The following is a 54933-nucleotide window of genomic DNA, read 5'->3' on the forward strand; positions in this document are numbered from 1 at the left end:
CCAACCTGGCGCGCACGCTGCGTCTGCTGCAAGAGATGAACGTCTGGGTGGTGGGCACCGCCGGCGAAGCCGATCATACGCTGTATCAAAGCAAAATGACCGGCCCGATGGCGCTGGTGATGGGCGCGGAAGGCGAAGGCATGCGTCGCCTGACCCGCGAACACTGCGACGAGCTGATCAGCATCCCGATGGCCGGCACCGTCTCTTCGCTGAACGTGTCGGTCGCCACCGGCATCTGCCTGTTCGAAGCGGTGCGTCAGCGCGGCTGATTCTCCTGACGGGGGCGCTCTGCCCCCGTTAATTCCCTCTCTTGTGATCCCGCCTGCGGCAGAAATCTCTGCGCCGACCATACTTATCCCTGACGCTTTTTTCAGGGAGCACTCTCATGGTCTGGACTACGCACACCGTTTTTAACCAACCCAAGCCGCTGGGCAACAGCAACCTGTTTCTCTCCGATACGCCGCTGCGCGAAGCGTTGCAGCGCGAGCAAGGCGGTTGGGACGCCGAGGTATTGGCTTCGCTGGGCCAGCAGCTCGGCACGCAAGAGTCGCTGGAGCTGGGGCGCTTGGCCAACGCCAACCCGCCGGAGCTGCTGCGCTATGACGCCACCGGCCAGCGGTTGGACGATGTTCGCTTTCACCCCGCCTGGCATATTCTGATGCAGGGGCTGATCGCCAATCGGGTGCACAATCTGCCCTGGCAGGAGGATGCGCGCATCGGTTCCTTCGTGGCGCGCGCCGCGCGCTTTATGCTGCATGCGCAGGTCGAGGCCGGCACGCTGTGCCCGGTGACCATGACCTTCGGCGCCACGCCGCTGTTGCTGCAGGCGTTACCGGCGGAATTCCGTTCCTGGCTGACCCCGTTGCTGTCGGATCGTTATGACGCTCACCTGCTGCCTGGCGGGCAAAAGCGCGGTCTGCTGATCGGCATGGGTATGACAGAGAAGCAGGGCGGCTCCGATGTCTTGAGCAATACCACCACCGCCGCGCCGCTCGGCGCGCGTGGGCCGGGCGAAGCCTACCGGCTGGTGGGGCACAAGTGGTTCTTCTCGGTGCCGCAGAGCGATGCGCACCTGGTGCTGGCGCAGGCCGAAGGCGGGCTGTCCTGCTTCTTCCTGCCGCGCATTTTGCCGGATGGCAGCCGCAACGCCATTCGCCTGGAGCGGCTGAAAGACAAACTGGGCAACCGCTCCAACGCCAGCAGCGAGGTGGAGTTTCAGGACGCCACGGCCTGGCTGCTGGGCGATGAGGGCGACGGCGTGCGGCATATCCTGAAGATGGGCGGCCTGACCCGTTTCGACTGTTCGCTGGGCAGCCACGGCCTGATGCGCCGCGGGCTGTCGGTGGCGCTGTATCATGCGCTGCAGCGGCAGGCATTCGGTAAGCTCTTGATCGAACAACCGCTGATGCGTCAGGTTCTGGCGCGCATGGCGCTGCGGCTGGAAGGGCATACCGCGCTGCTGTTCCGGCTGGCCCGCGCCTGGGAAAGCCGCAGCAATGAGGGCGAGCTGATCTACAGCCGCCTGCTGACGCCGGCGGCCAAATACAGCATCTGCCGCCAGGGCATGCCGTTCATCGCCGAGGCGATGGAGGTGCTGGGCGGCATCGGTTACTGTGAGGAGAGCGAACTGCCGCGCCTGTATCGTGAGATGCCGGTGAACAGCATCTGGGAAGGTTCCGGCAACATCATGTGCCTGGACGTGTTGCGCAGCCTGCACAAACTGCCGGGCGCGCTCGAGATACTGCAGTTCGAGCTGCAGCCGGTGCGCGGCCAGAATCGGTTGTTCGATCGCGCCTGGCGGCAGTGGCAGCAGCGCGCCCGGCAACCGAGTGAGGAGATGGGGCGGCTGCTCACTCAACAGCTGTTCGACCTGTGCTGCGCCGCACAGCTGCTGCAGCACGCCAGCCCGCAGATCGCCGATGCTTGGTGTCATCTGACGCTGGATCATCGCGGCGAGAGCCTGCTGTCGGCCGAGGTGTGCGAACTGCTGCTGAACCGCGCCATCGGCGGTTAGGGAAAAGGGTGGCGCGCGGCGGCGAAAACCTTTTTAATTCAGCCTCACTCTGACAGGAAAATGCACATGGATATTCTCAGCGCGTTGGCGGCGTTCGCCTCTTACTTCTTCAGCGGTTTCGCCATGATTTTGGTGTTTCTGTTCGTCTATACCCGCATCACCCCGCACGACGAATGGGCGTTGATCAAGGCCGATAATCAATCCGCCGCCTTTGCTTTTATCGGCGCCTGCCTGGGGTATGTGATCCCGCTGGCCAGCGCGGCGATCAACTCGATCAGCCTGCTGGATTACCTGCTGTGGGGCGTAGTGGCGCTGGTGGTGCAACTGCTGCTGTTCGCGGCCGTGAAGATCTACATGCCGCGCATCAGCGAAAAGATCGAAGCGAATCACCTGGCCGCCGGGATTTTCCTGGGGGGCGTCTCCGTTAGCGGCGGCGTGTTGAATGCGGCTTGCATGAGCTACTAAAGGTATAAGATGGCGGAGGCGCGCCAGCCAAGCGGGTGCGCCTGCTCTTCCATCCGCAGGATGCGGTAATAGCTGGCGCCGTGTTGGCCGGCGGTGCGGGCGATGGCCAGTTCCGCTTCCTGCGGCGAGCCGGGCAGATCGCTGAAGGTGATCTCGGCGATTTCACTGAGCGGCGTCACGCGATCGGCGGGCGCCAGCTCGGCGGACTGTGCGCCGGTGCTGAGCAATCCCATGGAAAGCAGGAGGGAGGTGAGTGCGGTGGAGCGTTTCATGGCGTTCCCCTTCGTCAGATCCTGAATCGACACCCGCAACATGCGGCATGCTGTCCCTCAGTGTGCAACACCCTTCTTCAGCCAGTGCAAAGCCAGTGTAAATCTGCTTAAACAATCCCCGCCTTAACGATACAGGAGCGCCTGGGAATACCATTGACCCGGCACGACGGTTTCGCTGTTCATGATGATCACGTAATAACGGGCGTCGGCGGCGGTGGCCTTGCGCTGGATCTCCGCTTCCACGTCCATCGGGCTGCCGCGTACCACGGCGGTGACGGTGCCGATTTTCACCAGTTTGGCGGTCTGCGCGCGGACGATCTCCTGCGCCTGTGCGGTGGGCGGCGGCGGCGGTTTCGGCGTGGTGGTCATGATGCCGCAGGCGGAAAGCTGTGCGGCCAGCGTCAGGGCGATGAGTGTGCGGACAAACGTCATGGGAACCTCGAAAGAGCCGGTGCGATGGCTTCAGTGTAACGCAATATAAGCTGGAACAGATTGAGCTAACGCTGGCTGGCGCAAGTTTGTCATGATGAATGCCAACAGGTGAGTTGAGGATGAGCGGATGATTGAAATTCATGACGAGCGGGTGGGCGATATTGCGGTGATCCATGCGGTGCCGGCGGGGCAGTATCATCGGCCGCTGCCGACGGTGTTCTTCTGCCATGGTTATACCTCGTCGAAAGAGGTGTACGCCTACTTCGCCTATGCGCTGGCGCGCGCCGGTTTTCGGGCGGTGCTGCCGGATGCCGATCGGCACGGCGAGCGGTTCGACGGCGATGAGACGCGGCGCCTGGCGTCGTTCTGGGAGATCCTGCGCAGCAATATCGACGAACTGCCGCAGATCAAGGCGCATTTTGAGCGGCTTGGCCTGATAGCCGACGGACGCATCGGCGTCGCCGGCGCCTCAATGGGCGGCATGACCGCGCTCGGCGCCTTCGCGCGCTTCCCGTGGATCCGGGCGGCCGCCAGCCTGATGGGCTCAGGTTATTACCGTTCGCTGGCGCAAACGCTGTATCCGCCGTTGGACGAAGAGGGCGAGGCGCTCTCGCCGGCGGCGTTTGCGGCGCGCACCGCCGTGTTGGCGGAGTATGAGCTGGAAGGGCGTTTGGAGACGATTGCCGGGCGGCCGCTGCTGCTGTGGCACGGCGAGACGGACGACGTGGTGCCGGCGGCTGACAGCCAGCGTTTGGCGGCTGAACTGCGGCGGCAAGGCGCGGACGGTCGTTTGACATCGCTCATCGAATCGGGGGTGAAGCACCGCATCACGCCGCTGGCGCTGTCCGCCACGGCCGACTTTTTCCGCCGCGAACTGTGATGCGCCGACGGGCACGATGCATGGAATTGCGCCGCTCTGTGCGGGCTGTTTCGGGCATTGTTTCATGCATGTCGGAGGAGAATGTCAGCGTGAGTTCTTTCAGGGGCAGCAAGGAGCGGAGAGCATGATAAAGGGTATCAGCAATACGGCCGAGACAGCGCGCGGGCTGGCGGGAACGATGAAAGCGCGCGCCGAGCTTAACTCAGCGGCCTTCAGCGAGATGCTGGGGGCAGCCGACGGCAAGGCGCGGCAAAACAAGGCGCATCCGCTGTCGCGCATCACCGCGCAGACGGTGCAAAACATGACGGCGCTGTTCGCCTCCGCGCCGAAAGCGGCGGCCACGCAAACCGCGAAGGCCGGCTCGCTCTCCTTCGAGCAGCGGGCGACGCTGGAGGAAAGCGCTGAACTGCTGCAGGTACGGACAAACTATCTGCGGACGGCGCTGCAATTGCACAATCCGGGCAAGGCGTTCAGCGCGCCGACGTTGCTCAAACTGTGATGGGTGAGGAAGTGGAGCGCCCGACAGGCGGCGCTCCGGTGCGAACTGAACGGGCTTTCTGATGAAGCCCTGGGGATTTCCCTGGCGTGGCGCGTCTTTTTAACGGTACAGCTCGGCGCTAACGTGCATCGTGCTGTTGTCGCCCGGTTCGTGCAGGGCGATGATGCGATAAGAGCTTGCGCCGCGTTGATCGGCGATTTTACTGACCTGGCTGCTGGCGTCATCCGGCGAGACCACGTTCTGGTTCAGGGTGACGAAGCCAACGCTCTGGCGTTGATCGGCCTGGTGCGAGGAGATCTCTGTCGCGGCCATCACGTTGGCGGAGAACAGGGCGGCAAGCGCCGTCGCGAGAATGATGCGTTTCATAGTGCCTCTCTTACTTTTTGCCGTTACGGCCTGACAGCGAGTGTCGCTGCGGCAAAAAGTCATTTATCTGCATTGAATAACCTGGGATCTTTTTCGTCGCGCTGTCTGCGGCGGATATGGTTAATTTTAGTCCGTTGCCGGCGATTAAAAAGCGGGGTGTTTTGAAGGCATCTTTCAAAAAAAATGAAATAGATTTGTGACTCAGCGCTGATTTCATTGAAAGATTTTTGAAACTGATGGATCGGCGTACATAGGTTCACTCACGAGCAAATCGTGCTATTTCCCATAGCGCCTCGCATTAACGCGAATAAAACCCACGCAGTCCTTGAGTTTCCCGCCCTGCGTCAGTATGATTACGCGTCATTTTTCAGCCGCACACTAAACACGTTCCTTGCTTCCATGGGCCGCGGTTGACCCTGACAGGAGGCTGAATAATCCGTAAGGAGCAATTCGATGCGTCATTACGAAATCGTTTTTATGGTCCATCCTGACCAAAGCGAACAGGTTCCGGGCATGATCGAGCGTTACAGTGCTACCATCACTAACGCGCAAGGTCAGATTCACCGTCTGGAAGACTGGGGCCGCCGTCAGCTGGCTTATCCGATCAACAAACTGCACAAAGCTCACTACGTTCTGCTGAACGTTGAAGCGCCGCAGGAAGCGATCGATGAGCTGGAAACTAACTTCCGCTTCAACGACGCCGTTATCCGCAGCATGGTTATGCGCGTTAAGCACGCGGTAACTGAAGCATCTCCGATGGTTAAAGCGAAAGACGAACGTCGTGGCGATCGCCGCGAAGACTTCGCTAACGAAACCGCAGATGATGCAGATGCTGGGGATTCTGAAGAGTAATTGCCGCCGTGACGGCTAATCGTCTGGTTTTGTCGGGCACTGTGTGCAAGGCGCCGGTTCGAAAAGTGAGTCCTTCCGGGATACCGCACTGCCAATTTGTGCTAGAGCACCGTTCGCAGCAGATGGAAGCCGGATTCAGCAGACAAGCATGGTGCCGAATGCCCGTGGTTGTCAGCGGACAACAGTCACAAGCACTAACTCAAAGATTAACGGTCGGCAGTCAGATTACCGTGCAAGGCTTTGTAAGCTGCCATCAAGGGCGCAACGGGCTGAGCAAATTGGTTCTGCATGCCGAGCAGATTGAATTGATAGATTCTGGAGACTAGCCAAATGGCACGTTATTTCCGTCGTCGCAAGTTCTGCCGCTTCACCGCGGAAGGCGTTCAAGAGATTGACTATAAAGACATCGCTACGCTGAAAAACTACATCACCGAAAGTGGTAAAATTGTACCGAGCCGTATCACCGGTACTCGTGCAAAATATCAGCGCCAGCTGGCCCGTGCTATCAAGCGCGCGCGCTACCTGTCTTTGTTGCCGTACACTGATCGTCATCAGTAATCGGCCACTGTCCATTAACGACTTTGAGAGGATAAGGTAATGCAAGTTATTCTGCTTGATAAAGTAGCAAACCTGGGCAGCCTGGGTGATCAAGTTAACGTTAAAGCGGGCTACGCTCGTAACTTCCTGGTACCACAGGGCAAAGCTGTTCCTGCTACCAAGAAAAACGTTGAGTTCTTCGAAGCACGCCGTGCTGAACTGGAAGCCAAACTGGCTGACGTTCTGGCTGCTGCTGAAGCTCGCGCAACCAAGATCAACGAACTGGGTTCAGTCACCATCGCTTCCAAATCTGGCGACGAAGGTAAACTGTTCGGCTCTATCGGCACCCGCGACATCGCTGACGCAGTGACTGCGGCAGGCGTTGAAGTTGCCAAGAGCGAAGTTCGTCTGCCGAACGGCGTTCTGCGTACCACTGGCGAGCACGAAGTGCACTTCCAGGTACACAGCGACGTGTTCGCACAGCTGAATGTAGTTGTGGTTGCAGAAGCGTAATTTACGCTGCTGTTAACCCGGTTAAAACGCCAGCCTCGCGCTGGCGTTTTGCTTTTCTGCGCCCGGCAAAACGCGCTACGCTTGAAGACGGAATGAAAAGGAGAGCGTGCGATGGCAACGATTACGCTACAGCGGGTTTACGATTTCAGCGCGCCGGCGCCGGAACATTGTTATCTGATAGACCGGCTATGGCCGCGCGGCATCAGCAAAGAGCGGTTGACGGGCGTGCAGTGGTTGAAACAGGTGGCGCCGGATGACGAGCTGCGCAAGTGGTTCCATCAGCATACCGACCAGTGGGAAGCCTTTGAGACGCGATACCGCCAACAGCTGGCGGCCAACGACGCCTGGCAGCCGCTGGTGGCGCTGTTACGGCAGGGGCACGCGCTGACGCTGCTGTATGGCAGTAAAGATACCGAGCACAACCAGGGCGTGGTGCTGCGCGAGTTTCTGCTGGCGCAGCTGTAGAGATTAGCGTTCCCGGCGGTAGCTGCCGTCGGCCTGGCGGCGGAACAGCGCCTGGCTATTGTCTGCCGTGGTGACCGACAGTGCGCTAATCACGCCGTTGGCGTCGCGTTCAATGCGCACTTCCTGGCCGGCTTTCATGTTGCTCAGCGGCTTGTCGCCGCCTTCCACCTGCGCCATGGCGAACACTTCATTCACCGGCAGATTGTTGTCGCGAAACAGTTGGGCCAGGGTCTGGCCGGGCTGGATCTGATAACGCTGCCAGTTGCCCGCCGGCGTCGGCTCGTTGGCGGGCGTGGCGGCGCTTCCGCCGTTTTGCAGCTCGGCCTGCAGCGGCACGCTGGTTTCCTGCTGAGAGACCGGGAACGGCTGTCTTTCGGGCGAGTAGGGCCACAGCAACGCCAGCAGCAGGATGATGCCGAAGATCAGCACCCAGCGGCGGTGAAAGTAGGGCAGCGGTTCCATCCAATGGAAACCGTCCGGCAGATGCCAGACTTTAATCAGCAGCGCTTTGACCCGCTGCATTTTGTCGTTGGCCGATGGCGGCTCCGATGGCGGTTCCGCGTCTTCCTGCGTGGGTGCGGCGCCGGGTTTCAGGCGCTGGCTGATGTTCAGCCAGGTGCGCAGCAGCGGCTGGTAGATGCGGGTGGTTTTCCTTCTCCTGGGCGCGATTCTGCCCATGGTGACCTCTCTTCGACGGCGTAATAATCAGTGCGGCGCGGCAAGCGCGTCGCCTGCCCGATATCCTGCCTTCAGTATAGTCCGCTAACTGATTGAAGTGAAAGGCGGCTGAGCGGCAGGGCCGGGGTTTGCGGCTGCGGGCGTTAACAGAAGGTTATTGTTTCTTTTTCTACGACAAAAGTCATCATTCTCCACACAAGATTTTACCCGGCATTGACGCGCTGTTATGCTGCGCTTTCGACTTTTTACAGACTTAAGGAAAACCCCATGACAACCCCTTCTTTTGACAGCGTTGAAGCGCAAGCAAGTTACGGGATTGGTTTACAGGTAGGCCAGCAGCTGCAAGAGTCCGGGCTGGAAGGTTTGCAACCGGAAGCTTTGCTGGCGGGTTTGCGTGACGCGCTGGAAGGGAATGCCCCGGCGGTTCCGGTAGACGTGGTGCACCGTGCGCTGCGTGAAATCCACGAGCGTGCTGACGCGGTGCGCCGCGAGCGCCAGCAGGCGATGGCGGTTGAAGGCCAGAAATTCCTGGACGACAACGCCAAGCGCGACGACGTGACGCTGACCGAGTCTGGCCTGCAGTTCTCCGTGCTGGAGCAGGGCAACGGCCCAATCCCGTCCCGTCAGGACCGCGTGCGTGTGCACTACACCGGTCGCTTGATCAACGGCGACGTGTTCGACAGCTCGGTTGAGCGCGGCCAGCCGGCGGAATTCCCGGTCAGCGGCGTGATCCCAGGCTGGATCGAAGCGCTGACCCTGATGCCGGTCGGTTCCAAATGGCAGCTGTATATCCCGCACAACCTGGCCTACGGCGAGCGTGGCGCAGGCGCGTCCATTCCGCCGTTCAGCGCGCTGGTGTTCGACGTCGAGCTGCTGGAAATCCTGTAATCCCACCGAGGATTGTTCTGGGCGCCTTCGTGGCGCCCTTATTTTATGCGCCGCGCAGGCGAGCGATGAATGGCCGGGCGCGCCGGCCAAAAACCGCGTCACTTACCGCTTAAATCGATGCGATAAACCGCGAAGCCGATGCTGTCGCTGCCTGCGGCGCTCATCGGATATTGGGCGTGCGCTTTGACAAACCTTGTCGCTTTGTCCGAAGGCGAGGTCTCGAAGCGGATATCCAGCGGTTGCTGGCTGCTGAAGTTCGCCAAACGCCAGTTGTTGTCCGCCTGCGGGCGCACCGCGCCATGCCGCTGAGTTTCGGCGCTGATGTAGGCCGCCAGCACCGAGCGGTTTTCATCCGGCGAAGCGAAGGCGATATGTTTGTCGCCGGTGCCGGCAAACTTGCCGCCGTAGGCGCGGTAGTTGTTGGTGGCGACCAGGAAGGTGGCGTTCAGATCGATCGGCTTGCCGTTGAAGGTCAGCTGCTTGATACGCTCCGCCTTGTCGTTGATCAGTTGGCATTCGCCGTCGTAGCGCGCCGGCTGACTGACGTCGATCTGGTAGTTGACGCCGTCGATCACGTCGAAGTTATAGGTGCGGAAGCCGTCCCAGTTGATCAAGCCCTGCGGCTTGGCGCTGTTGACGTCGATCTGGTTGAACTGGCCGGCGGAGCACTCCAGCCACTCTTTCACCTCTTTGCCGCTCGCCTTCACCACCACCAACGTATTGGGGTAGAGATAGAGATCGGCGGCGTTGCGGAAGGTGAGCTGGCCTTTTTCCACTTCGACGAAGCTGGCGGGATCGTTCTTGCGGCCGCCGACCTTGAACGGCGCCGCCGCCGACAGCACCGGCAGATCGGCCAGATCCGGATCGCCCTGGATGTAATGTTCGACGTAGGCTTTCTGCGCATTGTTGACGATTTGCACCGTCGGATCGTCCTGCACCAGCGCCAGGTAGCTGTACATGTTGCCGTCGGATTTACCGATCGGCTGGCTGACGAACTCGCGCGTGCCTTTGTGATCGTCCGCCAATACCTTCACCAGCGCGGCATCTTCCGCCGCCAGCGATTTCTTGTTCTCTTTGTCGTAGATCGGCCGCGCTTCCGCGTTGGCGGCGGTCACTTTCCAGCTGCCGCCATCGTTGTTGAGCTGCAGGTCGACCACGCCGAGATGATCGCCCCATTGTCCCGGCATCACCGCCGGCACGCCGTTCAGCAGACCTTTGTCGATATCCGCGCCTTTGATGTTGGCAAAGTCCTTGCTCGGGAACACCGCATGAGCGTGGCCGAACATGATGGCGTCGATGCCCGGCACCTGGCTGAGGTAATAGACCGAGTTTTCCGCCATCGCCTTGTAAGGCTCGCTGGACAGCCCGGAATGCGGGATCGCCACCACCAGATCGGCGCCCTCTTTACGCATCTGCGGCACGTAGCGCTTGGCGGTGGCGGTGATGTCGTCCACCGTCACTTTGCCCTGCAGGTTGGCCTTGTCCCACACCAGGATCTGCGGCGGCACGAAGCCGATGTAGCCGATGCGCAGCGTATGCGCCTTGCCGTCGCGGTCTTTCACCGGCGTATCGACGATGATGTACGGCGTGAACAGCGGTTTTTGCGTTTTGGCGTCGATGACGTTGGCGTTGATATACGGGAATTTGGCGCCGGCGATGGCGTTCTTCAGGTAGTCCAGCCCATAGTTGAACTCATGGTTGCCGATGTTGCCGACGACGTAGTCCAGCGTGTTCATCGCCTTATAGACCGGGTGCACGTCGCCCGGTTTCAGCCCCTTGGCCGCCATGTAATCGCCGAGCGGGCTGCCCTGAATGATGTCGCCGTTGTCCACCAACACCGCGTTGGCGGCCTGCTGGCGCGCCTGTTGGATCAGGCTGGCGGTGCGCACCAGGCCGAACTTGTCGGTCGGCGTGTCCTTGTAGTAATCGAAGTCCATCATATTGCTGTGCAGATCGGTGGTTTCCAGCACGCGCAGATCGACGGTGGCCGCTTGCGCGGAGGCGCACACCAGCAGCGCAAGCGCGGACAGCGTCAGTGGATGCTTCATCATTTGGGGGGCTCTCCATTCCATTATTCGAGTGTTATCGCAGAGGGAAATGTAATTAACATTGCTTGCCACAGCAAACTGTGAAGTGTGGCAGAAAACGGCGGCGGGTAACGCGGGGAAGTTCACAGTTGTGCTCAACAAGAACTGAGGAATTCCCGGGGCTTAGGCGGTTGAGATGGATATTCGGCGTAAAAAAAACTAGTCTGCTAGCAGAGACAGGGGGAAATTTCCCACGGAGATGCGGAGTTGAGGTGCATGATGTTAGAGCGAATTTGCCAACTGTCCCGCGAGGCGGGGGCGGCGATCATGGCGGTGTACGACGGTGAACAACCGCTTGATGTCGCGCAGAAAAAAGATGATTCACCGGTGACGGCGGCCGATCTGGCGGCGCATCACATCATCAAGCGCGGCCTGGCGGCGCTGACGCCCGAGGTGCCGCTGCTGTCGGAAGAGGATCCGCCGGCGTGGGAAGAGCGCCGCAGCTGGACGCGTTACTGGCTGGTCGATCCGCTGGATGGCACCAAAGAGTTTTTGCACCGCAACGGCGAGTTCACGGTCAATATCGCCCTGATTGAAGACGGGCAGGCGGTGATGGGGGTGGTGTACGCCCCGGCGATCGACGTGTTGTATCTGGCGGAGCGCGGCAAGGCCTGGAAAGAAGAGAAGGGCGTGCGGCAGGCGATCGGCGTCAGCAACGCGCATCCGCCGCTGGTGGTGGTGAGCCGCTCGCATATCGACGACGAACTGAAAGATTATTTGCAGCAGCTGGGCGAGCACCAGACCGTGTCAGTCGGTTCCTCGCTGAAGTTCTGTCTGGTGGCGGAAGGCAAGGCGCAGCTCTATCCGCGCTTCGGGCCGACCAACATTTGGGATACCGCCGCAGGGCATGCAGTGGCGGTGGCCGCCGGGGCGCAAATTCACGATTGGCAGGGTAAGCCATTGCTCTATACCCCGCGTGAATCTTTCCTCAACCCCGGCTTCCGGGTGTCGCTGTTCTGAGTTAGTTCGCCAACAACTGGTGCAGTTTGGACATCACCTGCTGCACCTCTTCCGGCGTCAGCGCGCCGTCTTTGGCGAACTGGATGCGCCCTTGCTTATCCAGCACCACGATGGCGGAGCCTTTCGGCTGCAGATCCCAGGCTTTGCGCACGTTGCCGTCGCTGTCGACGATAAACTGCGACCATGGAAACTCCTTCTTGCTGTCTTCAATGCTGCTGCGCACGAACATCGCCGTGCCCATCAGGGCATCGTCGGTGTTGACGATTGTCGTCGTTTGGTAACGATCGTGTGGTAGCTTCGCTTTCTTGATCGCTTCAATCAGTGGGTCGTTCATGTCTTTGGCGGAGCTGCGGCCGGCAATATGTTGTATCACTCGCACTTTTCCACTGAGCTGCGCGCTGTTCCAGTTTTGGTAGCTAAAATTACCGTCAGCGTAATTGAGCTCTCCTTTGTCGCTGACGCCGACCGGCGCCACGCGCTGCTGGAGCTGGAAGTTGTGCGCGGAAGCGAAAAGCGGGGCGAGCAGCAGGGATACCATCAGCATGCGACTTGTTTTCATGCTTTCTCCTTGTAATGGGGGGAATTTGTGCGACAGCACTTCGACAGCCTAAAGCATAGGATGTGATAAGAGGTCTGTCCTGTTAACCGGATCGCAGATTTTCCCTTGGTTCGCTAATCATCAGATTTTGAAGGGATATCCTGAAAACGTTATAAATTATCATATACAATTCTGTCAAAAAGTGTAAATCCAGCGTAGAAATCCGGGCAGAAGTGAACGTTCTGGTCTTTACTGGGTCTACTACATGCAATCAAGTTGCGTTCTGAATTTCGAGGCTGCCACCTTTGGCGGCTCGCTGAGCGCATGGATCAACGGGAGGAGCGTAAAAGAATGAGAATCTTCCAGCGTTATAACCCTTTGAAAGTGGCAAAGTACGTTAAGACCCTGTTTCGCGGAAGGCTGTATATCAAGGACGTGGGCGCATTTGAATTCGACGAGGGGAAAATCCTGCCGCCGAAGATTCGCGACAAGCGCCATTTCAGCGTGATGTCTGAAGTGAACCGTCAGGTGCTGCTGTTGCAGACCGAGATGGGGTGAACACCTCGCTGACAGCGGTAAAAAAATGCGGCCCCGATGGGGCCGCTGATGTTTTTGTCTTACCGCCGTCAGGCCGCAGGCGCGTCGTCCGGCGCTTTCGGCAGCACCGCCGCCGGTTTGTCGCTCAGTCGGGTGACCAGCAGCTGGTCTATCTTGTAGCTGTCGATATCCACCACTTCGAACTTGTAGCCGGCGTATTTGACGAAGTCGGTGCGTTTCGGGATCTTGCGCAGCATATACATCATAAAGCCGCCGATGGTCTCGTAGTTGCCCGCCTGAGGGAACTCATCGATGTCCAGCACGCGCATCACGTCGTCGATCGGCGTGCCGCCTTCAATCAGCCATGAGCTTTCGTCGCGCGCCACGATCTGCTCTTCCTGGCCCTGGCCGACCAGATCGCCCATCAGCGTGGTCATCACGTCGTTAAGCGTGATGATGCCCACCACCAACGCATATTCATTGAGGATTACCGCGAAGTCTTCGCCGGCGGTTTTGAAGCTTTCCAGCGCTTCGGACAGCGTCAGCGTATCCGGCACGATCAGCGCCGAGCGGATCTGCACGCCGCTGCTCAGCACCAGGCTCTGGTTGCCCAGCACGCGGTTCAGCAGGTCTTTGGAATCGACGTAACCCACCACCTGATCGATATGGCCGTCGCACACCAGGAACTTGGAATGCGGATGGGTCGAGACCTTCTCCTTGATGCTCTCTTCGCTTTCGCGCAGATCGAAGTACACCACGCTTTCGCGCGAGGTCATCGAAGACGGCACGGTGCGCGATTCCAGTTCGAACACGTTTTCAATCAGCTCATGCTCCTGCTTGCGCAGCACGCCCGCCAGGGCGCCGGCTTCCACCACCGCGTAGATGTCATCGGAGGTGATGTCGTCCTTACGCACCATCGGCAGCTTGAACATGCGGAAGATCAGGTTGGCCATGCCGTTGAAGAACCACACCAGCGGGCGGAAGATCATGATGGAGAAACGCATCGGGTTGATGATCCGGACGGCGACCGTCTCTGGTGCAATCATACCGATGCGCTTCGGGGTCAAATCGGCGAACAGGATAAACAAGCTGGTCACCAGCACGAAAGAGCAGATGAAGCTGACCTGTTCCGCCAATTCGGGCGACAGGAAACGATCGAACAACACCTTGAAGGTGGGAGAGAAAGCCGCGTCGCCCACGATACCGCCGAGGATGGCTACGGCGTTCAGGCCGATCTGCACCACGGTGAAGAAGATGCCAGGGGTTTCTTGCAGCTTGAGCACTCTGGCGGCGTTGACGTTACCTTCGTCAGCCATCAGCTTCAGTTTGATCTTGCGCGAGGCGGCCAGAGAGATTTCCGACAGTGAGAAGAACGCACTCACCGCGATCAGAAAAAGAATCAGTAAAATACTGTTTAACATAATCTATCCATACGTGCCGACGGGATGACGGCGCTCTTGAGGAAGGGTAGTACATAGTAAAAAAAGCAGCGATAACAACCAGAAGGGAAGCTATCGGGCCGCAGAAGCGGCCCGCATAGTATAGCAGTTGCCCCACAGGGGCCGCCAGCGGTTAAAAAAGTGCCGCCGGCCGGCATCAAATCAGCCCTGCGGCGGCAGGCAAACGCCGATGCCGCCCAGCCCGCAGTAGCCTTCCGGGTTCTTGTACAGGTACTGTTGGTGATCGTCTTCCGCGTAATAGAACGGCAGCGCCGGCGCGATCTCGGTGGTGATGACGCGCTTGTCGCCCGCCGCGTCCATCGCCTGCTGGAAGCGTTGCAGGCTGCTTTCCGCCTCGGCCTGCTGCTCTGGGCTCAGCGTATAAATCGCCGAGCGGTACTGCGTGCCGATGTCGCCGCCCTGGCGCATGCCCTGCGCCGGATCGTGATTTTCCCAGAACAGCTGCAGCAGCTGTTTGTAGCTGACGATCTGCGGATCGAACACCACGCGCACCACTTCGGCGTGGCCGGTCTGGCCGCTGCACACTTCGCGGTAGGTCGGGTTCGGCGTATAGCCGCCGCTGTAGCCGGCGGCGGTGCTGTAGACGCCCGGCTGTTGCCAGAACAGACGCTCAACGCCCCAGAAACAGCCCATGGCGAAGATCGCCACGTCCATGCCTGCCGGCACCTGGGTCATCGAGTGCTCGGTGACCACGTTGAGCGTTGCGACAGGCATTGGCGTGGTGCGGCCAGGCAGCGCGCTTGCCTTATCGACGGTTTGTGATTTATCAAAAAATGGCACCACGGTTGACTCCTGTTGTCACAGTAAGAATTGACCCTACATGGCGGTGGTTCGGTTGTATCTCACCGCGTCTTTGCCCACAATAAGCGGCAAGTTGGATTTTGTATAAGCTTAACGCAGTATTTTGAGCGCCAAAAGTGAAGAATTCGCCTGTTGCGCGGCGGTGGCAAAGCGCGGCGGGCGGCGTCCGGAATAAGGTTGAAGAGGGCTGCCGTCATGATAGCGCGGAGTCTGCCCTGGCCCCGGAGCGAACACCATAACAGGACAGTAAAATCAATAAGGAGAACACGTGCCAAAGTACCCGGTCATGTGCTTGATATCTGTGTTGCTTGCGGCACCTGCAGCCTATGCGGCCAACGTGCGGTTGCAGGTGGAGGGGTTAAGCGGAGAGTTGGAAAAAAACGTCCGGGTGCGGCTGTCGTCGATCACGCCTGAAGAGGTTGGCACCGACGGCCGCTTCCGCGCGCGGGTGGATGAGGCGGTGCGCCAGGGGCTGCGCGCGCTCGGCTATTACCAGCCGACCATCGAGTTTACGCTGGACGATCGGCCGGGGATGTCGCGCCCGGTGTTGCACGCCAAGGTCAATCCGGGCGAGCCGGTGCGCATCGCCGGCGCCAACATCGTGCTGGAGGGCGGCGCAAAGACCGATGAGGACTACCTGACGCTGGTAAAGAAGGGGCGGCCGACCATCGGCGAGATCCTCAACCACGGCAAGTATGACAGTTTCAAAGGCTCGCTGACCGGCCTGGCGCTGCGCAAAGGCTACTTCGACGCCGATATGACCAAAAGCCAGCTCGGCGTGGCCGAAGATCTGCACAAGGCGTTTTGGGATATCGATTTCAACAGCGGCGAACGTTACCGCTTCGGCAAGGTGAAATTCACCGGTTCGCAAATTCGCGAAGACTATCTGCAAAATCTGGTGCCCTTTCATCAGGGGGATTACTACAGTTCGGAGGATTTGGCCGAGCTGAATCGCCGTTTGTCCGCCACCAACTGGTTTAACTCGGTGGTGGTGTCCCCTGATTTCAACGATGCCAAAGAGAACAAGATTTTGCCGTTGGACGCGCTGGTGACGCCGCGCACGCGCAACACCGTCGAAACCGGTATCGGTTATTCCACCGACGTCGGCCCGCGGGTGAAAGGCACCTGGAAAAAGCCCTGGCTCAACGATCGCGGGCATAGCCTGGAAACCAGCGCCAGCGTGTCGGCGCCGGAGCAGCAGCTGGATCTGACCTATAAGATCCCGTTGCTGAAGAATCCGCTGGAGCAGTATTACCTGCTGCAGGGCGGGCTCAAGAACGTCGATCTTAACGACACCAAATCCGTGACCTCCAAAGTGGTGGCCTCGCGCAACTGGGATCTCTCCAGCGGCTGGCAGCGGGCGATCAACCTGACCTGGCGCTGGGATAACTTTACCCAGGGCAACGTCAGCAATACCACTATGCTGCTGTACCCCGGCGTCAGCTTCAACCGCACCCGTTCGCGCGGCGGGCTGATGCCGACCTGGGGCGACAGCCAGCGCTATTCCATCGACGTATCCGACACCTCCTGGGGCTCCGGCGTGGACTTCGCGCTGATGCAGGCGCAGAACGTCTGGATCCGCACTCTGGCCGACAAGCACCGTTTCGTGGCGCGCGGGCAGGTGGGCTGGATCGAAACCAACGACTTCGACAAGGTGCCGCCGGATCTGCGTTTCTTCGCCGGCGGTGACCGCAGCATTCGCGGCTACAAGTACAAAGACATTTCGCCGCGCGGCGACGACGGCAAGCTGACCGGCGCCTCCAAGATGCTGACCGGCTCGCTGGAGTACCAATACAACGTGACCGGCAAATGGTGGGGGGCGATGTTCGTCGATTCCGGTGAAGCGGTGAACGATATCAAGCAGAGCAACTTCAAGACCGGCGCCGGCGTAGGCGTGCGCTGGCAGTCGCCGGTGGGGCCGGTGAAGCTGGATATCGCCGCGCCCGTGGGGGACAAGGACACCCACGGGATGCAGTTCTACATCGGTTTGGGGCCTGAACTATGAGCCTGATTAAAAAGATTTGCCTTGGATTTCTGGTCGTCCTGCTGTTGCTGATCGGCGGCCTGGCCTTCCTGGTGGGGACCACCACCGGTTTGCATATGGTCATCAACGGCGCGGCGCGCTGGGTGCCGGGGCTGGAGATCGCCGGCGTCAGCGGCGGCTGGCGCGATCTGACGCTGAAGGGCGTGAAGTATCAGATGCCGGGCGTGACGGTCAACGCCGGGCAGTTCCATCTGTCCCTCGATCTCTCCTGCTTTAAACGCAGTTCGCTGTGCGTTAACGCCTTGACCGCTCAGGACGTGGACGTGGCGGTGAACACCAAAGAGATGGCGCCCTCCGCGCCGGTGGAGGAGAGCAGTGAGCCGACCACCAATCTCAGCACCCCTTATCCGATCACCCTGCGCCTGTTGGCGCTGAATAACGTCAAGGTCACCGTCGACGATACCGCCATCTCTCTGGCCGAGTTCCGCACCGGCGCGCAGTGGCAAGAGCGCGCGCTGACGCTGATGCCGACCAAGATCGGCTCGTTGCTGATCGCCTTGCCGAAAACGCCGCAAAATCCGTTGCCGGAAGCGGTGCAACCGGCGGTCGAGGTGGCGAAAAAGGTCGGCGAGCAGGTCACCGACGCGGCGAAACCGGCGCCGCAGCCGGAAGAGAAGCCGCTCGGCGAAACGCTGAAAGAACTGTTCGCCAAACCGCTGTTGCCGGATCTGCCGGACATCCGCCTGCCGCTGGATATCACCGTGAAAGAGATCAGCGGCGAACAGCTGCGCTTGACCGGCGATACCGACGTGCTGATCACGAGCCTGTTGCTGCAGGCCAGCACGCAGGATCAGCATATCCAGCTGGACAATTTCGACGTGAAGTCGCCGCAGGGCACGCTGTCGGTGCAGGGGCAGGCGACCCTGACCGGCGACTGGCCGGTGGCGCTGACCGCCAACAGCGCGTTGAACATTGACCCGCTGAAGGGTGAGAAGGTGAAGCTGAACATCGGCGGCGGGTTGCGCGACGAGCTGAAGGTCGCGCTGAACCTGTCCGGCCCGGTCGGCGCCCAGCTCGATGTGCAAACTCGGCTGGCCGAAGCCGGCCTGCCGCTGGCGCTGACGCTGCAGAGCAAACAGCTGAAATGGCCGCTGAGCGGCGAGGCGCAGTACCAGGTCAACGATTTCCGCCTGCGCTTTAACGGCAAGGCGACCGATTACGCGCTGTCGACGCGCGCCAATCTGAAAGGCCAGGATCTGCCGCCGGCGGTGCTGACGCTGGACGGCAAAGGCAACGTCGAGCAGTTCAAGCTGGAGCGCCTGCGGCTGGCGGCGCTGCAGGGCAATACCGATCTCACCGCGCTGGTGGACTGGAGCAAGGCCATCAGCTGGACCTCGCAATTGACGCTGAGCGGCATCAATACCGCCAAGCAGTGGCCGGAATGGCCGGCGAAGCTGGATGGCAAGATCACCACGCGCGGCAGCCTGCACGGCGGCAGCTGGCAGCTGCAGGTGCCGGTGCTGCAGCTGGACGGCAACGTGAAGCAGAATAAGGTCACGGCGCGCGGCACGCTGAGCGGTAACGCCGCCGGGCAGTGGAAAATCCCCGGTATCGATCTGACGCTGGGGCGCAACCAGCTGAACGTCAAAGGGCAGCTGGACGAGAAGAGCTGGAACCTGGACGCCAACATCGACGCGCCGCGTCTGGACGGCGCGCTGCCGGGCCTCGGCGGCACCGCCAAAGGGCTGTTGAAACTGCGCGGCAATCTGCAGGCGCCGCAGCTGCTGGCGGATTTGACCGCTTCCGGCTTGCAGTGGCAGGCGCTGCGCATCAACCGCGTGAAGATCGACGGCGACGTGCGCTCCACGGATCAGATTCAGGGGCAGTTGGCGGTACGTGTCGAGCAGCTGAAGCAGGACGCGCTGGAGGTCAGCCTGCTGACCCTCGACGCCAAGGGCAGCGAGAAGCAGCACCAACTGCAGTTGAAGATCGACGGCAAACCGGTCTCCGGCCAGCTGGCGCTGCAGGGCAGCTTCGATCGTCAGCAGCAGCGCTGGCGCGGCAATTTGAACAATACCCGCTTCGATACGCCGGTAGGGGAGTGGCGCCTGACGCGCGCCATCGCGCTGGACTACCTGAACGCCGAGCAGAAAATCAGCGTCGGGCCGCACTGTTGGCAGAACCCGAACGCCGAGCTGTGCGTGCCAAAGACCATTGAAGCCGGCCAGAGCGGCCAGGCCAGCGTGGTGCTCAACCGGTTCGATCTGGCGATGATCAAGCCGTTCCTTGGCCCGGAAACCGCCCTGAGCGGCGTGTTCACCGGCCGGGCCGACGTCAGCTGGAAGCCGGGCGGCGCGCTGCCGGAGGCGAAAGTCACGCTCGCCGGCAACGGCGTCAAGGTGGTGCAGCAGGTGCAGGGCAACGCGTTGCCGATCGCCTTCGATACGCTGGCCCTCAACGCCGGCTTGAACAACGGCCGCGCGCAGGCCGACTGGCGGATCAAACTGACCAACAACGGCCAGTTCGACGGCAATATCCAGGTGGCGGATCCGCAGGTGCGGCGCACCATCAGCGGCAACGTCAATATCACCAACATCTCGCTGGCGCTGATCAACCCGGCGCTGATGAAGGGGGAAAGCGCGGCGGGCATGCTGAACGCCAACCTGCGTCTGGGCGGCAGCGCGCAGAAGCCGCTGGTGTTCGGGCGTCTGGCGTTGGATCGGGCGAAGGTGCAGGGGCACTGGATGCCGTTCGATATGACCGACGCGCGGCTGGCGGTGAATTTCAACGGCATGACCTCGACGCTGGAAGGGCTGCTCAGCACCACGCGCGGCCAGCTGAATCTGGCGGGCGATGCCGACTGGCGTGACATCAACGCCTGGCGCGCGCGCATTGCCGCCAAGGGTGACAAGCTGCGGGTGACGGTGCCGCCGATGATCCGCATCGACGTATCGCCGGATCTGGTGTTCGAAGCCACGCCGCAGCTGTTCTCGCTCAATGGCAAGGTCGACATTCCCTGGGCGCGCATCACGGTGCAGGAGCTGCCGGAAAGCGCGGTGGGCGTCTCTTCCGACGAAGTCATGCTGGACGATCAGCTGAAGCCGATTCAACCGAAGACCGCCTCGATCCCGATCAACAGCAACCTGATGATCCACGTCGGCAACGACGTGCGGCTGGACGCCTTTGGCCTGAAAGCCCGCTTGAAGGGCGATTTGAAAGTGGTGCAGGACAAGAAAGGGCTGGGCCTCAACGGCCAGATTGACATCCCTTCCGGTCGCTTCCATGCTTATGGTCAGGATTTGATCGTGCGTAAAGGGCAACTGATGTTCTCCGGCCCGCCGGATCAGCCGCTGCTCAATATCGAAGCGATCCGCAACCCGGAATCCACCGAGGACGACGTGACCGCCGGCGTGCGCGTGACCGGCCTGGCGGATGCGCCGAAGCTGGAAGTGTTCTCCGATCCGGCCAAATCGCAACAGGAAGCCCTGTCTTATCTGCTGCGCGGCCAGGGCTTGAACAGCTCCGGCGCCGACGGCAACGCCATGACGTCGATGTTAATCGGCATGGGGGTTGCACAAAGTGGTCAACTTGTGGGTAAAATCGGCGAGGCATTCGGCGTGAGTAATTTGGCTCTGGACACCCAAGGGGTTGGCGACAATTCCCAGGTTGTCGTGAGCGGCTATGTCCTCCCAGGCTTACAAGTAAAATATGGGGTGGGCATTTTCGACTCGCTGGCCACGCTGACGTTGCGTTATCGCCTGATGCCTAAGTTGTATCTTGAAGCGGTGTCTGGTCTCGACCAGGCATTAGATTTGCTCTATCAGTTTGAGTTTTAGCGATGCGAATAATTGTCTACGGCAGTTTACGGCGCAAACAGGGAAACAGCCATTGGATGACCAACGCCCAATGGCTCGGCGAGCACGAGCTCGAAGGCTATCAGATTTATAATCTGGGCCACTACCCGGCGGCGATCCCTGGAGAGGGCACGATACATTGCGAAGTGTATCGTATTAACTCATCGATTCTGGCAGAGCTGGACGAACTGAAAAGCAACACCAAGGACTATAAGCGCGAGCTGATTCAGACGCCTTATGGGAGTGCGTGGATCTACCTGTATAAACACAGCGTGGACGGTTACCCGCGAATTACCAGCGGTGACTGGCTGAAACGCCTCGAAGATCAGTAATAAAAAAACACCGCTCAATGAGCGGTGTTTTTTCATCGGACGGCGGCGAAAATTACTTCTTGGCAGCGCGTTCGAAGGAGGCGATGATTTCCGCTTTAGCCGCGGCAGCGTCTGCCCAGCCTTCCACTTTCACCCATTTGCCTTTTTCAAGATCTTTGTAGTGCTCGAAGAAGTGAGCGATCTGGGCTTTCAGCAGTTCCGGCAGGTCGTTCACGTCTTTCACGTGATCGTACTCTTTGGTCAGCTTGCTGTGCGGTACCGCAACCAGCTTGGCGTCTTCACCGGCTTCGTCGGTCATCTTCAGCACGCCAACCGGACGGCAGCGGATCACGGAGCCCGGCTGCAGCGGGTATGGGGTTGGGACCAGCACGTCAACCGGATCACCGTCCAGAGACAGAGTGTGGTTGATGTAGCCGTAGTTGCACGGGTAGAACATCGCGGTGGACATGAAACGGTCAACGAACAGCGCGCCGGTTTCTTTGTCGATTTCGTATTTGATTGGATCGGCGTTGGCCGGGATTTCGATTACTACGTAGATGTCTTCCGGCAGGTCTTTGCCAGCAGGGACCAGATTCAAGCTCATGTCGGTTTCCTTTAATCATCAAACCAGAAATGGAGTGGCGGCTATTATAGCGGACTCTTTTGCGATTTCCTGCCCTTTTCATCGTCGAAAACCCCGCGTGCCGGCGCAGGGATAATTTCCAGATTAATCCCGCCGCGGCATGAAGTTTTGTCTCCGCCTGCCGATAACTTCAACAAACAATAATGAGCCAGCAAAGCTGGCTCCGCGTTTTGCCACCCCTACTACGTCTGATCTCACTATTCTGAAGCCGGGAAGAACTCATGCTAAAAAAGATTACGGTGAAGGCTGGGCTGATCGCCCTGCTGAGCCTGATGACCATGCTGCTGATCATGGTCAGCGTTATTGGCGTCAATGCGATTAACGAAGGATCGCGCTCGATCCATACTTTAAACCAGATCCTCGGCGAAGAGCTGGGCTCGCTGGCCAACAGCTCCAACCTGACGCTGCGCGCCCGCACCGCCGCCTCGCTGGCGGTGCGCCAACGGGAGATCGGCCAGATCGATATCGCTGACGCCACCGTGGGCCGCATTTACGGCTACCTCGAGCAGTCGAACAAGGAAATGGCGCGCTTTGTCGGCGTCGGCACCGTGACCGAGCGCGGCCGCGAACTCTCCAATCGTCTGCAAAACAGCTATCGCGCCTACCTCGAGCAGGGCGTGAAGCCGATGGCCGCCGCCATCAAGGCCGGTAAAATCGATGAGTATTACCATATTCAGGAGACCCGCATCTCTGCGTTGAGCATCGCGTTTGAAAAGGATCTCAGCGATTTCCGCAGCTTCGCCATGAAGCTCGGCGAAAAGCAGGTGTATGACGCGGAAAACAACGCCAGCACCAAGATCTCGTTGATCGTGGTGGCGGGCCTGCTCAGCGTGCTGCTGGCGGTGCTGGCCTGGTTCGCGCTGCGCGTGATCATTTTGCGCCCGTTGGACGAGTCCATCGCGCAGTTGGAACACATCGCCGGCGGCGATCTGACCCATGAGATCCGTGGTGAGGGCGATACCGAGATGGGCCGCCTGGTGCGGGCGATGCAGCGCATGCAGCAGGCGTTGGCCAGTTCGGTCAGCAAAGTGCGTGACGCCAGCAGCCAGATCGACACCGGTTCGCGCGAACTGGCGGCCGGCAACCTGCATCTGGCGCAGCGTACCGAAGAGTCGGCCGCGTCGCTGGAAGAGACCGCCGCCAGCATGGAACAGCTGACTTCGACGGTGAAAATGAACGCCGAGAACTGCGAGCAGGCCAATCAACTGGCGCTGAGCGTGTCCGATATCGCCAACCAGGGCAGCGACGTGGTCAGTCAGGTCATGAGCAAGATGCAGGCGATCACCGACAGCTCGCGCCGCATCGCCGACATCATCAGCGTGATGGACGGCATCGCCTTCCAGACCAATATCCTGGCGTTGAACGCAGCGGTGGAAGCGGCGCGCGCCGGCGAACAGGGCCGCGGTTTCGCGGTGGTGGCCGGCGAAGTGCGCAATCTGGCGCAGCGCAGCGCCCAGTCGGCGAAAGAGATCAAAGGGTTGATCGAAGCGTCGCAGAACCGGGTGCAGGAAGGCGAGCAGATGGTGGAGTCGGCGGCGCAGACCATGAGCGGTATCACCGGTGAAGTGGGCCGGGTGACGGCGTTGATGCGTGAGATCTCGGCGGCGACGCGGGAACAAAGCAGCGGTATCGAACAGGTGAACCTGGCGGTGGCGCAGATGGATCAGGTGGCGCAGCAGAATGCGGCGCTGGTGGAAGAGTCGGCGGCGGCGACGCGCTCGCTGGAAGATCAGGCTCAGCTGCTGGCGCAGAGCATGGCGGCGTTCAAGCTGTAAGGCGATAAGGGTTCGGCGTGGCGCCGAACCCTTGCCAGAAACGCGTTACTCGTCCGGGTTTTCGGCGATGAAGCGTTCTGCGTCTTCCACCATCGACTTGGTGCCGACGAAGAATGGCGCGCGCTGGTGCAGTTTCACCGGCGTGATGTCCAGAATGCGATTTTTGCCGTCGCTGGCCTTGCCGCCGGCCTGTTCGGCCAGGAACGCCATCGGGTTGCATTCGTACAGCAGGCGCAGCTTGCCTTGCGGGTGGCTGGCGGTGCTTGGGTAGATGTAGATGCCGCCTTTCAGCAGGTTGCGGTGGAAGTCCGCCACCAGAGAACCGATGTAGCGCGAGGTGTAAGGGCGCTGCGTCGCTTCATCCTGCTCCTGGCAGTACTTGATGTATTTCTTCACGCCGAGAGGGAACTTGATGTAGTTGCCTTCGTTGATGGAATACATGTTGCCGCTCGCCGGGAAGCGCACTTTCTCGTGAGAGAGACAGAACACGCCCAGAGACGGATCGTACGTGAAGGCGTGGACGCCGTAACCGGTGGTGTACACCAGCATGGTGGACGAGCCGTAAACCACGTAACCCGCTGCGACCTGGGCGCTGCCCGGCTGCAGGAAGTCTTCTTCGGTCACTGGCGTGCCGACCGGCGTGATGCGACGATAGATAGAGAAAATCGTACCGACCGAGACGTTGACATCGATGTTGGACGAACCGTCCAACGGATCCATCAATACGACATACTTGGCATTTTCAGCTCGCTCGCCGTCGAATATCACGATTTCATCTTCTTCTTCGGAAGCGATACCCGCAACTTCACCACGCGCTTTCAACGCCGCTTTCAGTTTTTCGTTCGCGTACAGGTCCAGTTTCATCTGAACTTCGCCCTGTACGTTGGACACCCCGCTGGTCCCCAGAATATCAACCAGGCCGGCCTTGTTGATGTCGCGGTGGATGATTTTGGCGCCCAGTTTAATGGCAGAAAGTAACGCGGTCAGCTCGCCGGTGGCGTGCGAGAAGTCGTGCTGTTTCTCGACGATAAATTCGCCTAACGTTTTCATGACACAATCCCTGAATCTACGGATGGATAGCGGCCTGTTAACAAACCGCCAACGTTTTCGCGAGCAGTGTAGCCCAAAGATGCGCGCCATTCATAGGCAAATCCATTTCTTCTGGACGATTCTGAGCGTTAGAATATGCCGACATTCGATGCACTCACATGAGAAACCTATGCGCATTCACATTCTTGGGATCTGTGGCACCTTTATGGGCGGGCTGGCGATGCTGGCGCGCTCACTGGGGCATGACGTCACCGGTTCGGACGCCAACGTCTATCCGCCGATGAGCACGCTGCTGGAGAACCAGGGGATCGATCTGATTCAGGGTTATGATCCCGCCCAGCTGGATCCGGCGCCGGATCTGGTGATCATCGGCAACGCCATGACGCGCGGCAACCCGTGCGTGGAGGCGGTGCTGGAGCGCGGTATCCCTTACGTTTCCGGCCCGCAGTGGCTGCACGATGCCGTGTTGCGCGATCGCTGGGTACTGGCGGTCGCCGGCACCCACGGCAAAACCACCACCGCCGGCATGGCGACCTGGATCCTCGAAGCCTGCGGCTACCAGCCCGGCTTCGTCATCGGCGGCGTGCCGGGCAACTTCGACGTCTCGGCTCGCCTCGGCGGTAGCCCGTTCTTCGTGATCGAGGCCGACGAGTATGACTGCGCGTTCTTCGACAAGCGCTCCAAGTTCGTGCACTACAGCCCGCGCACGCTGATCATGAACAACCTGGAGTTCGACCACGCCGATATCTTCGACGATCTGAAAGCCATCCAGAAACAGTTCCACCACCTGGTGCGCCTGGTGCCGGGCAAAGGCAAGATCATCCTGCCGGACAACGACAGCCACCTGAAGCAGGTGATGGCGATGGGCTGCTGGAGCGAACAGGAGCTGGTGGGCGAAGAGGGCGCCTGGCGCGCGCAGAAGCTGACGCCGGACGCCAGCCATTACGCGGTGTTCCTCGACGGCGAGCAGGTCGGCGAAGTGAACTGGGCGCTGGTGGGCGAGCACAACATGCATAACGGCCTGATGGCCATCGCCGCGACCCGTCACGTCGGCGTGCAGCCAGCGGACGCCTGCCGCGCGTTGGGCGATTTCATCAACGCCCGCCGCCGCCTGGAGTTGCGTGGCGAAGCCAACGGCGTCACGGTTTACGACGACTTCGCGCACCACCCGACGGCGATCCTGGCCACTCTGGCCGCGCTGCGCGGCAAGGTCGGCGGCACGGCGCGCATTCTGGCGGTGCTGGAGCCGCGATCCAACACCATGAAAATGGGCATCAGCAAAAACGATCTGGCGCCTTCGCTCGGCCGCGCCGACGAAGTGTTCCTGTTCCAGCCGCACCACATTCCGTGGCAGGTCGCGGAAGTGGCGGATGCCTGCGTGCAGCCGGCGCATTGGAGCGCGGATCTCGATACGCTGGTGGAGATGGTGGTGAAAACCGCGCAGCCGGGCGACCACATTCTGGTGATGAGCAACGGCGGTTTCGGCGGCATTCACGATCGCTTGCTGGACGCGTTGGCGAAAAAGCAGGAACCGAAGGTGACCTACTGATCGTTCAGCCGCATAAGCCAATCTAAGGGCCGCATTCGCGGCCTTTTTTACGCCCATAAAAAAGCCCTCGCGAGCGAGGGCAACGGGGTTCGTCGGATAGGACGACGAGAGGGTCTCTGGGAAATCGGCGTTTGCGTCAGAACTCGGCAGTGGCAGTGACGAGGGTAATCAGCTCTGCAAAGCCGTTCCCAGAGTTGTTATTTGTAAATCTCGGCGGTGGCGTGGTAGTTGCCTTCGTTACGGGCTTCGATCACGCGGTAGGCGGTCGCGCCTTTCGCGTCGGCTTTCTCCGACAACGCCTGGCGAATATCGGTCGGCGCGCCGTCGATACCGCTGACGGTAATGGTGCCGATAGATTGCAGATTGGCGGTCTGATCGTTAGTCACCAACTGGGCGGCAGATGCGCCGAAGGAGATGACGGACAGCAAACCGAGTGCAGCAAGAGTAGTTTTCATGTTCATGATAGCGATCCTTGTTCATAACAGCCTGGAAGGGCTTGGCAGCGATTTTTATTCTTGAAGGCCGTTATGACAGCGTTTGATTCCAGAGAGGTATTGCCCGTTGCCGGGTAATGCCGTTACTTATTTGTAGATTTCAGCGGTCGCGTGGAAGTTGCCGTCGTTGCGCGCTTCGATTACGCGGTAAGCGGTCGCCCCTTTGGCGTCAGCTTTGTCGGACAGCGCCTGGCGAATGTCGGAAGGCGCAGCGGCGACGCCGCTCACGGTGATCACACCGGCGGGCTGCAGTTTTGCGGCCTGGGTAGCATCAACAGATTGTGCTGCGAATGCACCAAAGGAAAGCATGGACAGAACGCTCAGGGTTGCAACGGTAGCTTTAATTTTCATCATCTCACCTCATCGTATTCTTTTATCAGTTCCAACGAACTGTGATTCAGTTCACGAAAATGAGTATACAGCTAGTAACGCGAAAAATTAATAGTTCGCTAACAGTTTCTAGTGAAACTTTAACCTCATGATCCTTATTTTTTATAACCATAAGGAATAAAAAACGCTCATAAAACGATCTTTTGATGTTAAATTTATGTAATTTCAATAAGGTAAGTGATTTTGACCAAAAGTGCGGAAGATCACAGTGGGTACTGCTGGTTACATGGATATGTCATGGAAATGTGTTGTTGCGGGATAAAAAAGCAGTGTTAAACGCGGTTGAAGGCTGGGAAGGTAACGCGAGGGTTAAAGAAGCGCTAACAAAATGCGGTTTACAGCCGCACTTTGTTAGCGCCAGGTTTCACAGCTCTTGCTCGAACACGCCCAGGATCGCTTCATGCAGCTTCTGAGCGGTAAAGCCGCTGGACGGGGTGACGAAAATCGTGTCGTCGCCGGCAATTGTGCCGAGGATACCCTGGGATTTACCCAGTGAGTCGAGCAGGCGGGCGATCAGCTGCGCGGCGCCCGGGCTGGTGTGGATCACCACGACGGCATCGTTATGGTCGACGTCGAGCACCAGATTCTTCAATGGGCTGGTGGTGGTCGGCACGCCGAGTTCGGCAGGAAGGCAATACACCATTTCCATTTTGGCATTGCGCGTACGTACCGCGCCGAACTTGGTCAGCATGCGCGATACTTTGGATTGGTTAATGTTTTCGAAGCCTTCTTCTTGCAGCGCCAAAACGATCTCGCCTTGAGAACTGAATTTTTCTTCTTTCAATAACGCTTTGAACGTCTTGATCAGATCTTCCTGTTTTGCGGGATTACGCATTTTGCACCGTGGAATGTTGATAGTGGAAGCCATGATTATGCATATAGATGAATTTTTATGCAACAAAGGCCGCCCCAAAGAAAATAAAAATGACCGGACGGCGAGGAAAGGGCGGCATTTTAACAAAATCCGGCCGCGATGAATATGCCCTTTTGGCGACGGAAAATCGGCCTGCAGTGGTAAATAAAATGTTATTAAAATGATGTTGTTCTGATGTTGCGTAAGGGTGTAATGTAACGGCCGGTTAACTTGCTCGTGAATAACCTCGCACTATTTTTGATTAGTGTGCGCTATGCCCTTCATGCGTAAGCGATTTAATCTAAAATGGGCGCGACAGCGGCCGTTTTATTACACCTGCAGGCAAGAATTGGCTAATTTATTGTTTTGAAAGGTGTAATAACTTAAGGTCCGTAACCAACACATTCACGGCGCTTTATATATTTAAGATAATAAAGGAGTATAGGATGAAAGTTGCAGTTCTCGGTGCTGCTGGCGGTATCGGCCAGGCCCTCGCCCTTCTACTCAAAACCCAGCTTCCTTCAGGTTCTGAACTCTCTCTCTACGACATTGCCCCCGTTACCCCAGGCGTTGCCGTCGACTTAAGCCACATCCCAACCGCAGTTAAAATCAAAGGCTTCAGCGGCGAAGACGCGACTCCGGCTCTGCACGGCGCGGACGTGGTGCTGATTTCCGCCGGCGTGGCCCGTAAGCCTGGCATGGATCGCTCTGACCTGTTCAACGTTAACGCCGGCATCGTGCGTAATCTGATTGAGCAAGTGGCGAAAACCTGCCCGAAAGCCTGCATCGGCATCATCACCAACCCGGTTAACACCACGGTTGCCATCGCGGCGGAAGTGCTGAAAAAAGCCGGCGTTTACGACAAGAACAAACTGTTCGGCGTGACTTCGCTGGATATCATCCGTTCCAACACCTTCGTGGCCGAGCTGAAAGGCAAGCAGCCGGAAGAATTGAACGTGCCGGTGATCGGCGGCCACTCTGGCGTGACCATCCTGCCTCTGCTGTCGCAGATCCCTGGCGTGAGCTTCACCGAGCAGGAAGTGGCGGATCTGACCAAACGCATTCAGAATGCCGGTACCGAAGTGGTAGAAGCCAAAGCCGGCGGCGGATCTGCAACGCTGTCCATGGGTCAGGCGGCCGCCCGTTTCGGTCTGTCTCTGGTGCGTGCGCTGCAGGGCGAGAAAGGCGTTGTGGAATGCGCTTACGTTGAAGGCGACGGCAAATACGCTCGCTTCTTCGCGCAGCCGCTGGTGCTGGGCAAAAACGGCGTTGAAGAACGCAAAGATATCGGCACCCTGAGCGCCTTCGAGCAGAAAGCGCTGAACGAGATGCTGGACGTGCTGCATAAAGATATCGAACTGGGCGAGAAGTTCATCAATAACTGATCGACACCGATAGTCAGCCGATAAACGCCGCCGGACGCTGTTCCGGCGGTTTTTTTTTGCTCCGCGTTCACGATTTGATACGTGCTTTGCGATCCAGCAGGCAATCGCTGTGCGGATCGTAATAGCGGCTTGGCCAGATCTCCGAAGGGTGGATGCCTATCGCTTCGGCGATCAGCCATTCCCCCTTCGGCCACGGGCGCGACAGCGCATTGGCCAGCGTCGATGAGCTTAATCCGGCCTTGCGCGACACTGCCGCCAGCGTGGTGCCCTGCTTGCGTAGCGCCGCGATGATATCTGCCGGATGCCAATCTGGGTTCCTTGAATTCATGTTTACATTCCTTTTCTGATTAGCCAAAGTTGCGTTAGTGGTATAACTAACGGGTCATGGTTAAGCGTTTGAACAACGTGAAACGCTTATTCGGAAATAAGAATACCATTAAATTTCCTAAAAAATACCCAGGTAATTTCCAAAAAACGACATTGCCCACTATTGCCCAGAGATGATGGCTATGAAAAACGAGTGGTTTGCCGCCAAGGAACTGACAGGCATCGCAGGATTACCCTCCTCACCACAGGGAATCAATCTGATGGCCCGACGCGAAGGCTGGATCAGCCGCAGGCGTAAAGGCGTGCAGGGAAAAGCGTTGGAGTACCATATCGACAGCCTGCCTCCAGGCGTGCGTAACCTGCTGGCGCTGAAGGAAGACGGGGCGGCATATGACGTAGAGCGCCAGGATCCGTTGGCGGTCTGGATCGAGTATTACTACCATTTGACGGAGAGCGAGCGCGAGAGAATGGTGGCTTTCCTGATGCGGGAAGGGATCGGCGGCCTGCTGGCGCGTATCGACGAAGAGAGCAATACCTAAGCAGGCCCGCGTGGGCGGGCCTGATGAACACATTTAGAAACACGATTTCTTAAAAGTCGCGTTGTACCGCCAAATGGGCCAGGCCCTCCAGCGCTGTTCGGTGCTCTGATGCCGGCAAGACCTGCAGCGCGGCGATCGCCTTGTCGGCTTCTTCCTCGGCGCGTTTGCGGGTGTATTCCAGCGAACCGCATTGCTGCATCGCCTGCAGCACCGGCTCCAACAGGTGACGGCCATTGCCTTGCTCAATCGCGCCGCGGATCATGTCACGCTGGGCGTCGTCGCCGTTGTGCATCGCGTGCAGCAGCGGCAGGGTCGGTTTCCCTTCGTTCAGATCGTCGCCGGTGTTTTTGCCCAGGGTGCTGCCGTCGGCGCTGTAGTCGAGCAGATCGTCGATCAGCTGGAAAGCGGTGCCGAGGTAGCGGCCATAATCTTGCAGCGCCTGTTCTTGCTCAGCGCTGGCGCCGGACAGGATCGCCGACGATTGCGCCGCCGCTTCAAACAGACGGGCGGTTTTGCTGTAGATCACCCGCATATAACTTTCTTCGCTGATGTCGGGATCGTGCACGTTCATCAACTGCAGCACTTCACCTTCGGCGATGACGTTGACCGCCTCCGACATCAGTGCCAGCACGCGCAGGGATTCCAGGCTGGTCATCATCTGGAAGGCGCGGGTATAGATAAAGTCGCCGACCAGCACGCTGGCGGCGTTGCCGAACGCCGCGTTGGCGGTGGCTTTGCCGCGGCGCATGTCCGATTCGTCGACGACGTCGTCATGCAGCAGCGTGGCGGTATGAATGAATTCGATCAGGGCGGCGACGGTGACGTGCTTGTTGCCTTCGTAGCCCAACGCCCGCGCCGCCAGGACGGCGATCATCGGCCGGATGCGCTTACCGCCACCGCTGATAATGTAATAGCCAAGCTGATTGATGAGCGTGACATCGGAATTCAGCTGTTCGAGAATTGTTGCGTTCACGGCCGCCATATCTTGCGCGGTTAACTCGGTAATTTGCTCTAGGTTCATTGTGTTTTTTTCAGCTGTGTTTCTCTTCACCGCGTTGAGATCGCTGCTCACATCGGTACATGGCGGTAACTGTCCCTATGATTGTACTTGAAAAACGGTTCAGATAAACGCCACGAAAGAAACTGCGCTTTTTTTCTTCTTTTTTCTTGTTCTGATCTTATTCTGCTCTTGTCATGCGCTGCTTTTTTGCGTAGAATTCGCGCCCTATTGTGAATATTTATAGCGCGCTCTGAACTAACACAGTCGGGCACGCGGAAAGCGGAGTTTTATATGTACGCGGTTTTCCAAAGTGGTGGTAAACAACACCGAGTAAGCGAAGGTCAGACCGTTCGCTTGGAAAAGCTGGACATCGCAACTGGTGAAGCGGTTGAGTTTGACCAGATTCTGATGATCGCTAATGGCGAAGATATCAAAATCGGCGTTCCTTTCGTCGATGGCGGCAAGATCAAAGCTGAAGTCGTTGCTCACGGTCGTGGCGAGAAAATTAAAATCGTTAAGTTTCGTCGTCGTAAACACCACCGTAAGCAGCAGGGCCACCGTCAGTGGTTCACTGACGTTAAAATCACCGGCATCAGCGCTTAAGTTAGGAGAGCGGATTAATGGCACACAAAAAGGCTGGCGGCTCGACTCGTAACGGTCGCGATTCAGAAGCTAAACGTCTGGGCGTAAAACGCTTTGGCGGCGAAGCAGTACTGGCAGGCAGCATCATCGTTCGTCAGCGCGGCACCAAATTCCACGCTGGTACCAACGTGGGTTGCGGCAAAGACCACACTCTGTTTGCTTTGAAAGACGGTAAAGTCAAATTCGAAGTTAAAGGCCCGAGCAATCGTAAATTCATCAGCATCGAAGCTGAATAATTTTTCGAGCCTTACGAAATAGATGTAAGCCCCGCAATTCGTTGCGGGGCTTTTTACATTTATGGGTTGCCTGAGGGCAGGCCCGTCAGCGTTGGCGAAGGTGATATGGATACGAAGCAGCAGGTCGGCGTTGGCATTTCTCTGGCGTTAACCACGGCGGTTTGTTGGGGCGCGTTGCCGATCGCGATGAAAGAAGTGTTGGTGGTGATGGAGCCGTTTACCGTTGTCTGGTATCGCTTTACCATGGCCGCCATCGGTTTGGGCGTGATCCTTGCGGTGCGCGGCAAGCTGCCGCCGCTGACGATGTTCCGCCAGCCGCGTTGGCTGCTGCTGTTGGCGATCGCGACGGCGGGGCTGCTTGGCAACTTTGTGTTCTTCAGCTCCTCGCTGCAATACCTGAGCCCGACGGCGTCGCAGGTGATTGGCCAGCTGTCGCCAGTCGGTATGATGTTCGCCAGCGTGCTGATTTTAAAAGAACGCATGCGCATCACCCAGGTCATTGGCGCCCTGATGCTGATTTGCGGGCTGATGCTGTTTTTCAACGTCAGTCTGATAGAGATCTTCACCCGGCTGACGGACTACACGCTGGGCGTCATGCTGGGCGTGTGCGCGGCGATGGTCTGGGTGAGCTATGGCGTGGCGCAGAAGGTGTTGCTGCGCCGGCTGGCTTCGCCGCAGATCCTGGTTATGTTGTACACTTTATGTGCGATTGCGTTGTTCCCTCTGGCCAAACCCGAGGTGATTTTCCAGCTTAGCGGCTGGCAATTAGCGTGCCTGCTGTTTTGCGGCGCCAACACGCTGATCGGCTATGGCGCGCTGGCAGAAGCGATGGCGCGCTGGCAGGCGGCGCAGGTGAGCGCGTTGGTTACGCTGACCCCGCTGTTTACCCTGCTGTTTTCAGATTTATTGGCGCTGGCTTGGCCCCAGGCATTCGCCATGCCGACGCTGAACATCGTCGGCTATGTCGGTGCGTTTGTGGTTGTGGCGGGCGCCATGTTTTCCGCAATTGGTCACCGGTGGTGGCCGCGACGGGCAGACCCCCCCCTGGTTGCTCCTTTGAAGCAGCCCGGTGAATGATTTACGGAGACGGTAAATGAAGTTTGTAGATGAAGCAGCGATTCTGGTCGTTGCAGGCGACGGCGGCAACGGGTGCGTCAGCTTCCGCCGCGAAAAATATATCCCGAATGGTGGGCCTGACGGCGGTGACGGCGGCGACGGCGGCGACGTCTACCTGCTGGCGGACGAGAACCTTAACACCCTGATCGACTACCGCTTTGAGAAGTCTTTCCGCGCCGAGCGCGGCCAGAATGGCCAGAGCCGCGATTGTACCGGCAAACGCGGTAAAGACGTCATCATCAAGGTGCCGGTCGGCACGCGCGTGAAGGATCAGGGCACCGGCGAGATCCTCGGCGACATGACCCGCCACGAGCAGAAGCTGATGGTCGCCAAAGGCGGCTGGCACGGTCTGGGCAACACCCGTTTCAAATCTTCGGTCAACCGCGCGCCGCGTCAGAAGACGCTGGGTACCGCCGGCGAAGCGCGTGACCTGTTGCTGGAGCTGTTGCTGCTGGCCGATGTGGGCATGCTGGGGCTGCCGAACGCCGGCAAATCGACCTTCATCCGCGCGGTGTCCGCCGCCAAGCCGAAGGTGGCCGATTATCCGTTCACCACGCTGGTGCCGAGCCTGGGCGTGGTGCGCATGGACCACGAGCAGAGCTTTGTGGTCGCCGACATTCCGGGGCTGATCGAAGGCGCCTCCGAAGGCGCCGGCCTGGGTATTCGTTTCCTGAAACACCTGGAGCGTTGCCGCGTGCTGCTGCACCTGGTGGACATCGCGCCGATCGACGAATCCGATCCGGTGGAAAACGCCAAAGTCATTATCAACGAGTTGAACCAATACAGCGAAAATCTGGCGCAGAAGCCGCGCTGGCTGGTGTTCAACAAAATTGATGTGATTGGTGAGGAAGAAGCCGCCGAACGCGCCAAGGCGATTGTGGAAGGCATGGGCTGGGAAGGGAAGTACTACATGATCTCCGCCGCCAACCGCGAAGGCGTCAATGCGCTGTGCTGGGACGTGATGAACTTCATCAACACCCAGCCGAAAGCGATGGCGATCGAAGAAAGCGCACCGGAAAAAGTCGAATTCATGTGGGATGACTACCACCGCGAGCAAATCGCGGAAGTGGAAGCCGAAGCGGAAGATGACTGGGATGACGACTGGGACGAAGACGACGACGAAGGCGTCGAAATCATTTACCAGAAGTAATTCGGTGATAAAGGGCTCAGCAACGCTGGGCCCTTGTTATTTGAGCGCCTTTTCCGGCAGCCAGCACTGGGCATTCAGGCCGCGCGCATCGCGGCGGTTTTCCAGCGTCAAACGCCCCTGGTGCAGTTGCGCGATGCGGATCACGATATTCAGGCCCAGTCCGCTGCCGCCGTAGCGTTGATCCATGCGGCGAAACGCCTGCGTCAGTTCCCCGACCATCTCTTCCTTGATTCCCGGGCCATCGTCGATGACCTGCAGCAGATAGCCGTTGTCTTGCGGCGTTAACCGCACCTGTATCGCGCCGCCTTCCGGGCCGTAACGGTGGGCGTTTTCGACCAGGTTGCGCAGCAACAGCCGCAGCAGCACCGGATCGCCGTTCACGGTGGCAGCAGCCGGCAATTGCCAACCCAGCGTCTGCCCGCGTTGGGCGGCCATTTCGTCGAGCTCTTCACGCAGCGGCTGGATCACATCGGCCACCCAATCGAAATGCTGATAATGGCCGCTGGCGAAGTCTTGCCCGGCGCGCGACAGCATCAGCAACTGCTCGACGGTGTGCATCAGCTGATCGATGCGGGCGATCAGCGCCTGGCTGCCCTTGACGCCCTGCTTTTCCATCAGTTCCAGGTGCAGGCGGATGCCGGCCAGCGGCGTGCGTAGCTCGTGGGCGGCGTCGGCAGTGAACAGGCGTTCCTGTTGAATGGTGTTATCCAGCCGTGAAAACAGCTGATTGAGCGCATTGGTGACCGCCACCATTTCCTGACTGTCGCTGGTGATCGGCAGCGGCGTCAGGTTATCGGCAGAGCGTTTTTCCAGCCGTTGCTGCAATTGGTTGAGCGGGCGGATGATCCAACTGATGGCCCAAAACGACGCCAACAGCGTGACGATCATCATGATCAGCGAAGGCGCCAACAGCGACGCGATGGCCTCGGCAATCTCGGTATCGACGCGTTCGGTACGCACTTTGGCGGACAGGGTTTCGTCCACCAGGAAGCTGATCTGCTCCTGGCTTTCGTGCCACAGCCAGAAGGCGCTGATGAGTTGCGTGACCAGCAGGATCAGCGCCAGCATCAGCAGCAGGCGGCGGCGCATGCTGATCATGACGAGGGTTCCAGGCGGTAGCCGATGCCGCGCACGGTGCGGATGCGATCCTTGCCCAGTTTGCGGCGCAGGTTGTGGATATGCACTTCCAGGGTGTTGGACCCTAAATCGTCTTGCCAGGTGTAGAGATCCTGCTGCAGGAGTTCGCGGTTGACCGTCTGCCCGGCACGCATGATCAGGCGCGCCAGAATGGCGAACTCTTTCGGCGTGACCTCCACCGGCTGCTGTTGCAGATAGACCTGCTGGCTGGAGAGATTCAACTGCAGGTCATCCACCTGCATCAGATTGTCGCTGTGACCCTGGTAGCGCCGCAGGAGGGCGCGCACGCGCGCCTGCAGCTCAACCAGCGCGAAGGGTTTGACCAGGTAGTCGTCGGCGCCGGCGTCCAGCCCATCGACGCGGTCTTCCAGGGCGTCGCGGGCGGTCAGGATCAGCACCGGCAGATCGATCTGTTGGCGGCGCCACTGCCGCAGCAGCGCGGCGCCGTCCATGTCCGGCAGACCGAGATCCAGGATCACCATGCTGTATTGGCTGGTGATGAGCAGGCTGCTGGCTTCCGCCGCTGTGGCGGCGCAGTCGCACACGTAGCCTTCGCCGGTCAGCGCCAGCGCCAACCCTTGTTGCAGCAGTTCATCATCTTCAACGACCAGCAGCTTCATGGCGATCCTCAGTTGTTTTGGTAAATATCCCGATACAGGCGACTTTCGAAACGCACCAGCGGCGCGCGGCGCTGTTTCTGATCTTCCGGCGGCACGGCGTAGCCGGAGAGATACTGCACGAAGGCCATGCGCTGGCCGCTGGCGGTAGTGATGAAGCCCGCCAGGTTGTAGACGCCCTGCAGCGCGCCGGTCTTGGCCGACACCTTGCCGTCTACGCCGGCCTCATGCAGGCCGCCGCGGTAGCGCAGGGTGCCGTCATAACCGGACAGCGGCAGCATCGAGATAAAGTTCAGCTCGTTGTCGTGCTGCGCGATGTACTGCAGCGCCTGCATCATGGTCGCCGGGGCCAGCAGGTTGTGGCGCGACAGGCCGGAACCGTCGGCGATGATGGTGTTGCCCAGATCGATGCCGGCCTTCTGGCGCAGCACCTGGCGTACCGCATCGGAACCTGCTCGCCAGGTGCCCGGCACGCCGAAGCGCTCGTGGCCGATCGTGCGGAAGACGGTATCGGCGATCATGTTGTCCGATTTCTTCAGCATGATTTTCAACAGATCGTGCAGCGGCGCCGACTGGGTTTGCGCGATCACCGTGCCGGTGATGCCGGGGCGCGTTTGGCGTTTCAAATGCCCGTCGATCTGGATATCGGCCTGCGTCAGCTCGTCTTTCAGTATGGCGCCCGCATAGCTGGCACCGTCCTGGATGGCGAAGGCCAACGGCAGCGGTTCGCTGCGCTGCGTCAGGCAGCCGGTCAGGGTAAAGCGGTTCAGCTCGCCCGGCACCACGTCCAGTTCGCAGTATTGCGCGTCTGCGGATCCGCGCGCCAGGGTGCGCACCTGGCTAAACATATTGACCGGATAATAGGAGGCGACGCGGATAAACGCCATGTCGCCCGGGTTCGGCGCGCTGTACAGCGAGACCGAGAAACAGTTGCGATCGACGATGGCGGCGGCCGGCGGCGCGCTGAAGCACTGCGTCAGATCGTTCCACGGCCAACCGGGCGCCTTGTCATGGCTGGCGAAGACCGAGGTATCGACCAGCACGTCGCCGCTGATTTGGCGCACGCCCTGCTTCTTCAGGACGGCCACCATATTGCGCAGGCTCTGACGTTTGAAGGTCGGATCGCCGCTGAAGCGGGCGATCAGGTTGCCGCGCAGCACGCCGTCGCGGATATCGCCCTGGCTCTCCAGCGTAGTGGTGAAACGGTAATCGGGCCCGAGTTGCAGCAATGCCGCCAGCGCCGTCAGCACTTTTTGGGTACTGGCCGGCAGCGCCATCTGCTGAGAGTGATAATCGATCGTCGGCGCACCGGCACCGATCTTCTGAACGACCAGGGCAAGGTTGGCCCCATCAGGCAGATATTGTGTGTACTCTTCAACCGGGGCCGCATTCGCATTCAGAACAAATGCGCAAGCCAATGCACTGACAATTCGTGAAAAACGCATAATCTCGGGATAACAGCTGGATAACGTGCCGTCATACTACGGTGCAATCAGGGAAAAAGTAAACGATGACCCTCAAGGAACTCTAGGCTAAAATGCGTATCAAAATGCAAAACCGATCTTGGCTTGGGCCCCGTTCCGAGTCAGGTTTCTTTTGTTTGTCGCCTGGAGGCGGGGGGCGGAATGCCAACCGTGTTTTCATACGAATACGTCAGGATGACGGTTATTTGAACAGGAAAGATTTAGAGGTATTTATACGATGAACCAAATTCCGATGACCTTGTTTGGCGCTGAAAAACTGCGCGAAGAGCTCGAATATCTGAAAAGCGTGCGCCGCCCGAAAATCATTGCGGATATCGCTGAAGCGCGTGAACACGGCGACTTGAAAGAAAATGCCGAGTACCATGCCGCCCGCGAACAGCAAGGTTTCTGCGAAGGCCGCATTCAGGAGATCGAAGCCAAGCTGTCCAATGCGCAGGTGATCGATATCACCAAGATGCCGAACACCGGTCGGGTGATCTTCGGCGCCACCGTATCGGTGATGAATCTGGACAGCGAAGAAGAAGTGACTTACCGCATCGTTGGCGACGATGAGGCCGATTTCAAGAAAAATCTGATTTCGGTAAACTCGCCGATGGCGCGCGGCCTGATCGGCAAAGAGCAAGACGATGTGGTGGTGATCAAAACCCCTGGCGGCGACGTGGAATACGAGATCCTGAAGGTCGAGTATCTCTGATCGGGACCGTTGGTCATTAATGCGCCAACGTTTTGTAAAGATAGGAAAAAGGCCGCAAGCGGCCTTTTATCTTGGTCAGGCGCATGGCACCTTTTCGTTAACCTGATGGTTATTAACGCGGTAGACTGATCTTGCGCTCTTTCGACGGGCGGTAAAGAATAAGCGTACTGCCGATAACTTGCACATTGCAGGCGCCCGTTTCACGCACGATAGCGTCGGCGATCAGGGTCTTGGTTTCGCGATCTTCAGCGGCGATTTTTACCTTGATCAGCTCATGATGCTCCAGAGCCTGTTCAATTTCAGCCAGCACCCCTTCGGTAAGACCGTTATTGCCCAGCATCACCACCGGTTTTAACGGATGCGCCAGGCCTTTCAGGTGCTGTTTTTGTTTATTATTCAGATTCATTGTCTTTTTTGCTTAAGTTGGGATTGAAAACGGTACATTCTACCGCCATCTCATGTATATCACCAAATCGGTCTTCACCGGTGTGAGTCTACGTGAGCAGCGACCCTGACATAAGACTCTTTTTATGATAGTTGGAAAACGAGATGGCTAATAAAAAGCGTTCGGCTAGCTCCAGTCGCTGGTTACAAGAACACTTTAGCGATAAATATGTACAGCAGGCGCAGAAAAAGGGACTGCGTTCCCGTGCCTGGTTTAAACTTGATGAAATACAGCAGAGCGACAAACTGTTCAAACCGGGCATGACCGTGGTTGACCTGGGCGCCGCACCGGGCGGCTGGTCGCAGTATGTGGTCACCCAAATCGGCGGTACCGGGCGCATCATCGCCTGTGATATTTTGCCAATGGATCCTATCGTTGGCGTCGATTTCCTTCAGGGCGATTTTCGTGATGAACTGGTGCTGAAGGCGCTGTTGGAACGAGTAGGTGAGAGTAAGGTTCAGGTGGTCATGTCCGATATGGCCCCGAATATGAGTGGCACCCCGGCGGTCGACATTCCAAGGTCGATGTATCTGGTGGAGTTGGCGCTGGATATGTGTCGTGATGTCCTCGCACCAGGCGGAAGTTTCCTGGTGAAGGTGTTCCAGGGAGATGGCTTTGACGAGTACCTACGGGAAATTCGCTCCCTGTTTACGAAGGTTAAGATTCGTAAGCCAGACGCTTCCCGCGCCCGTTCGCGCGAAGTGTACATTGTAGCGACAGGGCGCAAACTGTAGTACCCTAACGCTGTTTGTTAACACAGTTGTAAGATGAGGTTAATCCCTTGAGTGACATGGCGAAAAACCTAATTCTCTGGTTAGTCATCGCGGTAGTGTTGATGTCTGTATTCCAGAGCTTTGGGCCCAGCGAGTCGAATGGCCGTAGGGTGGATTACTCTACCTTCATGTCCGAACTGACCCAGGACCAGGTTCGCGAAGCGCGAATCAACGGACGTGAAATTAACGTTACCAAGAAAGACAGTAACAAATACACGACCTACATCCCTGTCAACGATCCCAAGTTGCTGGATACGTTGTTAACGAAGAATGTGAAAGTTGTCGGCGAGCCGCCTGAAGAGCCGAGCCTGCTGGCTTCTATCTTTATCTCTTGGTTCCCGATGCTGTTGCTGATCGGGGTCTGGATCTTCTTTATGCGGCAAATGCAGGGCGGCGGCGGCAAGGGCGCGATGTCCTTCGGCAAGAGCAAGGCCCGCATGCTGACGGAAGACCAGATCAAGACCACTTTCGCCGATGTCGCCGGTTGTGACGAAGCGAAAGAAGAGGTGAGCGAACTGGTGGAATACCTGCGCGAGCCGAGCCGTTTCCAGAAATTGGGCGGCAAGATCCCGAAAGGCGTGCTGATGGTCGGCCCGCCGGGGACCGGTAAAACGCTGTTGGCGAAAGCGATCGCCGGCGAAGCGAAGGTGCCGTTCTTTACCATTTCCGGTTCCGACTTCGTTGAAATGTTCGTCGGCGTGGGGGCATCCCGCGTGCGTGACATGTTTGAACAAGCGAAGAAAGCCGCGCCGTGCATCATCTTCATCGATGAAATCGACGCCGTCGGCCGCCAGCGTGGCGCCGGCCTGGGTGGCGGTCACGATGAGCGCGAGCAGACCCTGAACCAGATGCTGGTTGAGATGGACGGTTTCGAAGGCAACGAGGGCATCATCGTCATCGCGGCCACCAACCGTCCGGACGTGCTTGACCCCGCGCTGCTGCGCCCGGGCCGTTTCGACCGTCAGGTCGTGGTCGGGCTGCCGGATGTGCGCGGCCGTGAGCAGATCCTGAAGGTGCACATGCGCCGCGTGCCGTTGGCTGCCGACATCGACGCCTCCGTCATTGCGCGCGGTACGCCGGGCTTCTCCGGTGCCGACCTGGCCAACCTGGTCAACGAAGCGGCGCTGTTCGCCGCCCGCGGCAACAAGCGCGTGGTGTCGATGGTGGAGTTCGAGAAAGCCAAAGACAAGATCATGATGGGTGCGGAACGTCGCTCCATGGTGATGACCGAAGCGCAGAAAGAGTCGACCGCGTATCACGAAGCGGGCCACGCCATCATCGGCCGCCTGGTTCCTGAACACGATCCGGTACACAAAGTGACGATCATTCCTCGTGGTCGTGCGCTTGGCGTGACCTTCTTCCTGCCGGAAGGGGATGCGATCAGCGCCAGCCGTCAGAAGCTGGAGAGCCAAATCTCCACCCTGTACGGCGGTCGTCTGGCGGAAGAGATCATCTACGGGCCGGAAAAAGTCTCTACCGGTGCGTCGAACGACATCAAAGTGGCGACCTCCATCGCCCGCAACATGGTGACCCAATGGGGCTTCTCCGAGAAGCTGGGGCCGCTGCTGTATGCGGAAGAAGAAGGTGAAGTGTTCCTGGGCCGCTCCGTGGCCAAGGCGAAGCACATGTCGGATGAAACCGCGCGTATCATCGACCAGGAAGTGAAGTCGCTGATCGAACGTAACTACACGCGTGCTCGCTCGCTGCTGATGGAAAACATGGACATCCTGCACTCGATGAAGGATGCGCTGATGAAGTATGAAACCATCGATGCGCCGCAGATCGACGATCTGATGAACCGCAAAGACGTGCGTCCGCCGGCGGGCTGGGACGATGCGAACAAAGGCAACAGCTCCGACAACGGCGGCACCCCGAAAGCCCCGACGCCGGTAGATGAGCCGCGCACCCCAACGCCGGGCAACACCATGTCCGAACAGCTCGACAAGTAAGAACGGCTGTGTAATAACATCAAACCCCGGTACGCCGGGGTTTTTTTTTGCCCGGCGGGCAGTGAACCAGGCAACAGTAAGGTGGACCAACCATGCAGTTAACCGTGCGCGACATGACGCTCAATCTCTCCCATCCACAGGTGATGGGCATCCTCAACGTGACGCCGGATTCGTTTTCCGACGGCGGCCGCCACAACACCCTGAACCAGGCGCTGGTGCACGCGCATGCGCTGATTTCGGCCGGCGCTACGATGATTGATATCGGCGGCGAGTCGACAAGGCCGGGGGCGGCGGAGGTGAGTGAAGAGGAAGAATTGGAACGGGTCGTGCCGGTGGTGGAAGCGCTGGCGCAGCGTTTCGAAGTCTTCATCTCGGTCGATACCTCGAAAGCGGGCGTGATCCGCGAATCGGCGCACGCCGGCGCGCATCTGATCAACGACATTCGTTCGCTGCAGGAGCCGGGTGCCCTGGCGGCGGCGGCGGAAAGCGGCCTGCCGGTCTGCCTGATGCACATGCAGGGGCAGCCGCGCACCATGCAGCAGGCACCGCACTACGACGATCTGATCGCCGACGTTCAGGCGTTTTTCGAACACCATATCCGGCGCTGTAACGAGGCAGGGATAACAAATCAGAAATTGCTGCTCGACCCAGGCTTCGGTTTCGGTAAAAATTTGTCGCACAACTATCAGCTTCTGGCCCGGTTGTCGGAGTTTCATCGTTTTGGTTTGCCGCTGTTGGTCGGCATGTCGCGCAAATCGATGATTGGACAACTGCTGAACGTGCCGCCGGATCAACGGGTTATCGGCAGCGTGGCCTGCGCGGTGATCGCGGCGATGCAGGGTGCGCAGATTGTCAGAGTGCATGACGTTAAAGAAACCGTCGAGGCGATGCGTGTCGTCGAGGCAACACTTTCAGCTAAGGGACAGTAGAGACATGAGCGAGCGCAAATATTTTGGCACCGACGGCATCCGTGGCAAGGTCGGGGACAGCCCCATCACGCCGGACTTCGTGCTGAAGCTGGGCTGGGCGGCCGGCAAGGTGCTGGCGCGTCACGGTTCCCGCAAGATCATCATCGGTAAGGATACGCGCATCTCCGGCTATATGCTGGAGTCCGCGCTGGAAGCCGGTCTGGCGGCCGCCGGATTGTCCGCCTCCTTCACCGGGCCGATGCCCACGCCGGCGGTGGCTTATTTGACGCGTACCTTCCGTGCTGAAGCGGGCATTGTCATTTCCGCTTCGCATAACCCGTTCTATGACAACGGCATCAAGTTTTTCTCGATCGACGGCGCCAAGCTGCCGGACAATGTCGAAGAAGCGATCGAGGCCGAGATGGAAAAGCCGCTGACCTGCGTGGAGTCCTCGGAGCTGGGTAAAGCCAGCCGCATCATCGACGCCGCCGGCCGCTATATCGAATTCTGCAAAGGCACCTTTCCGAGCGAGCTGAGCCTGAAAGGGCTGAAAATCGTGGTCGACTGCGCCAACGGCGCGACTTACCACATCGCGCCGAGCGTGCTGCGTGAGCTGGGCGCCACGGTGATCGCCATCGGCGTTGAGCCGGACGGCATGAACATCAACGAGAAATGCGGCGCTACCGATGTGCGTCAGCTGCAGGAGCGCGTGCTGCAGGAAAAAGCGCACGTTGGCCTGGCGTTCGACGGCGACGGCGACCGCGTGATGATGGTGGATCACCTGGGCAACAAGGTGGACGGCGATCAGATCCTGTACATCATCGCCCGCGAAGGCCTGCGTCAGGGTCAGCTGCGCGGTGGCGCGGTCGGCACCCTGATGAGCAATATGGGGCTGGAACTGGCGCTGAAACAGCTGGGCATTCCGTTCGCTCGCGCCAAAGTGGGCGACCGTTACGTGCTGGAGAAGCTGCAGGAGTTGGGCTGGCGCATCGGTGCGGAAAACTCCGGCCATGTGATCCTGCTGGACAAAACCACCACCGGCGATGGCATCGTGGCCGGGTTGCAGGTGCTGACCGCCATGGTACGCAACCACATGAGCCTGCATGATCTGTGCAGCGGCATGAAGCTGTTGCCGCAGATCCTGGTCAACGTGCGTTTCGCCGGCGATCACAATCCGCTGGAATCTGAAGCGGTGCGCAAGGTCACCGAACAGGTGGAAGCCGAGCTGGCCGGCCGCGGCCGGGTGCTGCTGCGTAAATCGGGCACCGAGCCGCTGATCCGCGTGATGGTGGAGGGCGAGAACGAGCAGCAGGTGACCGCGCTGGCGCATCGCATCGCCGACGCGGTGAAATCCGCAGGTTAAAACAGACAGTTAGCCACCGGGCTTGGCATCGCTGAGCCCGAATAGACGATTGTTGGCGTTTTTTTCCGCAAACGCGCCGGCGGCTGCAAATTGCCCTTGCGCGGGTTGGCGGCTTTGGTTAGTATTCACACCCGCTTCAGTAGGCAGTTTATAAACACGCCTGCTTGATGAGTGTGAAGCATTTGGCATGCGGTGAGGCCGCAAGGATACGGGTACTACTATGTACGAAGCTCTTCTGGTAATTTTCCTGCTGATTTCAATCGGGCTGGTTGCTCTGATTATGTTGCAGCAAGGTAAAGGCGCTGATATGGGAGCCTCTTTCGGAGCAGGTGCATCAGGCACGTTGTTCGGTTCGAGTGGTTCCGGTAACTTTATGACCCGCATGACCGCTGTATTGGCGACGCTGTTCTTCGTCATCAGCCTGATTCTGGGCAACCTCAGCAGCAACCAAAGCAAGAAAGGCAGCGAGTGGGAAAATCTGGGTCAGCCGGTGAAAACTGAGCAGACAACCGCGCCGGCAGCACCTGTCAAGCCGAGCAGCGACATCCCGCAGTAAGCCGTAAAAGTTTGTAAACGGTGGTTGTGAACTCGAAAGAACAACGGCCGTTAGCAGTAAGAATCAGTACCGAGGTGGTGGAATTGGTAGACACGCTACCTTGAGGTGGTAGTGCCCTAACGGGCTTGTGGGTTCGAGTCCCATCCTCGGTACCAAATCCCAGAGATAACTTGCAATTTTGCGATTATCGGCGTAGTATTTGCCACGTTTTCGGACGCGGGGTGGAGCAGCCTGGTAGCTCGTCGGGCTCATAACCCGAAGGTCGTCGGTTCAAATCCGGCCCCCGCAACCACTTTCCTTTAAGTGTTTATTTTCAAATACACTTTTCGATTGAAATCCGCTTTTCTCGATCATCATTTGAAAATGACACTTGCTCGAAAGTTGTACCGAGGCCGCCTAGCGGCAAACAGGGTCCAGTTGCATAAAGCCCCGATTTTTCGGGGTTTTTTGTTATTTGGCAACAGAATCACTGGGCTATTTAGCCCTTTTTTTATGTCTTGGGGGTGGGCTTGTCCACATTAGAGCAACAGTTAACAGAGATGCTTTCGGCACCGGTAGAAGCGTTGGGCTTTGAGCTTGTAGGCATCGAATTCATTCGTGCGCGCCAATCGACGCTCCGCATCTATATTGATAGTGATAACGGCATCAATGTTGATGATTGCGCTGATGTCAGCCACCAGGTCAGCGCTGTATTGGACGTCGAAGATCCAATCACGGTCGCTTACAACTTGGAAGTCTCCTCTCCTGGCCTTGATCGCCCGATGTTCACCGCAGAGCACTATACGCGTTTCCTCGGTGAAGAAGTCAGCCTGGTCCTGCGCATGGCGGTACAGAACCGTCGCAAGTGGCAGGGTATTATCAAGTCTGTCGAAGGCGAGATGATCACGGTTACTGTGGAAGGGAAAGATGAAGTGTTCGCGCTGAGCAACATCCAGAAAGCGAACCTGGTACCCCACTTTTAAAGTTTGGAAGAGGCAACTAGGATGAACAAAGAGATTCTGGCTGTTGTTGAAGCAGTTTCCAATGAAAAATCCCTTCCGCGCGAGAAGATTTTCGAAGCGCTGGAAACTGCATTAGCCACCGCAACCAAGAAAAAATACGAGCAGGAAATCGACGTGCGCGTCAGCATTGACCGCAGAACCGGCGATTTCGATACCTTCCGCCGTTGGGTCGCCGTAGACGAAGTGACGCAGCCAACGCGTGAAATCACGCTGGAAGCCGCTCAGTTTGAAGATCCGAGCATCGAGCTCGGCGGCTACGTCGAAGATCAGATCGAATCCGTGACCTTCGACCGCATCACCACCCAAACCGCCAAGCAGGTTATCGTGCAGAAAGTGCGCGAGGCCGAGCGTGCGATGGTGGTCGACGCTTTCCGTGAACACGAAGGTGAGATCGTCACCGGCGTGGTGAAGAAAGTGAACCGTGACAGCATCGCGCTGGATCTGGGCAACAACGCCGAAGCGGTGATTGGCCGTGAAGACATGCTGCCGCGCGAAAACTTCCGTCCGGGCGACCGCATTCGTGGCGTACTGTACGCCGTGCGTCCTGAAGCCCGCGGCGCGCAGCTGTTCGTCAGCCGTGCCAGCCCGGAAATGCTGAAAGAACTGTTCCGCATCGAAGTGCCGGAAATCGGCGAAGAAGTGATTGAAATTAAAGCGGCAGCCCGCGATCCTGGCTCCCGTGCGAAAATTGCAGTGAAAACCAACGACAAGCGTATCGACCCGGTCGGCGCCTGCGTAGGTATGCGCGGTGCGCGCGTTCAGGCCGTGTCGAGCGAGCTCGGCGGCGAACGCATCGACATCATTCTGTGGGATGATAACCCAGCGCAATTCGTCATCAACGCCATGGCGCCGGCCGACGTCGCGTCGATCGTGGTAGATGAAGATAACTGCACCATGGATATCGCCGTTGAAGCCAGCAACCTGGCACAGGCGATCGGCCGTAACGGCCAAAACGTGCGTTTGGCTTCCCAGTTGCTGAAACAACACCGCGGCGACGATCGTTGGGAACTGAACGTGATGACGGCGGACGACCTGCAGGCCAAGCACCAGGCCGAGGCTCATGCCGCTATTGATACCTTCACCAAGTATCTTGATATCGACGAAGATTTCGCCACCGTACTGGTTGAAGAAGGCTTCTCCACGCTGGAAGAGCTGGCCTATGTGCCGATCAAAGAGCTGTTGGAAATCGACGGTCTGGATGAAGATACGGTTGAAGCATTGCGCGAACGCGCCAAAGCTGCATTGACCACGCTGGCCCTGGCACAAGAAGAAAGCCTGGGCGACAACAAACCGGCCGACGATTTGCTCAACCTGCCGGGTCTTGAGCGCAGCATGGCCTTTAAACTGGCCGCGCGTGGGGTTTGTACGCTGGAAGATCTTGCCGAGCAGGGTGTTGACGATCTGGCTGATATTGAAGGGCTTAGCGACGAGCAAGCCGGCGAGCTGATCATGGCTGCGCGCAATATCTGTTGGTTTGGCGACAACGCGTAATAACTGTAGCAGGAAGGAACAGCATGACGACAGATGTAACCGTAAAATCGCTGGCAGCAGAGATTCAGACTCCGGTTGATCGCCTGGTACAGCAGTTTGCTGATGCAGGGATCAACAAGTCCGAGTCGGACTCTGTTACCCAGCAAGAAAAAGAAACATTGCTGGCGCACCTGAACCGTGAACACGGCAGCGCGCCGGGTAAACTCACTTTGCAGCGCAAAACGCGCAGCACCTTGAATATCCCGAGCACCGGCGGTAAAAGTAAATCGGTGCAAATTGAGGTCCGCAAGAAACGCACTTATGTAAATCGCGATACGCAGGAAGCCCAGTTGGCTGAAGCGGCAGAGCAGGCACAGCGTGAAGCGGAAGAGCAGGCACGGCGCGAAGCGGAAGAGCTCGCAAAACGCGAAGCGGAAGCGAAGCGCGCAGCCGAAGAGCAAGCCAAACGTGAGGCCGCGGAGATTGCTAAGCGTAATTCAGCGGAAAAAGAAAAAGTGACCAATCAACATACCGACGAAATGACCAAGCCAGCTCAGGCGGAAAAAGCACGCCGTGAAGCCGAAGCCGCTGAACTGAAACGCAAAGCGGAAGAGGAAGTGCGCCGCAAGGTTGAAGAGGAAGCCAAGCGCGTGGCGGAAGAAGCCCGTCGCATGGCCGAAGAGAACGGCGAGAAGTGGGCCCAGGCAGACGCGGCAAGCGCCGCGGTTGAAAGCGCCGACTATCACGTGACCACCTCTCAGCACGCCCGTGCCGCAGAAGATGAAAACGACGCCAAAGTTGAAGGCGATCGTCGCAGCCGCACCCGCGGCGGCAAAGCGACCAAGCAGAAGAAAGGCAACAAGCTGTCCGAATCCAAAGCGGATCGCGAAGAAGCGCGCGCCGTTACCCGTGGCGGTAAAGGCAAACGCAAGCCTAGCGCTCTGCAGCAGGGCTTCAACAAGCCGGCGCAGGTGGTTAACCGCGACGTGGTGATCGGCGAAACCATCACCGTGGCCGAGTTGGCCAACAAGATGGCGGTAAAAGGTTCTCAGGTCATCAAAGTGATGATGAAGCTGGGCGCCATGGCCACCATCAACCAGGTTATCGACCAGGAAACCGCGCAGCTGGTTGCCGAAGAGATGGGCCACAAAGTTATCCTGCGTCGTGAAAACGAGCTGGAAGAAGCGCTGATGAGCGACCGTGATACGGGCGCTGCGGCCGAGCCGCGCGCGCCGGTCGTGACCATCATGGGCCACGTTGACCACGGTAAAACCTCTCTGCTGGACTACATTCGCTCCACCAAAGTGGCGGCGGGCGAAGCCGGCGGCATTACCCAGCACATCGGTGCCTACCACGTAGAAACCGAGAACGGCATGATCACCTTCCTGGATACCCCGGGCCACGCCGCGTTTACCTCGATGCGTGCTCGCGGTGCTCAGGCGACTGACATCGTGGTTCTGGTGGTGGCGGCTGATGACGGCGTGATGCCACAGACCATCGAAGCTATCCAGCACGCGAAAGCGGCGCAGGTGCCGTTGGTGGTTGCGGTGAACAAAATCGACAAGCCGGAAGCCGATCCGGACCGCGTTAAGCAGGAACTGTCTCAGTACGGCGTGATGCCGGAAGAGTGGGGCGGCGAAGCGCAGTTCGTCCACGTGTCCGCGAAAGCCGGTACCGGTATCGACGAGCTGCTGCAGGCTATCCTGCTGCAGGCCGAAGTGCTGGAACTGAAAGCGGTACGCAGCGGCATGGCGAGCGGCGTGGTGATCGAGTCCTTCCTGGATAAAGGCCGTGGCCCGGTTGCCACCGTGCTGGTTCAGGAAGGTACGCTGAACAAGGGCGACATCGTCCTGTGTGGCTTCGAATACGGCCGTGTGCGTGCGATGCGCGACGAGCTGGGCCGTGAAGTGACCTCCGCCGGTCCGTCTATCCCTGTGGAAATCCTGGGTCTGTCCAGCGTGCCTGCAGCGGGTGACGAAGCGACCGTGGTGCGCGACGAGAAGAAAGCGCGTGAAGTGGCTCTGTACCGTCAGGGCAAGTTCCGCGAAGTCAAACTGGCGCGTCAGCAGAAGTCCAAGCTGGAAAACATGTTCGCCAACATGACCGACGGCGAAGTGTCCGAGCTGAACATCGTACTGAAATCCGACGTACAGGGTTCTTGCGAAGCGATCAGCGACTCGCTGCTGAAACTCTCCACCGACGAAGTGAAGGTGAAGATTGTCGGCTCCGGCGTAGGTGGGATCACCGAAACCGACGCGACGCTGGCTGCGGCTTCCAACGCCATCATCCTGGGCTTCAACGTGCGTGCCGACGCTTCTGCGCGCCGCGTAATCGAAGCGGAAAGCCTGGATCTGCGTTACTACTCCGTGATCTATAACCTGATCGACGAAGTGAAGCAGGCGATGAGCGGCATGCTGGCGCCGGAATACAAGCAGCAGATCATCGGCCTGGCCGAAGTGCGCGACGTGTTCAAATCGCCTAAGTTCGGCGCTATCGCCGGCTGTATGGTTACCGAAGGGACCATCAAGCGTCACAACCCAATCCGCGTACTGCGCGACAACGTGGTTATCTATGAAGGCGAGCTGGAATCCCTGCGCCGCTTCAAAGATGACGTTAACGAAGTCCGTAACGGCATGGAATGTGGTATCGGCGTTAAGAACTATAACGACGTGCGCGTCGGCGACATGATCGAAGTGTTCGAAATCATTGAGATCCAACGCACCATCGCTTAACGATTGCACATCTGCTTATATCTGTTTACGGGGGGCCTTTGTGCCCCCCGATTTGTCTGGAGAATCCAAAATGGCAAAAGAATTCAGCCGCGGTCAACGCGTGGCGCAAGAGATGCAGAAAGAGATTGCGATCATTCTGCAGCGTGAAGTGAAAGATCCGCGCGTCGGCATGGCGACCGTTTCCGGCGTGGAAGTCTCCCGTGACCTGGCGTATGCCAAGGTTTACGTCACCTTCCTGAACGTGCTGACCGAGAACCACGATCCGGATCTGGTCACCAACGGCATCAAAGCGTTGCAGGACGCTTCCGGCTATATCCGCACCCTGCTGGGCAAAGCGATGCGCCTGCGCGTGGTGCCGGAGCTGACCTTCGCCTACGACAACTCCCTGGTGGAAGGCATGCGTATGTCCAACCTGGTGACCAACGTGGTGAAGAACGACGCCGAGCGCCGTTCCGCCTCAGGCGATGACAAGGAGGATTAATGAGTCGCCCTCGTCGCCGCGGCCGTGATATCCACGGCGTGCTGTTGCTGGACAAGCCGCAAGGGTTGTCGTCCAACGATGCGCTGCAAAAAGTAAAACGCCTGTACAACGCCAACCGAGCGGGCCATACCGGCGCGCTCGATCCGTTGGCGACCGGCATGCTGCCTATCTGCCTGGGCGAAGCGACTAAGTTTTCGCAATACCTGCTCGATTCCGACAAGCGCTATCGGGTGATCGCCAAGCTGGGGCAGCGTACCGATACCTCCGACGCCGACGGTCAGATCGTGCAGGAACGCCCGGTGAACTTCACCCAGGCGCAGCTCGACGTGGCGCTGGACACCTTCCGCGGCGACATCCAGCAGGTGCCATCGATGTATTCGGCGCTGAAATACCAGGGCAAGAAACTCTACGAGTATGCGCGCCAGGGGATTGAAGTGCCGCGAGAAGCGCGCAGCATCACGGTGTACGAGCTGCAGTTTATCCGCTGGGAAGGGGATGAGCTGGAGCTGGAGATCCACTGCTCGAAAGGCACCTACATCCGCACCATCACCGACGATCTCGGCGAGCTGCTGGGCTGCGGCGCGCACGTGATCTATCTGCGCCGCCTGCAGGTGGCGACTTATCCGATCGCGCGCATGGTGACGCTGGAACAGCTGAATGCTTTGCTGGCGCAGGCGCAGGAACAAGCGATCGCGCCCGGCGAGCTGCTTGATCCGCTGCTGATGCCGATGGACAGCCCGGTTGAGAACTATCCGGAAGTGAATTTGCTGCCGGTGGTCGCGGGTTACGTCAAGCAGGGGCAACCGGTGCAAGTGGCCGGCGCGCCGGCTTCCGGCCTGGTGCGCATCACCGAGGGTGAAGAGCGAAAATTCATCGGCGTTGGCGACATCGCCGAGGATGGTCGCGTGGCGCCGCGCCGCCTGGTGGTCGAGCATTTCGACTGACGGCGGGGCACTGCGTCGCCTTGCGATCGCACTGCGCTAAGAGTAGAATGGCGCAGCTTATGCATTGGGTTGCTGAATTAGAGATCGGCGCCTGTTTTTATTATCTATAATCTGGAGTATTACAATGTCTCTAAGTGTTGAAGCTAAAGCTCAAATCGTAGCTGATTTCGGTCGTGGTACTAACGACAGCGGTTCTACCGAAGTTCAGGTTGCCCTGCTGACTGCGCAGATCAACCATCTGCAAGGCCACTTCTCCGAGCACAAAAAAGATCACCACAGCCGTCGTGGTCTGCTGCGTATGGTTTCTCAGCGTCGTAAGCTGCTGGACTACCTGAAGCGTAAAGATGTAGCACGTTACACCAGCCTGATCGAGCGTCTGGGTCTGCGTCGCTAATCTAGCAAGTTTCAGTGGAAAGGGGCCTATTTTGGCCCCTTTCTTCTAGGAAGCATAAGCAAATCAGGTTAATGTATTACTGATGTTTCCAAACAGGTTCTTCCGTTACAGAGGTTCGCGCGGCTAATGAGAGGCTTTATCTCCCGCCTGAGATAAGGATTGTCATTAGTCGCGAGGATGTAGTGAGAAGGCAAATCGAGTCACAGGCGTGTCGAGTCGTCAATGCGATTGCGCGCCGTTAATCAAGGATATAATTTTGCTGACACCGATCATTCGCAAATTCCAGTATGGCCAGCATACCGTCACCATCGAAACCGGTATGATGGCGCGTCAGGCCACCGCCGCCGTTATGGTGAGCATGGATGACACCGCCGTATTCGTTACCGTCGTTGGCCAGAAAAAAGCCAAGCCGGGCCAGAGCTTCTTCCCGCTGACCGTTAACTACCAAGAGCGTACCTACGCCGCCGGCCGCATCCCGGGCAGCTTCTTCCGTCGCGAAGGCCGTCCGAGCGAAGGCGAGACGCTGACTTCTCGTCTGATCGACCGTCCGATCCGTCCACTGTTCCCGGACAGCTTCCTGAACGAAGTTCAGGTGATTGCGACCGTGGTTTCCGTTAACCCGCAGGTGAACCCGGACATCGTTGCGATGATCGGTGCTTCCGCGGCCCTGAGCCTGTCCGGTATTCCGTTCAACGGCCCAATCGGCGCCGCGCGCGTAGGTTACATCAACGACCAGTACGTACTGAACCCAACGACTGACGAACTGAAAGAAAGCCGTCTGGATCTGGTGGTTGCCGGTACTGCAGGCGCGGTGCTGATGGTTGAATCCGAAGCGGACGTGCTGAGCGAAGACCAGATGCTGGGCGCCGTGGTGTTCGGCCATGACCAGCAGCAAGTGGTTATCGAAAACATCAACGCGCTGGTTGCCGAAGCGGGCAAACCGAAGTGGGATTGGCAGGCGCCTGCGGTCAACGAAGCGCTGCACGCGCGCGTGGCTGAACTGGCCGAAGCTCGCCTGGGCGATGCTTACCACATCACCGAAAAACAAGAGCGTTACGCTCAGGTTGACGCGATCAAAGACAGCGTTGTTGAAACCCTGCTGGCGCAGGACGAGACGCTGGACGCCGGCGAAATCCAGGACATCCTGGGCACCGTCGAGAAAAACGTGGTGCGCAGCCGCGTACTGCGTGGCGAGCCGCGTATCGACGGCCGTGAAAAAGACATGATCCGTGGCCTGGACGTGCGCACCGGCGTACTGCCGCGCACCCACGGTTCCGCGCTGTTCACCCGTGGCGAAACTCAGGCGCTGGTTACCGCGACCCTGGGCACCGCGCGCGACGCACAGAACCTGGACGAGCTGATGGGCGAGAAGACCGACAGCTTCCTGTTCCACTACAACTTCCCTCCGTACTCCGTAGGTGAAACCGGCATGGTCGGTTCTCCTAAGCGTCGTGAAATCGGTCACGGTCGCCTGGCGAAACGCGGCGTATTGGCTATGATGCCTAAACCGGAAGATTTCCCGTACACGGTTCGCGTGGTGTCTGAAATCACCGAATCCAACGGTTCTTCTTCCATGGCTTCCGTGTGCGGCGCGTCTCTGGCGCTGATGGACGCCGGTGTGCCAATCAAGGCTGCCGTTGCGGGCATCGCGATGGGCCTGGTGAAAGAAGCCGACAACTATGTGGTTCTGTCCGACATTCTGGGTGACGAAGATCACCTGGGCGACATGGACTTCAAAGTGGCCGGTAGCCGCGACGGTATCACCGCGCTGCAGATGGACATCAAAATCGAAGGCATCACCCGCGAAATCATGCAGGTGGCTCTGAACCAGGCCAAGGGCGCGCGTCTGCACATCCTGGGCGTGATGGAACAGGCTATCAGCACTCCGCGCGGCGATATCTCCGAATTCGCACCGCGCATTCATACTATCCGCATCAACCCGGATAAAATCAAAGACGTGATTGGTAAGGGCGGTTCCGTTATCCGCGCGCTGACCGAAGAGACTGGCACTACCATCGAAATCGAAGATGATGGTACAGTTAAAATCGCTGCGACCGACGGTGAGAAAGCGAAATTCGCTATCCGTCGCATCGAAGAGATCACGGCAGAGATCGAAGTGGGCCGTATCTATCAGGGTAAAGTGACCCGTATCGTTGATTTCGGCGCATTCGTCGCTATCGGCGGTGGTAAAGAAGGCCTGGTGCATATTTCTCAGATCGCCGACAAGCGCGTTGAGAAAGTGACCGACTATCTGCAGATGGGTCAGGAAGTGCCGGTTAAGGTACTGGAAGTTGACCGTCAGGGCCGCGTGCGTCTGAGCATCAAAGAAGCGATGGCGCCGGAAGCGGGTTCACCTGCGCCTGAAGCAGAATAACTGTATAGATAGTTTTACAGCTCCCCGCCACGGGGTTGGGAGCTGTTCGTATCGCGCGGGTAGGATGCCCGCGTTTTAGCAAACGGAGGACAGGACGTTCATCCAATGTTTGTCTTCGGGAGTGGGAAATGAAGCCTTTCTTGCGCTGGTGTTACGTTGCGACAGCACTCATGCTGGCAGGATGCAGCAACCATGATTGGCGTAAAGACGAAGTTTTGGCAATCCCGTTGCAGCCAACGTTGCAGCAGGAAGTGATCCTGGCGCGCATGGAACAAATTCTTGCCAGCCGGGCACTGACGGATGACGAACGCGCACAGCTTTTATATGAGCGCGGTGTGCTGTATGATAGCCTCGGGTTACGTGCATTAGCGCGCAATGATTTCTCGCAGGCGCTGGCGATACGTCCCGACATGCCGGAAGTTTTCAACTACCTGGGCATTTACTTAACGCAGGCAGGCAATTTTGATGCTGCCTATGAAGCGTTTGATTCTGTACTAGAGCTTGATCCAACTTACAATTACGCGCGTTTAAACCGGGGCATCGCACTGTATTATGGCGGCCGCTTCCCGTTGGCGCAGGATGATCTGCAGGCGTTTTATCAAGACGACCCAAACGATCCCTTCCGTTCGTTATGGCTGTATCTGGTGGAGCGAGAAATCGATCCCAAGAAGGCCGAGGTAGCGCTTCAGCAGCGCTATGACAAAGCGGACAGAGGGCAATGGGGATGGAATATTGTCGAATTCTACCTGGGCAAGATCAGCGAAAAAACGCTGATGGAACGCCTCAAGGCAGATGCAACGGATAACACTTCGCTCGCTGAGCATCTCAGTGAAACTGACTTCTATTTGGGTAAACACTACCTGAGTCTGGGGGACAAGGACACCGCTTCGGCGCTGTTCAAACTGACGGTGTCTAACAACGTTCACAACTTCGTTGAGCACCGCTATGCATTGTTGGAATTGGCGCTTTTGGGCCAAGAGCAAGACGACCTATCGGAATCGGACCAGCAATAGCTGACGAACACCTATCAGCCTGATGGACATTGGTTTTTAACCAAAGTTATCGCCTT

Annotated in this window: 58 protein-coding genes and 2 tRNA genes (1 of these 60 only partly in view); 40 read left to right on the top strand and 20 right to left on the bottom strand. The window is 58.6% G+C overall.

All coding sequences use genetic code 11. The features are described from left to right. The 3 genes from rlmB to J0F90_RS01835 form a co-directional block, all read left to right on the top strand. Nucleotides 1-269 carry the 3' end of a 23S rRNA (guanosine(2251)-2'-O)-methyltransferase RlmB gene (gene rlmB / locus J0F90_RS01825; RefSeq protein WP_004933653.1) on the top strand. It extends 463 nt beyond the left edge of the window, so only the last 269 of its 732 coding nucleotides appear in the window; its start codon lies off the left edge, out of view; the stop codon is at nt 267-269. Between the two features lie 116 nt (nt 270-385). Then, nucleotides 386-2014, top strand: coding sequence for an isovaleryl-CoA dehydrogenase (locus J0F90_RS01830; RefSeq protein ID WP_033638917.1), 1629 nt, complete (start codon nt 386-388; stop codon nt 2012-2014). Nucleotides 2015-2080: 66 nt separating this feature from the next. Beyond that, nucleotides 2081-2479, top strand: coding sequence for a DUF350 domain-containing protein (locus tag J0F90_RS01835; RefSeq protein WP_016929354.1), 399 nt, complete (start codon nt 2081-2083; stop codon nt 2477-2479). On the opposite strand, the gene J0F90_RS01840 is transcribed toward J0F90_RS01835, so the two are convergent. Then, nucleotides 2476-2751 (bottom strand): YdgH/BhsA/McbA family protein, encoded by a 276-nt coding sequence (locus J0F90_RS01840; protein ID WP_033633541.1) that lies wholly within the window; start codon nt 2749-2751, stop codon nt 2476-2478. The two genes, J0F90_RS01835 and J0F90_RS01840, sit on opposite strands and share 4 nt — an antisense overlap. A 123-nt stretch (nt 2752-2874) precedes the next feature. After that, entirely contained in the window at nt 2875-3183 is a 309-nt protein-coding gene (bsmA, locus tag J0F90_RS01845; protein WP_033638916.1) for a biofilm peroxide resistance protein BsmA, read from the bottom strand. A gap of 127 nt (nt 3184-3310) precedes the next feature. Here bsmA and yjfP point away from each other — a divergent pair, with 127 nt between their 5' ends. Beyond that, nucleotides 3311-4063 carry an esterase gene (gene yjfP / locus J0F90_RS01850; protein ID WP_033638915.1) on the top strand — a complete coding sequence of 251 codons (753 nt, stop codon included), beginning with the start codon at nt 3311-3313 and terminating at the stop codon, nt 4061-4063. Nucleotides 4064-4187: 124 nt separating this feature from the next. Beyond that, nucleotides 4188-4562: a hypothetical protein gene (locus J0F90_RS01855; protein WP_033638914.1), complete on the top strand. Its 375-nt coding sequence runs from the start codon at nt 4188-4190 to the stop codon at nt 4560-4562. 99 nt (nt 4563-4661) lie between these two features. On the opposite strand, the gene J0F90_RS01860 is transcribed toward J0F90_RS01855, so the two are convergent. Then, complete coding sequence (locus J0F90_RS01860; RefSeq protein ID WP_033638913.1) at nt 4662-4928, bottom strand: YdgH/BhsA/McbA family protein; 267 nt, start codon at nt 4926-4928, stop codon at nt 4662-4664. Nucleotides 4929-4938: 10 nt separating this feature from the next. After that, complete coding sequence (locus J0F90_RS01865; protein WP_126186680.1) at nt 4939-5145, bottom strand: hypothetical protein; 207 nt, start codon at nt 5143-5145, stop codon at nt 4939-4941. 236 nt (nt 5146-5381) lie between these two features. Here J0F90_RS01865 and rpsF point away from each other — a divergent pair, with 236 nt between their 5' ends. The 5 genes from rpsF (at nt 5382) to J0F90_RS01890 (ending at nt 7295) form a co-directional block, all read left to right on the top strand. After that, on the top strand, nt 5382-5780 hold the full coding sequence (rpsF, locus tag J0F90_RS01870; RefSeq protein ID WP_004933634.1) for a 30S ribosomal protein S6: 399 nt from the start codon (nt 5382-5384) through the stop codon (nt 5778-5780). Between the two features lie 8 nt (nt 5781-5788). Continuing rightward, nucleotides 5789-6106: a primosomal replication protein N gene (gene priB / locus J0F90_RS01875; protein ID WP_049233092.1), complete on the top strand. Its 318-nt coding sequence runs from the start codon at nt 5789-5791 to the stop codon at nt 6104-6106. 4 nt (nt 6107-6110) lie between these two features. Next, nucleotides 6111-6338, top strand: coding sequence for a 30S ribosomal protein S18 (rpsR, locus tag J0F90_RS01880; RefSeq protein ID WP_000135199.1), 228 nt, complete (start codon nt 6111-6113; stop codon nt 6336-6338). 39 nt (nt 6339-6377) lie between these two features. Beyond that, nucleotides 6378-6830, top strand: a complete 453-nt coding sequence (rplI, locus tag J0F90_RS01885; RefSeq protein ID WP_004933629.1) for a 50S ribosomal protein L9 — start codon at nt 6378-6380, stop codon at nt 6828-6830. Between the two features lie 111 nt (nt 6831-6941). Next, nucleotides 6942-7295 (top strand): DUF488 domain-containing protein, encoded by a 354-nt coding sequence (locus tag J0F90_RS01890; RefSeq protein ID WP_033638912.1) that lies wholly within the window; start codon nt 6942-6944, stop codon nt 7293-7295. 3 nt (nt 7296-7298) lie between these two features. Here the strand turns inward: J0F90_RS01890 and J0F90_RS01895 are convergent, their stop codons facing one another. Then, a complete protein-coding gene (locus J0F90_RS01895; RefSeq protein WP_033638911.1) occupies nt 7299-7973 on the bottom strand; it encodes an OapA family protein in 675 nt (224 codons plus the stop codon). Between the two features lie 267 nt (nt 7974-8240). Between J0F90_RS01895 and bamJ the strand changes: the two genes are divergently transcribed. Beyond that, entirely contained in the window at nt 8241-8861 is a 621-nt protein-coding gene (bamJ, locus tag J0F90_RS01900; RefSeq protein ID WP_004933618.1) for a BamJ family beta-barrel-assembly machinery protein, read from the top strand. A 98-nt stretch (nt 8862-8959) separates the two neighbouring features. Here bamJ and J0F90_RS01905 read toward each other — a convergent pair whose 3' ends face one another. Beyond that, nucleotides 8960-10912, bottom strand: a complete 1953-nt coding sequence (locus J0F90_RS01905) for a bifunctional 2',3'-cyclic-nucleotide 2'-phosphodiesterase/3'-nucleotidase (protein WP_033638910.1) — start codon at nt 10910-10912, stop codon at nt 8960-8962. 255 nt (nt 10913-11167) lie between these two features. On the opposite strand from J0F90_RS01905, the gene cysQ reads away from it, so the two are divergent. Then, nucleotides 11168-11908 (top strand): 3'(2'),5'-bisphosphate nucleotidase CysQ, encoded by a 741-nt coding sequence (gene cysQ / locus J0F90_RS01910; protein WP_004933611.1) that lies wholly within the window; start codon nt 11168-11170, stop codon nt 11906-11908. 1 nt (nt 11909) lies between these two features. Here the strand turns inward: cysQ and J0F90_RS01915 are convergent, their stop codons facing one another. Then, a complete protein-coding gene (locus tag J0F90_RS01915) occupies nt 11910-12467 on the bottom strand; it encodes a YtfJ family protein (RefSeq protein WP_025159587.1) in 558 nt (185 codons plus the stop codon). Nucleotides 12468-12797: 330 nt separating this feature from the next. Between J0F90_RS01915 and J0F90_RS01920 the strand changes: the two genes are divergently transcribed. Then, the gene (locus tag J0F90_RS01920; protein WP_004933604.1) at nt 12798-13004 is read left to right on the top strand and encodes a DUF1107 domain-containing protein; all 207 of its coding nucleotides are present in this window, start codon (nt 12798-12800) and stop codon (nt 13002-13004) included. 68 nt (nt 13005-13072) lie between these two features. Here the strand turns inward: J0F90_RS01920 and paeA are convergent, their stop codons facing one another. Together paeA and msrA are read right to left on the bottom strand one after the other, a co-directional pair. After that, a complete protein-coding gene (gene paeA / locus J0F90_RS01925) occupies nt 13073-14404 on the bottom strand; it encodes a polyamine export protein PaeA (RefSeq protein ID WP_016929344.1) in 1332 nt (443 codons plus the stop codon). Nucleotides 14405-14584: 180 nt separating this feature from the next. Then, nucleotides 14585-15223, bottom strand: coding sequence for a peptide-methionine (S)-S-oxide reductase MsrA (gene msrA, locus J0F90_RS01930; protein WP_103086418.1), 639 nt, complete (start codon nt 15221-15223; stop codon nt 14585-14587). Nucleotides 15224-15530: 307 nt separating this feature from the next. Here msrA and tamA point away from each other — a divergent pair, with 307 nt between their 5' ends. The 3 genes from tamA to J0F90_RS01945 are packed head-to-tail and all read left to right on the top strand — an operon-like array spanning nt 15531 to nt 21414. Next, nucleotides 15531-17249: an autotransporter assembly complex protein TamA gene (gene tamA / locus J0F90_RS01935; RefSeq protein ID WP_249339672.1), complete on the top strand. Its 1719-nt coding sequence runs from the start codon at nt 15531-15533 to the stop codon at nt 17247-17249. Next, nucleotides 17246-21064, top strand: a complete 3819-nt coding sequence (gene tamB / locus J0F90_RS01940; RefSeq protein WP_033638908.1) for an autotransporter assembly complex protein TamB — start codon at nt 17246-17248, stop codon at nt 21062-21064. The genes tamA and tamB overlap by 4 nt, the downstream gene beginning before the upstream one ends. A gap of 2 nt (nt 21065-21066) precedes the next feature. After that, nucleotides 21067-21414, top strand: a complete 348-nt coding sequence (locus J0F90_RS01945; protein WP_004933596.1) for a gamma-glutamylcyclotransferase family protein — start codon at nt 21067-21069, stop codon at nt 21412-21414. Between the two features lie 52 nt (nt 21415-21466). On the opposite strand, the gene ppa is transcribed toward J0F90_RS01945, so the two are convergent. Then, nucleotides 21467-21997 (bottom strand): inorganic diphosphatase, encoded by a 531-nt coding sequence (gene ppa, locus J0F90_RS01950; RefSeq protein ID WP_004933594.1) that lies wholly within the window; start codon nt 21995-21997, stop codon nt 21467-21469. 260 nt (nt 21998-22257) lie between these two features. On the opposite strand from ppa, the gene J0F90_RS01955 reads away from it, so the two are divergent. Next, nucleotides 22258-23811, top strand: coding sequence for a methyl-accepting chemotaxis protein (locus tag J0F90_RS01955; protein ID WP_033638907.1), 1554 nt, complete (start codon nt 22258-22260; stop codon nt 23809-23811). A 45-nt stretch (nt 23812-23856) separates the two neighbouring features. Here the strand turns inward: J0F90_RS01955 and fbp are convergent, their stop codons facing one another. Further along, nucleotides 23857-24861 (bottom strand): class 1 fructose-bisphosphatase, encoded by a 1005-nt coding sequence (fbp, locus tag J0F90_RS01960; protein ID WP_004933587.1) that lies wholly within the window; start codon nt 24859-24861, stop codon nt 23857-23859. 169 nt (nt 24862-25030) lie between these two features. On the opposite strand from fbp, the gene mpl reads away from it, so the two are divergent. Beyond that, entirely contained in the window at nt 25031-26410 is a 1380-nt protein-coding gene (mpl, locus tag J0F90_RS01965) for a UDP-N-acetylmuramate:L-alanyl-gamma-D-glutamyl-meso-diaminopimelate ligase (RefSeq protein WP_016929338.1), read from the top strand. Nucleotides 26411-26607: 197 nt separating this feature from the next. Here mpl and yhcN (J0F90_RS01970) read toward each other — a convergent pair whose 3' ends face one another. The 3 genes from yhcN (J0F90_RS01970) to argR form a co-directional block, all read right to left on the bottom strand. Further along, nucleotides 26608-26871 carry a peroxide/acid stress response protein YhcN gene (yhcN, locus tag J0F90_RS01970; RefSeq protein WP_025305042.1) on the bottom strand — a complete coding sequence of 88 codons (264 nt, stop codon included), beginning with the start codon at nt 26869-26871 and terminating at the stop codon, nt 26608-26610. Between the two features lie 120 nt (nt 26872-26991). Further along, nucleotides 26992-27255 carry a peroxide/acid stress response protein YhcN gene (yhcN, locus tag J0F90_RS01975; protein WP_004933574.1) on the bottom strand — a complete coding sequence of 88 codons (264 nt, stop codon included), beginning with the start codon at nt 27253-27255 and terminating at the stop codon, nt 26992-26994. Between the two features lie 403 nt (nt 27256-27658). Next, entirely contained in the window at nt 27659-28129 is a 471-nt protein-coding gene (gene argR / locus J0F90_RS01980) for a transcriptional regulator ArgR (RefSeq protein WP_016929335.1), read from the bottom strand. 464 nt (nt 28130-28593) lie between these two features. Here argR and mdh point away from each other — a divergent pair, with 464 nt between their 5' ends. Then, nucleotides 28594-29532 (top strand): malate dehydrogenase, encoded by a 939-nt coding sequence (mdh, locus tag J0F90_RS01985; RefSeq protein WP_028127571.1) that lies wholly within the window; start codon nt 28594-28596, stop codon nt 29530-29532. Between the two features lie 67 nt (nt 29533-29599). Here the strand turns inward: mdh and J0F90_RS01990 are convergent, their stop codons facing one another. Continuing rightward, nucleotides 29600-29860, bottom strand: a complete 261-nt coding sequence (locus tag J0F90_RS01990; RefSeq protein WP_004933567.1) for a helix-turn-helix domain-containing protein — start codon at nt 29858-29860, stop codon at nt 29600-29602. A gap of 181 nt (nt 29861-30041) precedes the next feature. Here J0F90_RS01990 and J0F90_RS01995 point away from each other — a divergent pair, with 181 nt between their 5' ends. After that, nucleotides 30042-30398, top strand: a complete 357-nt coding sequence (locus J0F90_RS01995) for a DNA-binding protein (RefSeq protein WP_028127572.1) — start codon at nt 30042-30044, stop codon at nt 30396-30398. Between the two features lie 49 nt (nt 30399-30447). On the opposite strand, the gene ispB is transcribed toward J0F90_RS01995, so the two are convergent. Further along, nucleotides 30448-31419 carry an octaprenyl diphosphate synthase gene (gene ispB / locus J0F90_RS02000; RefSeq protein ID WP_016929331.1) on the bottom strand — a complete coding sequence of 324 codons (972 nt, stop codon included), beginning with the start codon at nt 31417-31419 and terminating at the stop codon, nt 30448-30450. Nucleotides 31420-31689: 270 nt separating this feature from the next. Between ispB and rplU the strand changes: the two genes are divergently transcribed. From rplU to cgtA, 4 genes are all read left to right on the top strand, one after another. Then, nucleotides 31690-32001, top strand: coding sequence for a 50S ribosomal protein L21 (gene rplU / locus J0F90_RS02005; RefSeq protein WP_004933561.1), 312 nt, complete (start codon nt 31690-31692; stop codon nt 31999-32001). Nucleotides 32002-32018: 17 nt separating this feature from the next. Continuing rightward, the gene (rpmA, locus tag J0F90_RS02010) at nt 32019-32276 is read left to right on the top strand and encodes a 50S ribosomal protein L27 (protein ID WP_004933559.1); all 258 of its coding nucleotides are present in this window, start codon (nt 32019-32021) and stop codon (nt 32274-32276) included. A 105-nt stretch (nt 32277-32381) separates the two neighbouring features. Beyond that, a complete protein-coding gene (locus tag J0F90_RS02015) occupies nt 32382-33353 on the top strand; it encodes a DMT family transporter (RefSeq protein ID WP_021504260.1) in 972 nt (323 codons plus the stop codon). A gap of 16 nt (nt 33354-33369) precedes the next feature. Further along, nucleotides 33370-34542, top strand: coding sequence for an Obg family GTPase CgtA (cgtA, locus tag J0F90_RS02020; RefSeq protein WP_004933553.1), 1173 nt, complete (start codon nt 33370-33372; stop codon nt 34540-34542). A 36-nt stretch (nt 34543-34578) separates the two neighbouring features. Here cgtA and pmrB read toward each other — a convergent pair whose 3' ends face one another. Genes pmrB through dacB form a run of 3 tightly spaced genes read right to left on the bottom strand, consistent with a single transcriptional unit; the run spans nt 34579 to nt 37741 of the window. Beyond that, nucleotides 34579-35640 carry a two-component system sensor histidine kinase PmrB gene (gene pmrB / locus J0F90_RS02025; protein WP_021504259.1) on the bottom strand — a complete coding sequence of 354 codons (1062 nt, stop codon included), beginning with the start codon at nt 35638-35640 and terminating at the stop codon, nt 34579-34581. Beyond that, nucleotides 35637-36299 carry a two-component system response regulator PmrA gene (pmrA, locus tag J0F90_RS02030; protein ID WP_004933545.1) on the bottom strand — a complete coding sequence of 221 codons (663 nt, stop codon included), beginning with the start codon at nt 36297-36299 and terminating at the stop codon, nt 35637-35639. Before pmrA ends, pmrB begins: the two co-directional genes overlap by 4 nt. A gap of 8 nt (nt 36300-36307) precedes the next feature. Continuing rightward, nucleotides 36308-37741 carry a serine-type D-Ala-D-Ala carboxypeptidase gene (gene dacB, locus J0F90_RS02035; RefSeq protein ID WP_028127573.1) on the bottom strand — a complete coding sequence of 478 codons (1434 nt, stop codon included), beginning with the start codon at nt 37739-37741 and terminating at the stop codon, nt 36308-36310. A 256-nt stretch (nt 37742-37997) separates the two neighbouring features. Between dacB and greA the strand changes: the two genes are divergently transcribed. Then, nucleotides 37998-38474, top strand: a complete 477-nt coding sequence (gene greA, locus J0F90_RS02040) for a transcription elongation factor GreA (protein ID WP_004933539.1) — start codon at nt 37998-38000, stop codon at nt 38472-38474. A gap of 112 nt (nt 38475-38586) precedes the next feature. Here greA and yhbY read toward each other — a convergent pair whose 3' ends face one another. Beyond that, nucleotides 38587-38880: a ribosome assembly RNA-binding protein YhbY gene (gene yhbY, locus J0F90_RS02045; protein WP_004933536.1), complete on the bottom strand. Its 294-nt coding sequence runs from the start codon at nt 38878-38880 to the stop codon at nt 38587-38589. 143 nt (nt 38881-39023) lie between these two features. Here yhbY and rlmE point away from each other — a divergent pair, with 143 nt between their 5' ends. The 15 genes from rlmE to nlpI all read left to right on the top strand — a co-directional run bounded on the left by rlmE (nt 39024) and on the right by nlpI (nt 54877). Next, a complete protein-coding gene (gene rlmE / locus J0F90_RS02050; RefSeq protein WP_004933533.1) occupies nt 39024-39653 on the top strand; it encodes a 23S rRNA (uridine(2552)-2'-O)-methyltransferase RlmE in 630 nt (209 codons plus the stop codon). A 56-nt stretch (nt 39654-39709) separates the two neighbouring features. Continuing rightward, entirely contained in the window at nt 39710-41641 is a 1932-nt protein-coding gene (gene ftsH / locus J0F90_RS02055; protein WP_004933529.1) for an ATP-dependent zinc metalloprotease FtsH, read from the top strand. 92 nt (nt 41642-41733) lie between these two features. Further along, nucleotides 41734-42570 (top strand): dihydropteroate synthase, encoded by an 837-nt coding sequence (gene folP / locus J0F90_RS02060; protein WP_033638906.1) that lies wholly within the window; start codon nt 41734-41736, stop codon nt 42568-42570. 4 nt (nt 42571-42574) lie between these two features. Further along, nucleotides 42575-43912, top strand: a complete 1338-nt coding sequence (gene glmM, locus J0F90_RS02065; RefSeq protein ID WP_033638905.1) for a phosphoglucosamine mutase — start codon at nt 42575-42577, stop codon at nt 43910-43912. A gap of 220 nt (nt 43913-44132) precedes the next feature. Continuing rightward, the gene (gene secG, locus J0F90_RS02070; RefSeq protein ID WP_033638904.1) at nt 44133-44468 is read left to right on the top strand and encodes a preprotein translocase subunit SecG; all 336 of its coding nucleotides are present in this window, start codon (nt 44133-44135) and stop codon (nt 44466-44468) included. A 68-nt stretch (nt 44469-44536) separates the two neighbouring features. Continuing rightward, a tRNA-Leu gene (locus tag J0F90_RS02075) sits at nt 44537-44623 on the top strand. Between the two features lie 60 nt (nt 44624-44683). Beyond that, nucleotides 44684-44760, top strand: a tRNA-Met gene (locus tag J0F90_RS02080). 217 nt (nt 44761-44977) lie between these two features. Further along, nucleotides 44978-45430: a ribosome maturation factor RimP gene (gene rimP / locus J0F90_RS02085; protein ID WP_028127574.1), complete on the top strand. Its 453-nt coding sequence runs from the start codon at nt 44978-44980 to the stop codon at nt 45428-45430. Between the two features lie 21 nt (nt 45431-45451). Next, entirely contained in the window at nt 45452-46960 is a 1509-nt protein-coding gene (gene nusA / locus J0F90_RS02090) for a transcription termination factor NusA (protein ID WP_033638903.1), read from the top strand. Between the two features lie 23 nt (nt 46961-46983). Then, nucleotides 46984-49671 carry a translation initiation factor IF-2 gene (gene infB / locus J0F90_RS02095; protein ID WP_004933511.1) on the top strand — a complete coding sequence of 896 codons (2688 nt, stop codon included), beginning with the start codon at nt 46984-46986 and terminating at the stop codon, nt 49669-49671. 70 nt (nt 49672-49741) lie between these two features. Next, a complete protein-coding gene (gene rbfA / locus J0F90_RS02100) occupies nt 49742-50152 on the top strand; it encodes a 30S ribosome-binding factor RbfA (protein WP_004933508.1) in 411 nt (136 codons plus the stop codon). Further along, nucleotides 50152-51096 carry a tRNA pseudouridine(55) synthase TruB gene (truB, locus tag J0F90_RS02105; RefSeq protein ID WP_033638902.1) on the top strand — a complete coding sequence of 315 codons (945 nt, stop codon included), beginning with the start codon at nt 50152-50154 and terminating at the stop codon, nt 51094-51096. Before rbfA ends, truB begins: the two co-directional genes overlap by 1 nt. A gap of 124 nt (nt 51097-51220) precedes the next feature. Continuing rightward, a complete protein-coding gene (rpsO, locus tag J0F90_RS02110) occupies nt 51221-51490 on the top strand; it encodes a 30S ribosomal protein S15 (protein ID WP_004933502.1) in 270 nt (89 codons plus the stop codon). Between the two features lie 256 nt (nt 51491-51746). Further along, complete coding sequence (gene pnp / locus J0F90_RS02115; protein ID WP_016929321.1) at nt 51747-53864, top strand: polyribonucleotide nucleotidyltransferase; 2118 nt, start codon at nt 51747-51749, stop codon at nt 53862-53864. Nucleotides 53865-53992: 128 nt separating this feature from the next. Continuing rightward, complete coding sequence (gene nlpI, locus J0F90_RS02120; protein WP_004933495.1) at nt 53993-54877, top strand: lipoprotein NlpI; 885 nt, start codon at nt 53993-53995, stop codon at nt 54875-54877. Nucleotides 54878-54933: the final 56 nt, after the last annotated feature.

Source organism: Serratia marcescens subsp. marcescens ATCC 13880, assembly GCF_017299535.1.
Lineage (GTDB): Bacteria > Pseudomonadota > Gammaproteobacteria > Enterobacterales > Enterobacteriaceae > Serratia > Serratia marcescens.

Bases quoted from the DNA above. Each gene is read 5' to 3' on its own strand.
- mdh (WP_028127571.1), top strand. From the start codon at position 28,594: ATGAAAGTTGCAGTTCTCGGTGCTGCTGGCGGTATCGGCCAGGCCCTC.
- secG (WP_033638904.1), top strand. From the start codon at position 44,133: ATGTACGAAGCTCTTCTGGTAATTTTCCTGCTGATTTCAATCGGGCTG.
- J0F90_RS02015 (WP_021504260.1), top strand. From the start codon at position 32,382: ATGGATACGAAGCAGCAGGTCGGCGTTGGCATTTCTCTGGCGTTAACC.
- infB (WP_004933511.1), top strand. From the start codon at position 46,984: ATGACGACAGATGTAACCGTAAAATCGCTGGCAGCAGAGATTCAGACT.
- rpsF (WP_004933634.1), top strand. From the start codon at position 5,382: ATGCGTCATTACGAAATCGTTTTTATGGTCCATCCTGACCAAAGCGAA.
- ispB (WP_016929331.1), bottom strand. From the start codon at position 31,419: ATGAACCTAGAGCAAATTACCGAGTTAACCGCGCAAGATATGGCGGCC.
- J0F90_RS01840 (WP_033633541.1), bottom strand. From the start codon at position 2,751: ATGAAACGCTCCACCGCACTCACCTCCCTCCTGCTTTCCATGGGATTG.
- J0F90_RS01865 (WP_126186680.1), bottom strand. From the start codon at position 5,145: ATGAAATCAGCGCTGAGTCACAAATCTATTTCATTTTTTTTGAAAGAT.
- J0F90_RS01955 (WP_033638907.1), top strand. From the start codon at position 22,258: ATGCTAAAAAAGATTACGGTGAAGGCTGGGCTGATCGCCCTGCTGAGC.
- J0F90_RS01830 (WP_033638917.1), top strand. From the start codon at position 386: ATGGTCTGGACTACGCACACCGTTTTTAACCAACCCAAGCCGCTGGGC.
- bamJ (WP_004933618.1), top strand. From the start codon at position 8,241: ATGACAACCCCTTCTTTTGACAGCGTTGAAGCGCAAGCAAGTTACGGG.
- yhcN (WP_025305042.1), bottom strand. From the start codon at position 26,871: ATGAACATGAAAACTACTCTTGCTGCACTCGGTTTGCTGTCCGTCATC.
- rpsO (WP_004933502.1), top strand. From the start codon at position 51,221: ATGTCTCTAAGTGTTGAAGCTAAAGCTCAAATCGTAGCTGATTTCGGT.
- J0F90_RS01995 (WP_028127572.1), top strand. From the start codon at position 30,042: ATGAAAAACGAGTGGTTTGCCGCCAAGGAACTGACAGGCATCGCAGGA.
- nusA (WP_033638903.1), top strand. From the start codon at position 45,452: ATGAACAAAGAGATTCTGGCTGTTGTTGAAGCAGTTTCCAATGAAAAA.
- rpmA (WP_004933559.1), top strand. From the start codon at position 32,019: ATGGCACACAAAAAGGCTGGCGGCTCGACTCGTAACGGTCGCGATTCA.
- greA (WP_004933539.1), top strand. From the start codon at position 37,998: ATGAACCAAATTCCGATGACCTTGTTTGGCGCTGAAAAACTGCGCGAA.
- J0F90_RS01920 (WP_004933604.1), top strand. From the start codon at position 12,798: ATGAGAATCTTCCAGCGTTATAACCCTTTGAAAGTGGCAAAGTACGTT.
- rpsR (WP_000135199.1), top strand. From the start codon at position 6,111: ATGGCACGTTATTTCCGTCGTCGCAAGTTCTGCCGCTTCACCGCGGAA.
- ppa (WP_004933594.1), bottom strand. From the start codon at position 21,997: ATGAGCTTGAATCTGGTCCCTGCTGGCAAAGACCTGCCGGAAGACATC.
- J0F90_RS01855 (WP_033638914.1), top strand. From the start codon at position 4,188: ATGATAAAGGGTATCAGCAATACGGCCGAGACAGCGCGCGGGCTGGCG.
- J0F90_RS01945 (WP_004933596.1), top strand. From the start codon at position 21,067: ATGCGAATAATTGTCTACGGCAGTTTACGGCGCAAACAGGGAAACAGC.
- rbfA (WP_004933508.1), top strand. From the start codon at position 49,742: ATGGCAAAAGAATTCAGCCGCGGTCAACGCGTGGCGCAAGAGATGCAG.
- yhbY (WP_004933536.1), bottom strand. From the start codon at position 38,880: ATGAATCTGAATAATAAACAAAAACAGCACCTGAAAGGCCTGGCGCAT.
- dacB (WP_028127573.1), bottom strand. From the start codon at position 37,741: ATGCGTTTTTCACGAATTGTCAGTGCATTGGCTTGCGCATTTGTTCTG.
- J0F90_RS01990 (WP_004933567.1), bottom strand. From the start codon at position 29,860: ATGAATTCAAGGAACCCAGATTGGCATCCGGCAGATATCATCGCGGCG.
- pmrA (WP_004933545.1), bottom strand. From the start codon at position 36,299: ATGAAGCTGCTGGTCGTTGAAGATGATGAACTGCTGCAACAAGGGTTG.
- tamA (WP_249339672.1), top strand. From the start codon at position 15,531: ATGTGCTTGATATCTGTGTTGCTTGCGGCACCTGCAGCCTATGCGGCC.
- yjfP (WP_033638915.1), top strand. From the start codon at position 3,311: ATGATTGAAATTCATGACGAGCGGGTGGGCGATATTGCGGTGATCCAT.
- nlpI (WP_004933495.1), top strand. From the start codon at position 53,993: ATGAAGCCTTTCTTGCGCTGGTGTTACGTTGCGACAGCACTCATGCTG.
- paeA (WP_016929344.1), bottom strand. From the start codon at position 14,404: ATGTTAAACAGTATTTTACTGATTCTTTTTCTGATCGCGGTGAGTGCG.
- yhcN (WP_004933574.1), bottom strand. From the start codon at position 27,255: ATGAAAATTAAAGCTACCGTTGCAACCCTGAGCGTTCTGTCCATGCTT.
- ftsH (WP_004933529.1), top strand. From the start codon at position 39,710: ATGGCGAAAAACCTAATTCTCTGGTTAGTCATCGCGGTAGTGTTGATG.
- J0F90_RS01915 (WP_025159587.1), bottom strand. From the start codon at position 12,467: ATGAAAACAAGTCGCATGCTGATGGTATCCCTGCTGCTCGCCCCGCTT.
- rlmE (WP_004933533.1), top strand. From the start codon at position 39,024: ATGGCTAATAAAAAGCGTTCGGCTAGCTCCAGTCGCTGGTTACAAGAA.
- cysQ (WP_004933611.1), top strand. From the start codon at position 11,168: ATGTTAGAGCGAATTTGCCAACTGTCCCGCGAGGCGGGGGCGGCGATC.
- glmM (WP_033638905.1), top strand. From the start codon at position 42,575: ATGAGCGAGCGCAAATATTTTGGCACCGACGGCATCCGTGGCAAGGTC.
- bsmA (WP_033638916.1), bottom strand. From the start codon at position 3,183: ATGACGTTTGTCCGCACACTCATCGCCCTGACGCTGGCCGCACAGCTT.
- J0F90_RS01890 (WP_033638912.1), top strand. From the start codon at position 6,942: ATGGCAACGATTACGCTACAGCGGGTTTACGATTTCAGCGCGCCGGCG.
- cgtA (WP_004933553.1), top strand. From the start codon at position 33,370: ATGAAGTTTGTAGATGAAGCAGCGATTCTGGTCGTTGCAGGCGACGGC.
- J0F90_RS01860 (WP_033638913.1), bottom strand. From the start codon at position 4,928: ATGAAACGCATCATTCTCGCGACGGCGCTTGCCGCCCTGTTCTCCGCC.
- truB (WP_033638902.1), top strand. From the start codon at position 50,152: ATGAGTCGCCCTCGTCGCCGCGGCCGTGATATCCACGGCGTGCTGTTG.
- J0F90_RS01895 (WP_033638911.1), bottom strand. From the start codon at position 7,973: ATGGGCAGAATCGCGCCCAGGAGAAGGAAAACCACCCGCATCTACCAG.
- J0F90_RS01905 (WP_033638910.1), bottom strand. From the start codon at position 10,912: ATGATGAAGCATCCACTGACGCTGTCCGCGCTTGCGCTGCTGGTGTGC.
- fbp (WP_004933587.1), bottom strand. From the start codon at position 24,861: ATGAAAACGTTAGGCGAATTTATCGTCGAGAAACAGCACGACTTCTCG.
- pmrB (WP_021504259.1), bottom strand. From the start codon at position 35,640: ATGATCAGCATGCGCCGCCGCCTGCTGCTGATGCTGGCGCTGATCCTG.
- folP (WP_033638906.1), top strand. From the start codon at position 41,734: ATGCAGTTAACCGTGCGCGACATGACGCTCAATCTCTCCCATCCACAG.
- J0F90_RS01835 (WP_016929354.1), top strand. From the start codon at position 2,081: ATGGATATTCTCAGCGCGTTGGCGGCGTTCGCCTCTTACTTCTTCAGC.
- rplI (WP_004933629.1), top strand. From the start codon at position 6,378: ATGCAAGTTATTCTGCTTGATAAAGTAGCAAACCTGGGCAGCCTGGGT.
- mpl (WP_016929338.1), top strand. From the start codon at position 25,031: ATGCGCATTCACATTCTTGGGATCTGTGGCACCTTTATGGGCGGGCTG.
- rplU (WP_004933561.1), top strand. From the start codon at position 31,690: ATGTACGCGGTTTTCCAAAGTGGTGGTAAACAACACCGAGTAAGCGAA.
- argR (WP_016929335.1), bottom strand. From the start codon at position 28,129: ATGCGTAATCCCGCAAAACAGGAAGATCTGATCAAGACGTTCAAAGCG.
- tamB (WP_033638908.1), top strand. From the start codon at position 17,246: ATGAGCCTGATTAAAAAGATTTGCCTTGGATTTCTGGTCGTCCTGCTG.